This is a genomic window from Janthinobacterium sp. BJB301, from assembly GCF_002735685.1.
GTDB lineage: Bacteria > Pseudomonadota > Gammaproteobacteria > Burkholderiales > Burkholderiaceae_D > Janthinobacterium > Janthinobacterium lividum.
This window is the reverse complement of the sequence record NZ_PDZJ01000004.1, coordinates 1-56,684: the sequence shown is the minus strand read 5'-3', so window position 1 is coordinate 56,684 and position 56,684 is coordinate 1. Positions and strand designations below refer to the sequence as shown.

The 56,684-nt window shown below is 63.5% G+C and carries 51 protein-coding genes and 1 tRNA gene (1 of these 52 running past the window's edge); 19 read left to right on the top strand and 33 right to left on the bottom strand.

Translation table 11 applies throughout. The features are described 5' to 3' along the window. From CSQ91_RS22285 to CSQ91_RS22255, 7 genes are all read right to left on the bottom strand, one after another. Positions 1-1,752, bottom strand: partial view of a heavy metal translocating P-type ATPase gene (locus CSQ91_RS22285; protein ID WP_099389666.1) — the 5' portion only. It extends 681 nt beyond the left edge of the window; only the first 1,752 of its 2,433 coding nucleotides appear in the window; the start codon lies at positions 1,750-1,752; its stop codon lies off the left edge, out of view. Between the two features lie 22 nt (positions 1,753-1,774). Further along, positions 1,775-2,545 (bottom strand): sulfite exporter TauE/SafE family protein, encoded by a 771-nt coding sequence (locus CSQ91_RS22280; RefSeq protein ID WP_099389665.1) that lies wholly within the window; start codon positions 2,543-2,545, stop codon positions 1,775-1,777. A gap of 9 nt (positions 2,546-2,554) precedes the next feature. After that, positions 2,555-4,003: an oxygen-independent coproporphyrinogen III oxidase gene (hemN, locus tag CSQ91_RS22275; protein ID WP_070257883.1), complete on the bottom strand. Its 1,449-nt coding sequence runs from the start codon at positions 4,001-4,003 to the stop codon at positions 2,555-2,557. Positions 4,004-4,027: 24 nt separating this feature from the next. Continuing rightward, complete coding sequence (locus tag CSQ91_RS22270; RefSeq protein WP_034782732.1) at positions 4,028-5,695, bottom strand: methyl-accepting chemotaxis protein; 1,668 nt, start codon at positions 5,693-5,695, stop codon at positions 4,028-4,030. Between the two features lie 195 nt (positions 5,696-5,890). After that, complete coding sequence (locus CSQ91_RS22265) at positions 5,891-7,951, bottom strand: EAL domain-containing protein (protein WP_257217444.1); 2,061 nt, start codon at positions 7,949-7,951, stop codon at positions 5,891-5,893. 93 nt (positions 7,952-8,044) lie between these two features. Next, positions 8,045-8,476 carry an inner membrane protein YiaA gene (gene yiaA / locus CSQ91_RS22260; RefSeq protein ID WP_034782737.1) on the bottom strand — a complete coding sequence of 144 codons (432 nt, stop codon included), beginning with the start codon at positions 8,474-8,476 and terminating at the stop codon, positions 8,045-8,047. Between the two features lie 85 nt (positions 8,477-8,561). Then, entirely contained in the window at positions 8,562-9,509 is a 948-nt protein-coding gene (locus CSQ91_RS22255; protein WP_034752497.1) for a DUF808 domain-containing protein, read from the bottom strand. Positions 9,510-9,690: 181 nt separating this feature from the next. On the opposite strand from CSQ91_RS22255, the gene CSQ91_RS22250 reads away from it, so the two are divergent. The 3 genes from CSQ91_RS22250 (at position 9,691) to CSQ91_RS22240 (ending at position 12,811) form a co-directional block, all read left to right on the top strand. Continuing rightward, positions 9,691-10,332, top strand: a complete 642-nt coding sequence (locus CSQ91_RS22250; protein WP_070257886.1) for a LysE family transporter — start codon at positions 9,691-9,693, stop codon at positions 10,330-10,332. Between the two features lie 111 nt (positions 10,333-10,443). Beyond that, the gene (locus tag CSQ91_RS22245) at positions 10,444-12,192 is read left to right on the top strand and encodes a DUF6600 domain-containing protein (RefSeq protein ID WP_099389664.1); all 1,749 of its coding nucleotides are present in this window, start codon (positions 10,444-10,446) and stop codon (positions 12,190-12,192) included. Between the two features lie 322 nt (positions 12,193-12,514). After that, on the top strand, positions 12,515-12,811 hold the full coding sequence (locus CSQ91_RS22240; RefSeq protein ID WP_034782741.1) for a DUF493 family protein: 297 nt from the start codon (positions 12,515-12,517) through the stop codon (positions 12,809-12,811). Here CSQ91_RS22240 and CSQ91_RS22235 read toward each other — a convergent pair. Next, entirely contained in the window at positions 12,804-14,003 is a 1,200-nt protein-coding gene (locus tag CSQ91_RS22235; protein ID WP_099389663.1) for a multidrug effflux MFS transporter, read from the bottom strand. The genes CSQ91_RS22240 and CSQ91_RS22235 overlap by 8 nt on opposite strands. A 125-nt stretch (positions 14,004-14,128) precedes the next feature. Between CSQ91_RS22235 and pdxR the strand changes: the two genes are divergently transcribed. From pdxR to CSQ91_RS22215, 4 genes are all read left to right on the top strand, one after another. Beyond that, positions 14,129-15,601, top strand: coding sequence for a MocR-like pyridoxine biosynthesis transcription factor PdxR (gene pdxR, locus CSQ91_RS22230; protein ID WP_099389662.1), 1,473 nt, complete (start codon positions 14,129-14,131; stop codon positions 15,599-15,601). Between the two features lie 75 nt (positions 15,602-15,676). After that, positions 15,677-16,381 (top strand): lipoyl(octanoyl) transferase LipB, encoded by a 705-nt coding sequence (gene lipB, locus CSQ91_RS22225; protein ID WP_099389661.1) that lies wholly within the window; start codon positions 15,677-15,679, stop codon positions 16,379-16,381. A 39-nt stretch (positions 16,382-16,420) separates the two neighbouring features. Continuing rightward, on the top strand, positions 16,421-17,437 hold the full coding sequence (lipA, locus tag CSQ91_RS22220) for a lipoyl synthase (RefSeq protein ID WP_034782748.1): 1,017 nt from the start codon (positions 16,421-16,423) through the stop codon (positions 17,435-17,437). A 145-nt stretch (positions 17,438-17,582) separates the two neighbouring features. Then, positions 17,583-18,245, top strand: coding sequence for a uracil-DNA glycosylase (locus CSQ91_RS22215; protein WP_099389660.1), 663 nt, complete (start codon positions 17,583-17,585; stop codon positions 18,243-18,245). A gap of 68 nt (positions 18,246-18,313) precedes the next feature. Here the strand turns inward: CSQ91_RS22215 and CSQ91_RS22210 are convergent, their stop codons facing one another. Both CSQ91_RS22210 and CSQ91_RS22205 read right to left on the bottom strand, forming a co-directional pair. Beyond that, positions 18,314-20,470: a TonB-dependent receptor gene (locus tag CSQ91_RS22210; RefSeq protein ID WP_099389659.1), complete on the bottom strand. Its 2,157-nt coding sequence runs from the start codon at positions 20,468-20,470 to the stop codon at positions 18,314-18,316. A gap of 92 nt (positions 20,471-20,562) precedes the next feature. After that, positions 20,563-20,919: a hypothetical protein gene (locus tag CSQ91_RS22205; RefSeq protein ID WP_070257894.1), complete on the bottom strand. Its 357-nt coding sequence runs from the start codon at positions 20,917-20,919 to the stop codon at positions 20,563-20,565. 150 nt (positions 20,920-21,069) lie between these two features. On the opposite strand from CSQ91_RS22205, the gene CSQ91_RS22200 reads away from it, so the two are divergent. Together CSQ91_RS22200 and CSQ91_RS22195 are read left to right on the top strand one after the other, a co-directional pair. Then, the gene (locus tag CSQ91_RS22200; protein ID WP_070278442.1) at positions 21,070-22,227 is read left to right on the top strand and encodes a PepSY-associated TM helix domain-containing protein; all 1,158 of its coding nucleotides are present in this window, start codon (positions 21,070-21,072) and stop codon (positions 22,225-22,227) included. A gap of 84 nt (positions 22,228-22,311) precedes the next feature. After that, positions 22,312-22,734 carry a PaaI family thioesterase gene (locus tag CSQ91_RS22195; RefSeq protein ID WP_034782761.1) on the top strand — a complete coding sequence of 141 codons (423 nt, stop codon included), beginning with the start codon at positions 22,312-22,314 and terminating at the stop codon, positions 22,732-22,734. 2 nt (positions 22,735-22,736) lie between these two features. On the opposite strand, the gene CSQ91_RS22190 is transcribed toward CSQ91_RS22195, so the two are convergent. The 7 genes from CSQ91_RS22190 to CSQ91_RS22160 form a co-directional block, all read right to left on the bottom strand. Further along, on the bottom strand, positions 22,737-23,432 hold the full coding sequence (locus CSQ91_RS22190) for an anti-sigma factor (protein ID WP_099389658.1): 696 nt from the start codon (positions 23,430-23,432) through the stop codon (positions 22,737-22,739). Beyond that, complete coding sequence (locus CSQ91_RS22185) at positions 23,429-24,019, bottom strand: sigma-70 family RNA polymerase sigma factor (RefSeq protein WP_034782766.1); 591 nt, start codon at positions 24,017-24,019, stop codon at positions 23,429-23,431. Before CSQ91_RS22185 ends, CSQ91_RS22190 begins: the two co-directional genes overlap by 4 nt. 110 nt (positions 24,020-24,129) lie before the next feature. Then, entirely contained in the window at positions 24,130-24,651 is a 522-nt protein-coding gene (locus CSQ91_RS22180) for a peroxiredoxin family protein (protein WP_034782768.1), read from the bottom strand. Positions 24,652-24,734: 83 nt separating this feature from the next. After that, complete coding sequence (locus CSQ91_RS22175; protein WP_070257900.1) at positions 24,735-25,421, bottom strand: BON domain-containing protein; 687 nt, start codon at positions 25,419-25,421, stop codon at positions 24,735-24,737. Beyond that, positions 25,414-26,010, bottom strand: a complete 597-nt coding sequence (locus CSQ91_RS22170) for a phosphoheptose isomerase (RefSeq protein ID WP_034752465.1) — start codon at positions 26,008-26,010, stop codon at positions 25,414-25,416. Before CSQ91_RS22170 ends, CSQ91_RS22175 begins: the two co-directional genes overlap by 8 nt. 57 nt (positions 26,011-26,067) lie before the next feature. Further along, the gene (locus CSQ91_RS22165) at positions 26,068-26,427 is read right to left on the bottom strand and encodes a YraN family protein (protein ID WP_070278436.1); all 360 of its coding nucleotides are present in this window, start codon (positions 26,425-26,427) and stop codon (positions 26,068-26,070) included. 9 nt (positions 26,428-26,436) lie between these two features. After that, on the bottom strand, positions 26,437-27,642 hold the full coding sequence (locus CSQ91_RS22160) for a penicillin-binding protein activator (protein WP_081345741.1): 1,206 nt from the start codon (positions 27,640-27,642) through the stop codon (positions 26,437-26,439). 165 nt (positions 27,643-27,807) lie between these two features. Between CSQ91_RS22160 and rsmI the strand changes: the two genes are divergently transcribed. Beyond that, on the top strand, positions 27,808-28,716 hold the full coding sequence (gene rsmI / locus CSQ91_RS22155; RefSeq protein ID WP_034782777.1) for a 16S rRNA (cytidine(1402)-2'-O)-methyltransferase: 909 nt from the start codon (positions 27,808-27,810) through the stop codon (positions 28,714-28,716). 41 nt (positions 28,717-28,757) lie between these two features. On the opposite strand, the gene CSQ91_RS22150 is transcribed toward rsmI, so the two are convergent. Next, positions 28,758-29,360 carry a hypothetical protein gene (locus tag CSQ91_RS22150; protein WP_099389657.1) on the bottom strand — a complete coding sequence of 201 codons (603 nt, stop codon included), beginning with the start codon at positions 29,358-29,360 and terminating at the stop codon, positions 28,758-28,760. Positions 29,361-29,565: 205 nt separating this feature from the next. Between CSQ91_RS22150 and CSQ91_RS22145 the strand changes: the two genes are divergently transcribed. Next, positions 29,566-29,642: transfer RNA gene (locus CSQ91_RS22145), tRNA-Pro, on the top strand. 178 nt (positions 29,643-29,820) lie between these two features. Here the strand turns inward: CSQ91_RS22145 and CSQ91_RS22140 are convergent. The 12 genes from CSQ91_RS22140 to CSQ91_RS22085 form a co-directional block, all read right to left on the bottom strand. Further along, on the bottom strand, positions 29,821-30,744 hold the full coding sequence (locus CSQ91_RS22140) for a hydroxymethylglutaryl-CoA lyase (RefSeq protein ID WP_099389656.1): 924 nt from the start codon (positions 30,742-30,744) through the stop codon (positions 29,821-29,823). Between the two features lies 1 nt (position 30,745). Further along, positions 30,746-31,678, bottom strand: coding sequence for a 2-hydroxyacid dehydrogenase (locus tag CSQ91_RS22135; protein ID WP_099389655.1), 933 nt, complete (start codon positions 31,676-31,678; stop codon positions 30,746-30,748). A gap of 9 nt (positions 31,679-31,687) precedes the next feature. Next, complete coding sequence (locus tag CSQ91_RS22130; RefSeq protein ID WP_099389654.1) at positions 31,688-33,715, bottom strand: acetyl/propionyl/methylcrotonyl-CoA carboxylase subunit alpha; 2,028 nt, start codon at positions 33,713-33,715, stop codon at positions 31,688-31,690. Positions 33,716-33,871: 156 nt separating this feature from the next. Continuing rightward, positions 33,872-34,918 carry a biotin synthase BioB gene (bioB, locus tag CSQ91_RS22125; RefSeq protein ID WP_034782789.1) on the bottom strand — a complete coding sequence of 349 codons (1,047 nt, stop codon included), beginning with the start codon at positions 34,916-34,918 and terminating at the stop codon, positions 33,872-33,874. Between the two features lie 58 nt (positions 34,919-34,976). Continuing rightward, entirely contained in the window at positions 34,977-35,768 is a 792-nt protein-coding gene (gene bioD / locus CSQ91_RS22120; protein WP_099389653.1) for a dethiobiotin synthase, read from the bottom strand. Continuing rightward, positions 35,758-36,954: an 8-amino-7-oxononanoate synthase gene (gene bioF, locus CSQ91_RS22115; RefSeq protein WP_099389652.1), complete on the bottom strand. Its 1,197-nt coding sequence runs from the start codon at positions 36,952-36,954 to the stop codon at positions 35,758-35,760. Before bioF ends, bioD begins: the two co-directional genes overlap by 11 nt. A 1-nt stretch (position 36,955) precedes the next feature. Further along, positions 36,956-38,284 carry an adenosylmethionine--8-amino-7-oxononanoate transaminase gene (gene bioA / locus CSQ91_RS22110; RefSeq protein ID WP_257217443.1) on the bottom strand — a complete coding sequence of 443 codons (1,329 nt, stop codon included), beginning with the start codon at positions 38,282-38,284 and terminating at the stop codon, positions 36,956-36,958. Between the two features lie 19 nt (positions 38,285-38,303). Next, a complete protein-coding gene (locus CSQ91_RS22105) occupies positions 38,304-39,092 on the bottom strand; it encodes an enoyl-CoA hydratase/isomerase family protein (protein WP_034782795.1) in 789 nt (262 codons plus the stop codon). A 21-nt stretch (positions 39,093-39,113) separates the two neighbouring features. Beyond that, positions 39,114-40,736: a carboxyl transferase domain-containing protein gene (locus CSQ91_RS22100; RefSeq protein ID WP_070278418.1), complete on the bottom strand. Its 1,623-nt coding sequence runs from the start codon at positions 40,734-40,736 to the stop codon at positions 39,114-39,116. 40 nt (positions 40,737-40,776) lie between these two features. Next, positions 40,777-41,223 (bottom strand): YchJ family protein, encoded by a 447-nt coding sequence (locus tag CSQ91_RS22095; RefSeq protein ID WP_099389650.1) that lies wholly within the window; start codon positions 41,221-41,223, stop codon positions 40,777-40,779. Between the two features lie 92 nt (positions 41,224-41,315). Next, positions 41,316-42,602: a D-amino acid dehydrogenase gene (locus tag CSQ91_RS22090; protein ID WP_143451081.1), complete on the bottom strand. Its 1,287-nt coding sequence runs from the start codon at positions 42,600-42,602 to the stop codon at positions 41,316-41,318. A gap of 81 nt (positions 42,603-42,683) precedes the next feature. Then, positions 42,684-44,021 (bottom strand): serine hydrolase domain-containing protein, encoded by a 1,338-nt coding sequence (locus tag CSQ91_RS22085; protein WP_257217442.1) that lies wholly within the window; start codon positions 44,019-44,021, stop codon positions 42,684-42,686. Positions 44,022-44,247: 226 nt separating this feature from the next. Here CSQ91_RS22085 and CSQ91_RS22080 point away from each other — a divergent pair, with 226 nt between their 5' ends. After that, positions 44,248-44,988: a GntR family transcriptional regulator gene (locus tag CSQ91_RS22080; RefSeq protein WP_034782800.1), complete on the top strand. Its 741-nt coding sequence runs from the start codon at positions 44,248-44,250 to the stop codon at positions 44,986-44,988. A 2-nt stretch (positions 44,989-44,990) separates the two neighbouring features. On the opposite strand, the gene CSQ91_RS22075 is transcribed toward CSQ91_RS22080, so the two are convergent. Together CSQ91_RS22075 and CSQ91_RS22070 are read right to left on the bottom strand one after the other, a co-directional pair. Next, positions 44,991-46,118, bottom strand: coding sequence for a nuclear transport factor 2 family protein (locus tag CSQ91_RS22075; protein WP_180278488.1), 1,128 nt, complete (start codon positions 46,116-46,118; stop codon positions 44,991-44,993). 142 nt (positions 46,119-46,260) lie between these two features. After that, positions 46,261-47,319 carry a helix-turn-helix transcriptional regulator gene (locus tag CSQ91_RS22070; protein ID WP_099389646.1) on the bottom strand — a complete coding sequence of 353 codons (1,059 nt, stop codon included), beginning with the start codon at positions 47,317-47,319 and terminating at the stop codon, positions 46,261-46,263. Between the two features lie 190 nt (positions 47,320-47,509). Here CSQ91_RS22070 and CSQ91_RS22065 point away from each other — a divergent pair, with 190 nt between their 5' ends. From CSQ91_RS22065 to CSQ91_RS22035, 7 genes are all read left to right on the top strand, one after another. Then, positions 47,510-48,391, top strand: coding sequence for an N-acetylmuramic acid 6-phosphate etherase (locus tag CSQ91_RS22065; protein WP_070278408.1), 882 nt, complete (start codon positions 47,510-47,512; stop codon positions 48,389-48,391). Between the two features lie 45 nt (positions 48,392-48,436). After that, positions 48,437-49,747, top strand: coding sequence for an MFS transporter (locus CSQ91_RS22060; protein WP_052140151.1), 1,311 nt, complete (start codon positions 48,437-48,439; stop codon positions 49,745-49,747). Positions 49,748-49,838: 91 nt separating this feature from the next. Next, the gene (locus tag CSQ91_RS22055) at positions 49,839-51,500 is read left to right on the top strand and encodes a glycoside hydrolase family 10 protein (protein WP_099389645.1); all 1,662 of its coding nucleotides are present in this window, start codon (positions 49,839-49,841) and stop codon (positions 51,498-51,500) included. Between the two features lie 94 nt (positions 51,501-51,594). Beyond that, a complete protein-coding gene (locus CSQ91_RS22050; RefSeq protein WP_257217441.1) occupies positions 51,595-52,542 on the top strand; it encodes an N-acetylglucosamine kinase in 948 nt (315 codons plus the stop codon). Between the two features lie 30 nt (positions 52,543-52,572). Beyond that, the gene (locus CSQ91_RS22045; RefSeq protein ID WP_099389643.1) at positions 52,573-53,373 is read left to right on the top strand and encodes an N-acetylmuramoyl-L-alanine amidase; all 801 of its coding nucleotides are present in this window, start codon (positions 52,573-52,575) and stop codon (positions 53,371-53,373) included. An 83-nt stretch (positions 53,374-53,456) separates the two neighbouring features. Further along, entirely contained in the window at positions 53,457-54,359 is a 903-nt protein-coding gene (locus CSQ91_RS22040) for a LysR family transcriptional regulator (RefSeq protein WP_034782805.1), read from the top strand. Then, positions 54,359-54,973 carry a M15 family metallopeptidase gene (locus tag CSQ91_RS22035; protein WP_092609872.1) on the top strand — a complete coding sequence of 205 codons (615 nt, stop codon included), beginning with the start codon at positions 54,359-54,361 and terminating at the stop codon, positions 54,971-54,973. Before CSQ91_RS22040 ends, CSQ91_RS22035 begins: the two co-directional genes overlap by 1 nt. Here CSQ91_RS22035 and CSQ91_RS22030 read toward each other — a convergent pair whose 3' ends face one another. Beyond that, positions 54,974-56,353 carry a sodium-dependent transporter gene (locus CSQ91_RS22030; protein WP_099389642.1) on the bottom strand — a complete coding sequence of 460 codons (1,380 nt, stop codon included), beginning with the start codon at positions 56,351-56,353 and terminating at the stop codon, positions 54,974-54,976. It lies immediately after the preceding gene. Positions 56,354-56,684: the final 331 nt, after the last annotated feature.

The following is a 56,684-nucleotide window of genomic DNA, read 5'->3' as shown; positions in this document are numbered from 1 at the left end:
GCCTTCGAGTCCCTGGCCCTGCACTTCCTGCAATTGCTCCGCATGCGTGCGCGGCTGCGGCTGTTCCCCTGCCGCCGCCAGGATCGCCTGAGCCAGCGGATGGGCGCTGCCCGCTTCCAGCGCGGCGGCCACCTGCAGGCAAGCATCCTCGCTCATGCTGCCGAGTCCCTCGATTTGCCGCAGCACGGGCCGGCCCAGCGTCAAGGTTCCCGTCTTGTCGAAGACGATGTGGGTGGCGCGGTGCAGGGTTTCCAGCACATGCGGCTGGACGATCAGCACGCCGCGCCGCAGCAGGCTGTCGGTGGCCGCCGCCAGCGCCGTCGGCGTGGCGAGAGACAGCGCGCAGGGGCACGAGACGACCAGCACGGCGATGGCCACGGGCCACGCCTGCGACGGGTCGTGCCAGCTCCAGAAGGCGAACACGGCGATGGCAAACAGCAGCAAGCCCAGCACGAACCAGGCGGCGACCTTGTCGGCCCACTGCGCGATCTGCGGCTTGCCGCTGCCGGCCCGTTCGATCAGTTTCAACAGGTCAGACAGGGTGCTTTCGCGCGCCGGTTTCAGCACGCGCAAGATGAGCGCCGCGCTGGCGTTGATCGCCCCGCCCGGCACCCGTTCTCCCGTTTTTCTCCGTTGCGCCGCGCTCTCGCCCGTCAGCAGGGATAAATCGAGCGCGCTCGTGCCTTCGACGATGATGCTGTCGGCGGCAATCGCCTCGCCCGGTTTCACCAGGATGACGTCACCGACGGCCAGGCTGCCGGCCGGCACCAGCGTGGTGGCGCGGTTGTCCGGGAAGCCCGCCATCAGCGACGCGGAGGCGGGCAAGGCGTGCTGCAGGCGCTCGAGGGCCGAGGCGGCCTTGCGGCGTGCCTGCAGCTCGAAATAGCGGCTGCACAGCAAGAGGAAGATGAACATCGTGGCCGAGTCGTAATACACCTCGCCGCGGCCCGTAAAGGTCGCCACCACGCTGCCGAAGAAGGCCGCCAGGATGCCCAGCGCCACGGGCACGTCCATGCCCAGGGTGCGCGCGCGCAGGCTGGCCCAGGCGCCCTGGAAAAACGGCATGGCCGAATAGCAGATGGCCGGCAGGGTCAAGAGCAGGCTGGCCCAGCGCATCAGGCTGGCCATATTGTCGTCCAGCGTGCCATCCTCGGCCAGGTAGGCGGGCGCCACGTACATCATCACCTGCATCATCGACAGGCCGGCCACGAACAGCTGGCGGCCCAGGGTCTTGCTGGCCTTTTGCAGGCGCTCGCCATGGCGCACGGCATCATACGGATAGGCCGTATAGCCGACTTGGCGCACGGCTTGCAGGATGTCGCCCGGCTCGCATTCGGCGCGGCTCCAGCGCACGTACAGGCGCTCCGTGGCGACGTTCAGGCTGGCTGCCTGCACGCCGGGCAGGCGCGTCAGCTGGCGCTCGATCAGCCAGACGCAGGCGGCGCAGCGGATGCCTTCGACGGACAGCGTCGCTTCGCAGCTGCTGGCGTCGCGCGCGAATTGCGCATCGTCATTGCTGTACAGGCGCAGCTCGGGCGGCATCAGGGTGGCATCAAACGCGTTGACGGCGTATTCATCGCGGTCGCGGTAGTACGCGCTCTGGCCGATGTCGACGATGGTTTGCGCCACCGCTTCGCAGCCGGGGCAGCACATGGCGCGCGGCACCTCGTCGATGGTGACGTTCCAGCTGGAACCGCTCGGGACGGGCAAGCCGCAATGGAAGCAGGCGGAGGGTTGTAAAACAGCATTCATAGGTTTGGTTTCATGCGTCTTTTCATGGATGGCCCGTGACGCACAGGGCGTCGAGCCAGCCCAGCGACACGCCATTCGCGGCGCGCAGCAGGCCCAGCAAGCCAAAGCCCAGCACCAGCAAGCCGCTGGCGATGCGCACGGGACGGCGCTGCATCTGCGTGCGCAAGCGCGTGCCCAGCAAGCCCATGCCCAGCAGGGTGGGCAGGGTGCCCAGGCCGAAGGCGGCCATGGCGGCCGCGCCGTTCAGGGCAGAACCTTGCATCATGGCCGTCAGCAGCGCGCTGTAGACCATGCCGCACGGCACCCAGCCCCACAGGCCGCCCACGGCCAGCGCCTTGAACGGCGTATCCATCGGCATCAGCGGTTTCAGCAGGGGGCGCACGCGGCGCCAGACGACATTGCCGGCCGCTTCCAGGTGGGCCAGGCCGCGCCAGGCATCCATCAGGTACAGGCCCAAAGCCACCAGCATCAGGTTGGCCAGCCAGTAGCCGGCCACCTGCAATGACGCCAGGTGCAGCATGCCGGCGCCCGCCAGGCTGCCGGCCATGGCGCCAGCCAGCATGTAGCTGCCTATGCGCCCGCCGTTGTACGCCAGCACGCGCAGCACGTTCGTTTGCACGCTGGTCTGCAATGCGGGGCGCGCCACGGCGATGGAAATGACGGGGCGCACGGGCGCCGCCGGTGCGCCCCCGCCCAGCGACAGGGCGCCGACGATGCCGCCGCACATGCCGATGCAGTGCACGCTGCCGGCCAGGCCGACCAGGAACATGGGCACGAGGCTGAGGGCATTCATCGCGCTGCGCTACACCGTTTTCGAGTAGCGCAGCGGCTGCACGGCGTCGGGCGCCGTGTTGGCGCGCGCCAGGGTCAGGTAGCGGTCGAAGACCATGCAGATATTGCGGATCAGCAAGCGCCCTTTCGGCGTCACCGTCAGCCAGTCTTCCTCGATGACGAGCAAGCCGTCGCGCGCCAGTTCGCGCAGCTTGTCCAGCTCGGCGGCGAAATAGCTGCGGAATTTGACGGGGTGCGCTTGCTCGATGCTGGCGATCGACAATTCGAAATTGCACATCAGCATCTGGATGATGATACGGCGCAACAAATCGTCCGTATCGAGCTTGATGCCGCGCGCGATCGGCAACACGCCTTCGTCGAGCTTTTCATAGTACGCGTCGAGCGTCTTTTCATTCTGGCTGTAGACGGCGCCGACGGAACTGATGGCCGACACGCCGCAGGCGATCAGGTCCGCTTCCGCGCGCGTGGAATAGCCCTGGAAGTTGCGGTGCAAACGGCCCTGGCGCTGCGCCACGGCCAGATCGTCCGTCGGCTTGGCGAAATGGTCCATGCCGATGTAGACATAGCCGGCGGCCGTCAGGCGCGCGATGCACAGGCCCAGCATGGCCAGCTTGGTGGCGCTGTCGGGCATGTCGGCGTCGAGGATGCGGCGCTGCGGCTTGAACAGGTGCGGCATGTGCGCGTAGTGGTACAGGGCGATGCGGTCGGGGCTGGCGGAAATGACCTTGCGCAAGGTTTCCGTCATGGTATCCAGGCTTTGCTTGGGCAGGCCGTAGATCAGGTCGATGCTGATCGAGCGGAAACCGGCATCGCGCGCCGCCTGCATGATGGCCACCGTTTCCGCTTCCGGCTGGATGCGGTTGACGGCCTTTTGCACGTCGGCGTCGAAATCCTGCACGCCCAGGCTGATGCGGTTGAAGCCTTGCGCGCGCAGGGAAAACACGCGCTCGCGCGACACGGTGCGCGGATCGATCTCGATCGAATATTCGCCGTCTTCATCGGACGCGAACTCGAAATGCTGGCGCAAGTGCGCCATCAGTTCGTCCATCTGCTTTTCGCTCAGGTAAGTGGGCGTGCCGCCGCCGAAATGCAGCTGCTCGATCTGGTTCATGCCGGCAAACAGCTTGCCCTGCATGGCGATTTCCTGTTTCAGATAGCTGAGGTAGGTAGCGGCCTTGCTGCGATCTTTCGTGATGATCTTGTTGCAGGCGCAGTAGTAGCACAGGGTGTCGCAGAACGGCACATGCACGTACAGCGACAGCGGACGGCGGCCGCCGCGCATGCGCAGGGCGGCCAGCGCTTCGAGGAAGTTGCCGTAGCCAAATTCCGCATTGAAACGGTCGGCGGTCGGGTAAGACGTGTAGCGCGGGCCGGACTGGCTCATCTTGCCGATGATGACCGGGTCGAATTCGACGACGGCGTCCAGGTCGGCGGAAGCACTGCTGAGTAGTGTAGGCATGGTGTGTATGAAGTCTTGAAAGGTTTAGGCGGCCAGGCGTTTCATGGCGGGTTTGCCGGCGTTCGCGGCGCCCGCAGCACCTGATTTTCCGCCAGGCATGGCGACGCGGCGCGGTGGCGGCATCTTGCCGAAATTGAACAGGCTCACGGCTTGCGACAGGCTGGCTGCTTCTTCCGCCAGACGCGTGGCGGCCGCGGCGGCTTCTTCCACCAGGGCCGCGTTCTGCTGCGTGACCTGGTCCATGTGGGCGATGGCCTGGTTGACCTGGTCGACGCCGATGCTCTGTTCGCGCGAAGCGATGGAAATTTCCTGCATGATGGCCGTCACCTGCTTGACGGAGCTGACCACCTGTTCCATGGTGGCGCCGGCGCGGTTCACCTGCAGCATGCCGGCGCCCACCTTGCCGACGGAAATTTCAATAAGTTGCTTGATATCCTTGGCTGCCACGGACGAGCGCTGCGCCAGGTTGCGCACTTCGCCCGCCACCACGGCGAAGCCCCTGCCCTGCTCGCCGGCGCGCGCCGCTTCCACGGCCGCGTTCAAGGCCAGGATGTTGGTCTGGAAGGCGATGCCTTCGATCAGGCCGATGATGTCGACGATTTTCTTCGACGAGGTGTTGATCTCGTCCATGGTGGTGATCACTTCGGAAACGATCTCGCCGCCCTGCACGGCCACTTTCGAGGCGGCCACGGCCAGTTCATTCGCCTGCACCGAGTTGTCCGCATTCTGTTTCACGGTCGACGAGAATTCCTCGATGCTCGAGGCCGTCTCTTCCAGGCTGGCGGCCTGCGATTCCGTGCGGCCCGAGAGGTCCATATTGCCGACGGCGATTTGCTTGGTGGCCACGGCCATGGTTTCCACGTTGATGCGCACGTCGCGGATGGTGGCGATCAGGTTGCTGTTCATCTGTTGCAGCGCGCGCAGCAGTTGCCCCACTTCATCCGTGCTTTCCGTTTCAAAACTGCCCGACAGGTCGCCGGCGGCAATGGCTCGCGCGCCGTTCAGGGCCTTGCCCAGCGGCTTGAGCACGGACATGCGCAAGGTGTACCAGAGGAAGACGTTGATCAGGAAGCCGAACAGGGTGGCGCCGAAGATGGCGTAATTGGTGATCTTGCCGCCGCTGGCGAACAGGCTGATGACGCACACCAGCAGCTGCAGACAGTTGACGATGGAGGTGGCGGCCCAGATGCGCAGGTTGAGCGACATGTGCGTCAGGTTGTGCAGCAGGTGCGCCAGGCCCGGGCGCACGATCTGTCCGTTCTTGATGACGATGTTGCCGCCTTCCTTGTTGCGGATGGCCGCATAGGCTTCTTCGGCCGCCTTGACCTGGTCCTTGTCCGCTTTCACGCGCACGGACATGTAGCCGATGGTCTTGCCCGCTTCGCGGATGGGCGTGACGTTGGCGCGCACCCAGTAAAAGTCGCCGTTCTTGCAGCGGTTCTTGACCAGGCCCGTCCACGGCGTACCGGCCTGGATCGAGGCCCACAGGTCGGCAAACGCTTCGGCCGGCATGTCCGGGTGGCGCACGATGTTCTGGGGCGAACCGAGCAGCTCTGCCTCGCTGAAGCCGCTGACCTGGCTGAAGTAGGGGTTCACATACACGATATTGCCGTTCATATCCGTTTTCGACACGATGGCCTGATCGTCCAGGACGAGGACTTCACGGTTAGTCACTGGCAAATTTTGTCGCATGGTCGCGGCTTCCTGATCAGTTAAATAGGCAATTGGTGAGTAAGACTTGCACGATTGCAAGAATGGAGATCAGTGTAAGGAGTCGCCTGCGCAAATTTATTGATGTAGATCAAAATCCTCCAGATTGGTCGTGCTTGCACGCATTTAGCGATAGCAATGCGGCATTGTTTTAAAGGCACTGGTTGTCGGCAGCGGCTAATCGATACCCGCCGTCAGGGGGCGCAGGCTGCCCACGGCGTAGCCTTGCGCGTAGTCGATGCCCAGTTCGCGGATGACGGCCAGGGTGGCATCGTCTTCCACGTATTCGGCCACCGTTTTCAAGCCCATCACGTGGCCCACCTCATTGATGGCCTTGACCATGGCGCGGTTGATGGCATTGGTGGCGATGTCGCGCACGAAGACGCCGTCGATCTTCAAATAGTCGACGGGCAGGGCCTTCAGGTAGCCGAACGAGGAAAAACCGCTGCCGAAGTCGTCAAGCGAAAAGCGGCAGCCCAGGGCCTTGAGCTGGCGCATGAACACCTGCGCCTTGGGCAGGTTGGCGATGACGGCCGTTTCCGTGATTTCAAAGCAGATTTGCTCGGGGGCAATCGCGAATTCTACGAACTGTTCGGTGATGTAGTCGTGCAAGCCGGCATCGGCCAGCGACATGCCCGACAGGTTGACGGAATACAGGGCCGGTGCGCGGCGCCGGCTTTCCGCCAGCGCGGCCAAAGGCGGCAGGCTGTCGCGCACGCTCTGGATATGGTGGCAGACGGCACGGATGACCCAGCGGTCGATGGACAGCATCATGTCGTAGCGTTCGGCGGCCGGAATGAAGGCGCCCGGCAAGATCAGGTCGCCCTGGCTGTTGTGGATGCGGATCAGCACTTCGTCGTGGTGTTCCGGGCTGTCGTGCAGGTGCACGATGGGCATGGCGTACAGGCGGAAATAATCGTGCGCGAACGCTTCGTTCAGGCGCGAGATCCACAGCATTTCGCCATGCCGCTGCGCCAGCATGACGTCCGACTCCTGGTAGGCATGGATGCGGTTGCGGCCCTGCTCCTTGGCCAGGTAGCAAGCCTGGTCGGCGGCGCTGAGCAGCTCGCTCATGGACTTGCTGTCCTCGTTGATTTCCACGATGCCGATGCTCACGCCCAGCTCGAAGCTGCGGTTATCCCAGGCGAAACGGAAGTCGCGCACGGACTGGCGCAGCTGTTCGCCGATCTGGCGCGCATGCTCGAGCGGACAGTGCGGCAGCAGCACGCCCAGTTCATCGCCGCCGAGGCGCGCCAGGATGTCGCTGTCGCGCATGCGCGCCTGCAGCATCTTGGCCAGCAGCTGCAGCAGCACGTCGCCGGCGCCATGGCCGCTGGTGTCGTTGATGACCTTGAACTGGTCCAGGTCCAGGTACAGCAGCGCATGCATGTGGCCATCCTGCTTGGCCGTGTGCAGGGCGCCGGCCACCAGGTGTTCGAATTCGCGCCGGTTGATCAGCCCCGTCAGGGCGTCGTGCGTGGCTTGCCACGACAGTTGCTGACTCAGCTTGCGCTCGTGGCTGACGTCGCGGAACACGACGACGGCGCCGAGGATATCGCCGTCGCGCGACCAGATGGGCGCGGCCGATTCTTCGATGGCGATGCGCCGCCCTTCGCGCGTGATCAGTTGCGAGCGGGGGGAAATGCCGATGGCCTGGCGCTGTTGCAGGCAGCGCATGGCCACGTGCTCGCGTGCTTCGCCCGTGCGTTCATCGGCCAGCGGCATGGTCTGGCCGATGTCCCGGCCCTGCGCCAGCTCGTTGCTCCAGCCCGTCAATTGCTCGGCCACCCGGTTCAGGTAGCGCGTCTTGCCGTGCGGATCGGTGGTGATGACGCCATCGCCGATGGAACTGAGCGTCACTTCGGCCAGTTCCTTGCGCTCGGCGATCATGAGCTCGCGCGCCATGTGTTCGGTGATATCCCAGATGATGCCCAAGGTGCGTTCGGGCTGCCCGCCGGCATCCATGAAGATGTGCGCCTTGGCCGCCAGCCAGTGTTCGCTGCCGTCGGGCCAGACGACGCGGTATTGCAGGGCGTAGCCGCCGCGCCGGCGCACGCCGTCCTGCAGCACTTTGATCACCTTGTCGCGGTCGCCGGTGTGCACGCAGTCGAGAAAGCTGCGAAATGGCTGCGTCAGCGCGCGCTCTTCCAGGCCCAGCAAGGTGGCGCCCTTGGCCGACCAGCTGACCGTGCCGTCGATGACCTGGCCATCGACGATGCGCGAATCCCAGATCGCCATGTGCGCCGCCTCTAGTGCCATCTGTAAACGTTTCTGCTGGTCGCCCATCATCCTCTCCCGACATGGATACAGGAATAGACGTGCTGCTGCTATTTAAGTTCCCGGTGCCTCGGCGGGCGAGGCGGCCGAGGCACGCGCCACGTCGCGCACATTCTTTTGCACGGCGACGGCGGCAAACAGGCTGAGCAGGAATGCCATGGCATAGAAACCCTTCTCGCTGTTCTGCAGGGTGGCGTTCCACAAGCCGACCGTGAGCAGTAGCAAGGCCAGCAGCACGGAAATCCAGCACAGGCCGAAATAGATGCCCGTCACGGCGATGCCTTCGGCGCGGTCGCGCACGGATTTTTGCAGCGAGATGGCGGCGAACAGGCCATACATGAGGATGGTGAAGTAATAGCCCTTTTCGTTGAGCGCCATGCTGGCGTTCCACAGGCCGGAAAGGTAGGTGATGGCGCCGATCAGCAATGCCGCCCAGGAGGCGCCGATAAAGGCGCTGCTGGGACGTTGGATGGGGGAAGTCTGCATAGGGTCTCCATGGGCAGGCAAGCGCCGCCGGCATGGCCGGGGCGGCAGGCACGGATGCGCCTGCCGTCCCATCAGACCAGAAAGTTTATTTGCTTGGCTTGACCATGCGCAATAAAGCTGACACGGCCGTAACGCCGGCCAGCACCAGGCCACCGGCGATGAGGCCGGCCACCGCGTTGATCAGGCTGGGCGTGACGGCGGCCAGCACGGGGCCGATGCCGGCCACGCCGCCGACGGCTGCTTCCGCATGGTGCAGCATGCCGCTGGCCCACGGCCAGCCGTGCGTCAGGATGCCGCCGCCGACCATGAACATGGCCAGGGTGCCCACGACGGAGAGAAATTTCATCAGTTTCGGCGCCGCCGACACGAGCATGCGGCCAAAGCCGCGCACGCCATCCATCAGCGCGCCCGCGCCCTTGCGCGCCGCCAGGTAAAAGCCCGCGTCATCGAGCTTGACGATGCCCGCCACCAGGCCGTACACGCCCACCGTCATGATGAGGGCGATGCCGACGACGACGGCCACCTGCTCGGCGAAGGTGGCCGCGGCCACCGTGCCCAGGGCGATGACGATGATTTCCGCCGACAAAATGAAATCGGTGCGGATGGCGCCCTTGATCTTGTCCTTTTCCAGCGCGACGAGGTCGACCTGCGGGTCGCGCAGCGCCTGTGCCAGCTCGGCCTTGTGGCTGTCGTCCGGGTGCAGATACTTGTGCGCGATCTTTTCGAAGCCTTCGAAGCACAGGTAGGCGCCGCCCACCATCAGCAGCGGCGTGATGGCCCACGGCGCGAACGCGCTGATGGCCAGCGCGGCGGGCACGAGGATGGCCTTGTTCTTCAGCGAGCCGACGGCGACGGCCCAGACCACGGGCAGTTCGCGCTCGGCGCGCACGCCGGCCACCTGCTGCGCGTTCAGGGCCAGGTCGTCACCGAGCACGCCGGCCGTCTTCTTGGCGGCTACCTTGGTCATCAGGGAAACGTCGTCGAGGATGCTGGCGATGTCGTCGAGCAGGGCCAGCAGGCTGGAGCCGGCCATCTCAGCGCGCTCCCACGGTGGTGGCAGGGCATGGCGGAGCGAGGAAAGTGTTGTTTTTCATGATGTTATTCTTGGTTGTACGGCAAGGAGGTGTGTGAGTGCGATCTTACCTCAGGGCGGGCCGGCAAGGCCGCACTGAGCGGGTTAAAATTGTTCATCGCCACCATTTTTTGGAAACCGCATGCACTTCGCCACCTGGATCACCTTTGTCATCGCCGCCTCCATCATCGCCGTCTCGCCCGGCTCGGGCGCCGTGCTGTCGATGTCGCACGGCCTGTCGTACGGGGTGAAAAAGGCCAGCGCCACCATTCTCGGCCTGCAGCTGGGGCTGCTGGTGGTGCTGGGCATCGCCGGCGCCGGCGTCGGTTCCTTGCTGCTGGCCTCCGAAGTGGCCTTCAATATCGTCAAGACGGTGGGCGCCTTGTACCTGATCTACCTGGGCCTGTCGCAGTGGCGCGCCAAGGTGGCCGTGACGGGCGACCTGCATGCCGACGCCGTGGTGCCCTCCATGGGCCGGCGCGTGCTGACGGGTTTTTTGACCAATGTGACGAATCCGAAAGGCATCATTTTCATGGTGGCGGTATTGCCGCAATTCATCAGCCCTGCTGCGCCCCTGCTGCCGCAACTGCTGATACTGGCCGTCACCATGTGCACGATCGATCAGGTCGTCATGCACAGCTACGCCTTCCTGGCTTCGTCGATGCAACGCTTTTTCCGCGATGCCAGGGCCGTGAAAAAGCAGAACCGCTTCTTTGGCGGCTTGCTGATGGCTGTCGGCACGGCCTTGTTCTTCGTCAAGCGCGGTGGCCAGGCGGCATCCTGAGCCAGATCAAGTTGCAAACATTTGTAAGCCCGCTTGCGATGCCCGCCCGATAGGACTGTAATCGGGGTGTTGTCTACCTTTCATCTCTGTCCGTCCTGCCTGGAGCGCGCCATGCGTCCGATCCTGTCTTCCCCCTTCTTGAACACCGTGTGCGCCGTGCTGCTGTCGTCGGCGTGCTCCCTGGCCCTGGCCGAGGACCCGCCCGCCCGCGTGGGGCGCATTTCCACCGTCGAAGGACAGGTGCTGGTGCGCGCCGGCGATGGCGAGGCGCAAAACGCCCTGCTGAACTGGCCCGTCACCACGGATAACCGTTTGACCACCCAGCGCGGCGCGCTGGCGGAGTTGCGCGTGGGCGCGGCCGCCGTGCGCCTCGATGGCGATTCCGAGCTGGAAGTGAGCGAGCTCGATGACGACAGTTTCAAATTGCATCTCAGCTATGGCACGGTCAGCGTGCGTGTGCGCAATCCCGACGCGCTGCGCGGCTTCGAGCTGACCACGGCCCAGGCTCGCGTGATCCTGACTCAGCCCGGCTGGGTGCGCATCGAGGCGGGGCGCCAGCCCGGCACCAGCATCGTCAGCGTGCTCGACGGTGCGGCCGACGTGGATGGGGCGACGGGCAGCGTGACCTTGCGCGCCGGCAAGCGCGCCGAGCTGACGGACGAGGAATTGCGCACGGGCGCCTTGCAGAGGATCGCCTTCGACAACTGGCCCGAAGCCTTGCCCGCCGCCGCGCCGGCCTTGCGCTATGTCACGGACGATACCACCGGCTATGAAGAGCTGGACCGCTACGGCGCCTGGCAGGACGACGCGGAATACGGCCCCTTGTGGCTGCCGAGCACGGTGCCGGCCGGCTGGGCGCCGTACAGCGACGGGCGCTGGACGTGGATCGCGCCGTGGGGCTGGACCTGGGTGGACAATGCGCCGTGGGGCTATGCGCCCTCGCACTACGGCCGCTGGGTGCTGCTGGGCCACCGCTGGGGCTGGGCACCGGGGCGCGAGCGCGGCCGCGTGCCCTGGGCGCCGGCCCTGGTGGGCTGGGTCGGCGGCAGGCCTGATCGCGGTTCGCAGCATGGCCAGCGCCCTGGCGTCGGCTGGTTTCCCCTGTCGCCGCACGAGCGCTACGTGCCCGGCTACCGCGCCAGCGCCGAGTATGAACGCCGCATCAACCGCGTCGCCGAAGGGCGCCGCCCTGTGGCGGGCGAACGCGAACGCCGTGCAGGCATGACGATGCTGCCGGGCGAGCGTTTTGGCGGCTCGCGCACGGTCGACGTGCCGCGCCGCAACCGTACCACCATGCCGCCGCCCGTCATGCAAAGCTTGCCGTTGAGCACGGCGCCTGCGCCGGCGGGCAACTGGCAGCGTCCTTCCGATGCGCCGCGCGGCGACAGGGAGTTCCGGCGCGACTGGGGCAACCGCCCTGGCCGCTTGCAGACGGACGATGGCCAGACGCACATGGCGCCCCGTCCCATGCAGCCGAACCGCCCGCCCGTGCCGGCACAGCCGCAACAGCCGCCGGTGCCGCCCCAGCCCGTGATGCCGGCGATGCCGGCCTTGCCACCCGTGCAAGACCCGGCGGCGCACCCCGGCTGGCGTGGCGAGCAGCGGCCCCGTGCCGAACGGCCACTGCCGCGCCCCGTCATGGAACGCCAATTTGATGCGCCGCGCCCGGACCGCGCGGAACGTGGCCCCCGCCGCGAAGTGCTGCAAACGGCGCCGCCGCCGGCCATGCCTGCGCCTGCGCCTGCCGCGCGTGCGCCACAGGAGGCGCGCAGTGCCGAGCGCCCGATGCCGCCGCGTGAGCGCAACCATGAGCGCGGCGGTCCCGGCCGCAATGGCCGGATGCAGGAAGTGGAGCGCTGACGGCCGCGCCGTCTGTCGCGCCGTATCGACGTTCAAGCCGCAAAATGCGCAGTTCGTCACATACCGGAGGTAAAGCCGCCGTGGTTTGTCTACAGTACGACCACTGCTTATCCTCCAAGTGACAGCATCGACTTTTCCGGCTATTTTGTCCAAACGAAATAGTTTTTCGCCAGCTTACCCAGCTGGCTTTTTTTTTGCCGTGCCGTGTGTGTCATCGCAACGGGCGCAGCCGCCCTCAAAGTTGGCTACAATACGTTTTTATGCAGCCGCCGCGCGCTATGCGCTGCGCCGTCTGTTCTGACCGGCACTGATTGGATTTCCCATGCAAACCACCCCACCCACCGAAGTGACGATTCCTCCCAGCGAATCGCTGATCGAATACCCGAGCGACTTTCCCATCAAGATCATGGGCCCGACGCATGTCGACTTCGCGCCGACCATGCTGGAACTGGTCATCAGCCACGATCCGACCTTCCACGCGGGCCGTATGGAAGAGCGCCCATCGGGCAAGGGCAATTACACGGGCCTGACCGTCACCGTGCGCGCCGTCAGCCGCGAGCAGCTCGACGCCCTGTACATGGCGCTGTCGGGCCACCCGATGGTCAAGATCGTCATGTAAGACATGCTGTTGCCCTGGCGGGCTGGCGTTTCGTCAGCCGCCACACGAGGGCAAAGGCCGCGCTGGCCGCCGCCGTTACCCACAGCAGCGGCTTTTCGCTGCCGTCCGTGATGGCGGCGATGACGGCGCCGCAGGCGGCCGTGATGAGCATCTGCACGAAGAAGAACAGGCCCGATGCGCTGCCCGCCTGATCGCCATACGGCTGCAGCACGGCCAGCTGGCAGGCCGGGATGGCCATGCCCACCGACACCATCACCAGCAGCATGGGCGCCACCAGCGACGCCACATGCTGCGGCGCCAGACTACCCGCCAGCAACAGGCTGGCCGCGCCCGCCACATTGATCAGCACCGCTACGCCCAGCATATGGTCGGCGCCCAGGCGCGGTCCCAGTGCGCGGAACAGGCTCGATCCCGCCACATAGCCGCTGACCGTCAGCGCGAACACCAGCGCATACGCGCGCGGCGACAGGTGCATGCCCCTTTGCAACAGCACGGACGATTCCGCGATGAACGGGAAATACGTGCAATACACGCAGCCGATGGCCAGCGCATAGCGCAGGAAATACGCGTCGCCCAGCAGGCGCCGGTACAGGGCCAGGGTATTTCCCTGGGGGACGACGCTGGCCGGCCTGGTTTCCGGTACATACGCTGCGATCAGTCCCAGCGACAGCGCTCCCAGCAGGCACAGCACGCCAAACACGGCGCGCCAGCCGAACGCCGCATCGAGCAGGCTGCCGGCGAGCGGCGCCAGGATCGGCGACAAGCCCATCACCATCGATATTCTCCCCAGCATGCGCGCCTGCGTGGCGGGATCAAAACGGTCGCGCACCATCACCCGGCCGATGATGGTGCCGCTGCAGCCACCGAACGCCTGCAGCACGCGCGCGGCGATCAGCACGTGGACGTCGGTGGTCACGGTGCAGACGATGCTGGCGAGCACATAAATGAAAGTGCCGGCCAGCAGCACGGGGCGGCGCCCGTAACGGTCGGCCAGCGGCCCGCAAGCGAGCATCGAGACGGCCGAGCCGGCCATGAACAGGCTCAGGGTCAGTTGCAACTGTGCATCGCTGGCGTGCAGGGCATCGGCCATGGCCGGCAGCGAAGGCAGATAGATGTCGATGCTGATGCGCGACAGGCAGACCAGCAGCAGCACGATGCCGCCCCAGGCCCATAAAGCGATTTGTTTCTGCATTGTTTTACACGATCCATGCAAGCGTGCGCCCCGCTGGCGCACCGGAACGGTGAGAGTAGAATGTTTGTGGTGTAATGCGAAGTGCCAGTCATCAGAAAACTCATTGGACCACTTGGACGATTATCATGCCGCGAGGAAAATCACCACACGCCCTGGACTTGCCTCGTCCCACCAGCTGGCTCGACAAGGCGGGCGTCAACAAGCAGGATGGCGCGTATGAAGCGCTGCGCTCGGCCATCCTGACGAAGATGCTGCCGGCGGGCAGCCGTTTGCCGTCCAGCCGCACCCTGGCGGAACGGTGGGAGTTGTCGCGCGGCACCATCGAAACCGTGTTCGACCGCCTGCATGCTGAGGCGTACGTGACGCGCGTGCCCGGTTCCGGCACGCGCGTGTGCGCCGTCGTGCCGGAACGCTTCTTGATGGCCGGATTTGCGGATGCTACCCCAGCCGGGACATTTTCCGCGCCGATACCTGTGTCCGATACGGGTGTGCGCGACGGCTTGCCCTTCGTGGCGCGGCGCGCCGACGCCAGCCTGTTTCCCATGGCCGCCTGGTCCAAGTGCGCCACGCGGGCCCTGGCCGCCGCCACGCCGGAACAGCTGTGCAGCGCCGATCCGGCCGGCCTGCCCCAGCTGCGCCAGCAGATCGCCGATTTCCTTGCCAAGTACCGCGGCATCCGCTGCGACCCGCAAGACATCGTTGTCACCACCGGCATCCGCCACGCGATCGACTTGCTGGCGCGCAGCATCGTGCGCGATGGCGACAAGGTTTGCCTGGAAGAGCCCGGCTACCCGGCCGCGCGCGCCCTGTTCGCCCTGGCGGGCGCCGTGCCGGTGGACATTGCCGTCGACGCCGAAGGCATCGATTGCGCCGCCCTGGCCGCGCATGCGGACGCCAGCCTCGCGTATGTGACGCCGGCGCACCAGTCGCCGCTGGGTGTGACCATGTCCGTCACGCGCCGCCTGGCCTTGCTGGAATGGGCGAACGACAACGGCGCCTGGGTGGTGGAAGACGATTACGACAGCGAATTCAATTACCAGAGCGCGCCGCTGGCAGCCCTGAAGGCGCTGGACCAGTACCAGCGCGTGATTTACTGTGGCAGTTTCAACAAGACCCTGTTTGCCGGCCTGCGCGTGGGCTTCATGGTGCTGCCGCCCGCCCTGCGCCCGCAGTTGCTGCGCACCCTGCAGTTGACGGGCAGGTCCGTGGGCGTGACGGAGCAGCTGGCGCTGTCCGCCTGGATGGAAGACGGCGCTTTCGTGCGCCATTTGCGCCAGGCGCGGCTGGCCTACAAGGAGCGGCGCGACCTGCTGCTGGCCTGCATCGAGCAGACGGCCCCCGGCCGCTACGCCATTTCCGGCCAGCAGGCGGGCTTTCATTGCGTGCTGTGGCTGCCGCCAGGCAGCGACGAGCGGGCATTTTGCGCGCGCGCGGCGCAAGAGGGGCTGGCGCTGCAGCCGCTCGGCGATTTTTGCCATAGCGCCAAGCTGGCGCCGGCCGTGCTGCTCGGCTACACGGCTCTGAATGCGGCCCAGATACGCCATGCTGCACAAAAATTGGGCAGATTGCTGCTGTTGCCAGAGTCCGTCCCGGAATGAAACGGCCGCCTGGCTTATAATCACGGCTTCGCCGCAGCGTCCGCAGGGCGCCGGCAGCTGATTACAGAATCCGTCATGACCACCACCCGAACCGAAACGGCGCTGATCCGCGAGCTGGGCCGCGTCGATTACGAGCCGACCTTTGCCGCCATGCGCGCCTTCACCGACGCGCGCACGACGGAGACGCGCGACGAATTGTGGATCGTCGAGCATCCGCCCGTGTTCACCCTGGGCCTGGCTGCCGACCGCGGCCATTTGCTGGCGGGAGCTGACGCGATCCCCGTGGTGCAGACGGACCGTGGCGGCGAAGTCACGTTCCACGGTCCCGGCCAGGTGGTGATTTACCTGTTGATGGACTTGCGCCGCAACAAGCCGGGCGGCAAGCTGTATGCGCGCCAGTTCGTGCATAAAATCGAGCAAGCCATCATCAACGTGCTGGCGGCGTATAATCTCGCTGGCGAGCGCATCGATGGCGCGCCTGGCATCTATCTTGCCGGCGGACCAGACAAGGGTGCGAAGATCGCCGCGCTGGGGTTGAAAGTGCGCGGCAACGGCTGCACCTACCATGGCGTATCGCTCAACGTGGCGATGGACCTGGCGCCGTTTTCCTGGATTAACCCGTGCGGCTATTCCGGCCTGAAGACGGTGGACATGCGCAGCATGGGCGTCGTGGCGCCGCTGGCCGAGGTGCAGCGGGCCCTGGCCCATGAATTGACCGTATTACTCGATGTAAGCGAAGCAAACAGCGCCGCAGGCGCGCCTCAGGCAGCGGATGCCTGAGCAAACAAACCAAACTTTGCCCCTCAAGGGCTTGCAGCCATGACTTCTGAGACCATTTCCAGCACCGCCCCCGCCGCTACTGCCGCTCCCGCGTACAACCCGAGCGAAAAGCAAAAAGGCGCCAGCAAGACTTCGCGCATCCCGATCAAGATCATTCCGATCGAGCAAGTCGAGCGCCTGAAAAAGCCGGACTGGATCCGCGTCAAGGCCGCCTCGGCATCGACGCGCTTCTATGAAATCAAGGACATCCTGCGCGAAAACAAACTCGTGACGGTGTGCGAGGAAGCCAGCTGCCCGAACATCGGCGAATGTTTCGGCAAGGGCACGGCCACCTTCATGATCATGGGCGACAAGTGCACGCGCCGCTGCCCGTTCTGCGACGTCGGCCATGGCCGCCCGGACCCGCTGGACAAGGAAGAGCCGGCCAACCTGTCGAAAACCATCGCCAAGCTGCGTCTGAACTACGTCGTCATCACCTCCGTCGACCGCGATGACTTGCGCGACGGCGGCGCCGGCCATTTCGTCGAGTGCATCCAGCAAACGCGCGCCCTGTCGCCGAACACCCGCATCGAAGTGCTGGTGCCCGACTTCCGCGGCCGCCTGGAAAAAGCCCTGAACCTGTTCAAGGATGGCTTGCCTGACGTCATGAATCACAACCTGGAAACGGCGCCGCGCCTGTACAAGGAAGCCCGTCCCGGCTCCGACTACATGCACTCGCTGAAGCTGCTGAAAGATTTCAAGGCCATGTACCCGGACGTGAAAACCAAGTCCGGCATCATGGTGGGCCTGGGTGAGACGGACGAGGAAATCCTGCAAGTCATGCGCGACATGCGCGAGCACGACATCGACATGCTGACCATCGGCCAATACCTGGCGCCATCGAACAGCCACTTGCCCGTGCGCCGCTACGTGCACCCGGACGTCTTTAAAATGTTCGAGGAAGAAGCGTACAAGATGGGCTTCACCCACGCTGCCGTGGGCGCCATGGTGCGCAGCTCGTACCACGCGGATGAACAGGCGCACAGCGCCGGCGTGGAATCGGCGCTGAATTTCTAAGCACCTTGTGCTGTATCAAGCCGCCCGCTGCAGAGCTGGGCGGCTTTTTTTTTGCCTGTTCGAATCGTATGTGCCTCATCCGGCCGGGCGTCCTATACTGGCATGCTGAAAAAGCATGATTGACGGATAAGTGATGAGGTGAGGCATGGACGTACGCATCGACGCATCGTGGAAGGCGCGGCTGGAAGGCGAGTTTGCCCAGCCTTACTGGGAACGCCTGGCCGCCTTCGTGAAGGAAGAGTATGCGGCAGGGCCGTGCTGTCCGCCGGGGAAAACCATCTTCCGGGCGTTCGACCTGACGCCGTTCGAGCAAGTCAAGGTGGTGATCCTGGGACAAGACCCGTATCACACGCCCGGTGCGGCCATGGGCCTGTGTTTTTCCATTCCCGAAGGCAAGCCGCCGCAGCCGAGCCTGCAGAATATCTTCAAGGAATTACATAGCGACGCAGGCGTGGTGCGCACGCGTACGGATTTGTCCGACTGGGCCGAGCAAGGGGTATTTTTGCTCAACAGTGTGCTGACGGTGCGCGCGGGCACGGCCGGTTCGCACGCGGCCAAGGGGTGGGAGAAATTGACGGACAGCGCGATCCGCCACCTGTCCTCCGAGCGCGAGCACCTGGTTTTCATCCTGTGGGGCGGCTACGCGCAAGCCAAGCGCACCCTGATCGACCCCGGCAAGCACCTGGTGCTGGCGGCGCCCCATCCGTCTCCCTTGTCGGCAAGCAAAGGTTTCTTTGGCGGCAAGCCATTCAGCCTGGCGAATGCTTACCTGCAAGTGCATGGCCAGGCGGCCATCGCCTGGGGATAATTCCTGGAACCGTACGGCAACCGACAGCGGCAGGCGTTGCTCCCTGCCGCTGTCTTCGCGCGTAACTCTTAGAAGCTTGTCGACAAGCCCGCGTAGAAACTGCGGCGGGCGCCGTACTGCGGCGCGCCCACGCCCACGCCGGAACCATCGCGCAGCAGGTAGGACTTGTCGAACAGGTTGATCAAGGCCAGACGTCCCTCGACCTTGCCGACCGGCGTATTTTTCCACGTGTGCGTAAGCGCCGTGTTGACGGTGAAATAGCCGGGCAGATGGCCGGAATTCGGTGCGCCGCCGTCCGGGGTCATGCGCAGGCCGCTGCCGTAAAGGAAGTCAGCGCTCACTTGCGAATCGCCAAAGTGATAATGGCCGCCGCCCGACAGCGTGTATTTCTGGTCATGATCGAGGTAGACATAGTTCTTGCTGATGTAGTTCAACTCATCGGCGCCAAACAGGGCCTGGCCCGAATTGATGTTGCGGCCCTGCGCCTTTTGCGTGCTGGCGTTGAGGAACAGGCCCCAGTTTTTCTCGCTGTAAATGGCCGACAATTCCAGGCCCTTGGCGTAGCCGTCCGCATAGTTGAATGGCGTCAGGATCAGCGCCTGGCCGAACTGGCCTTCGTCCAGCAGATTGTTGATCTTTTTATAGTACACATCGGCCGTCACGGTCAGTTTCGCATTCACCTGGTGGCTGATGCCGACGTCGTAGTAGTGCGTGCGCTCGGCCTTGACGTTGTCCGACTGGCCGATTTCCGGCGCATTCGTCGTGTTCGCATACAGGTCGATGCTGCCTTGCGCGGCCAGTTCCTGCGGCGGCGGCGTGAAGTAGCGCGAATAGCCGGCGTGCAGGGCCGTGCCCGGCGCCAGTTGATACGCCAGGTTGACGCGCGGGCTCCATTGCTGCTCGCTGGTGTAGGCCGAGACCTTGTCGAAGCGGGCGCCATAGTTCAGGGTCAGGGGTTTGCTGATATGCCATTCATCCTGCAGGTAAAAACTGGCCAGGGTGCCCGTCTTGCCGCTGTTGTCCAGTACCGTGATGGGTGTGGTGGACGTTTGCGCGCCGTCCAGCGCGGGGAAGACGGCCACCGTGTTGTCGCTGGTCGTCTTCTGGCGCGTGTAGGCCAGGCCCGCGCGCACGGTGTGGTCCTGGTGCAATTTGTAGCTGATGTCGAACTGGGTACCCGAGGCGCTGTTCGCGCGGCGCGAATCCGACGCCACGCCGTTGTAGATCAAGTCGCCGATGGCATCCGGCGTGAAGTGCAGTTCCGAATACTGGTGGAAGGCGGAAACCTGGTAATTGAGGTCGCCCAGGCTCTTTTGCAGCGACAGCACGAGGAAGCGGTTCACTTCGCGCTGGTTTTCATTCAGCTGCGACGACGGGATACTGGACGTGCCCGCCTGCGCATCGCTGTGGCCAGCCAGCGAGAAGCCCGGCGCCTGATCCGGATTGTTCGGTATCTGGAAGCGGCCGTTGTAGGTGCCGAACATGGCGCCCAGGCGCGTATTGTCGTCGAGGAAATACGACAGGCTGCCGAACGATTTGTTCTGGCGCGTCTTGTCGTGCAGGGCGCTGCGCGTGTCTTGCGGGTTTTCCACGCCCAGGGAATTGCCCAGGTAGCTGCCGGACAGGTAGTAATTGAACTTGCCCACGCTGCCGAAAAATTCGGCACTCGGCTCCACATGGTCGTGGCTGCCGACCATGATGCCGATGCGCCCGCCAGGGCTCAAGCCGCCCTCTTTCGTTTCAATATCGACAATGCCCGCCGTGCGCAGGCCGAACTGGGCCGGCAAGGCGCCCGTCATGAAATCCGTCTTGTCGATCAGGCGCGTATCGATCGACTGGCCGAAGCCGCTGATGCTTTCCGGTAACTGCACGCCATTGATGCGGTATTGCACGTTGGCATGGTCGTCGCGCACGTGCAGCGCGCCGGAACCCTTCGAATCCTGCGATACGCCCGGCAGGCGCAGCAGTACTTCATTGAATGGCGTGTTGTCGCCCTGGCCCAGCATGTCGACCATGTGGCTGTCGATGCTGTAGATGGTGGTGCCGACTTTCGGCGACAGCTCGATGCGGGCGCTTTTCAAATGGGCGGAGGTGACTTCCACCTTTTGCATGTCTTGCGGTGCAGTATCGGCACTGGCTTCGGCAGGCTCGGCGGCGTGGGCGGAAAAGCTGAACAGGCTGGCAAGGGCGAGCGACAGCGCGCTCAAGCGTGGTGTGTGTTGCATGGTGAACCTCGAAAATAGTCTACGCCAGGCAGCCCGGCGCGCATGAGGACGCGGCGGTGCAGCCTGAAAAAAGGATAAAAACAGCGTGGGAACTACAACGAGGCGGCAGGCGGGCCGCGCACGGGCGGCAGGATGAGGGCGGCGATGGGCGCCAGGGTAGCGGGCGCCAGGGCCAGCAGGCGGTACGGCAGTAATTGGGCGGGCGGCTCGACGATGGCCGGCGGCACGGCGATGTCGGCCACCTTGTCGATGACGGTGGCGCACAGCGCGCACTCTTCCGCGTCGAGGGTCGTCTTGTGCAGGTGCGAGGCGGCCGTCGACAGCAGGAACACGAGGGCCAGCGCGCTGAACAGCGCCACGCACAGCCGCCACGGCGTGCGCGCGAGGGCGGCGGCACCGTGATGGGCAGGCTCGCCGTAAGGCGTGCGGGTGGGCTGGCGGGAAGACATGGGCGCATAGTAGCAAGAAAATCGCCCCGCTGTCAGCGCTTGTTGCAATTCATTTGCGCTGCGCGGGCAGGACAGAATGCCAGCTGATAATGATTTTCACTCCGGGCCTTTCATGCTATCGTTTCGCAGCCCAAATTTCCCAAAGTTTCCATGTCGCAACGTTCGATCAAGTGGTTGTTTGCCAAGCTGCACCTGTATGCGGGACTGTGGTTTGGCGCCCTGTTCGTCCTGTTGGGCTTGACGGGGTCCGCCATCGCCTGGATGCCGGAACTCGATGCCTGGCTCAATCCCACACTGTTGCAGGCGAGTACGCCGGCGCCTGGCCAGGTGTTCCAGGTCACGCCGCGCACGCTGCAAGCCGTGGTGGACGGGCTCACGGCCGACCCTGCCTACGGCAAGCCGAGCCAGCTCAATCCACCGGCCGATGCGCGCGACGTGTACGTGGCCTCATACCGCCAGGCCGGCACGCCATCGCCGTTCAGCCAGGCCATCGTGCGCCAGGTGATGGTCGATCCCTACACCTTGCAAGTCAAAGGCGAGCGCGACTGGGGGCGTTTCGGCCTCACGCGTCCGCTGCTGATGTCGGGCATGTTTCATCTGCACCGCTATCTGCTGTCGGGCGACGCGGGCAAGACCATTACGGGCATCTCGGGCGTGATGCTGCTGCTGATGGCCTTGAGCGGCATCTATCTGTGGTGGCCGCGCCTGCAGTGGCTGGCGATCAAGCGTGCCCTGACGGTGTCGCATGGCGGCTCCTGGCCGCGCTTCAACTATACGTTCCACAAGGCAGCCGGTTTCTTTGCCGCGCCCGTGCTGGCCATGCTCGCCTTTTCCGGCATCTATTTCAATTTGCCGCAATTGATCGTGCCGCTGGTGGCGCTCGTGTCGACGGTGCCGGACACGGCCAAACTGAAGAATGTGCAGCAGGACGGCGCCGTGCTCGATGCGGGCCAGGCCATGGCCGCCGCGCAGAAGCTGTATCCACAGGCGCGGGTGTCGCGCATCGTGCTGCCGGCGAAAAAGGACCAGCCGTATGACGTGCGCGTGCGCCAGCCCGGTGAAATCGCCCACGGCGACGGCGCCACGCGCATTACCCTGGATGCGCGCAGCGGCTTGCCCCTGCGCATACGCGATCCCTTGCGGGCGCCTGCCGGCGACGTCTTCCTGGGCTGGCAATTTCCCCTGCATTCGGGCCAGGCGTTCGGCGCGGCCGGACGCGCCTTCATTACCGTCTTCGGCCTGATGCCGCTGCTGTTCATGCTGACGGGGACGCTGGTGTGGTGGAAACGGCGGCGCGGCCGGAAATAAGCGGCCGCCAGACCGCTGCGGGGAAAGTTGCTATCATCATAGTATTTTCCGGCGGATCCCGGATTCACCCGCACAAGGACCAGCATGAGCAATCCCGAGATTACCGTAGCAATGTTGAATGAACGCGGCACCGGCCGCCTGCCCGGCCACCTGGGCATCGTCATCACGGAAGTGGGCGACGGCCAGCTGACGGCGGAATTGCCCGTGCTGCCGCATTTGCTGGCGCCAAATGGCTATCTGCACGCGGGCAGCGTGGTGACCCTGGCCGACACGGCTTCCGGCTATGGCTGCATCGTCAACCTGCCCGAGGGCGCCAGCAATTTCACGACCATCGAACTGAAATCGAACCACCTGGGCACAGCCCGCGAAGGCACGCTCACCTGCACGGCCAAGGTCGAGCACAAGGGCCGCAACACGCAGGTGTGGGATGCCGTGGTGAAAAGCAAGGAAACGGGCAAGACGATTGCCCTGTTCCGCTGCACGCAGATGATTCTGTATCCTAAGTAAGACTATATTTTCACCCAGTTACCCTTGTACAAAATTGGTCCCGTCGGTCCGTTCGGATCCGGCGAACCGCCTTTCGGCTCCAGGGTGACGGCCAGCAGGGCCACGTCGCTGCCGAGGGCGCGCTGGGACAATGCCAGTTTCACGCTGCCCTTGTCGGCCAATAAACCCAAGGAGCGCGGGTTGCCGCTCTTCGGCACGGCCCACAGTTCTAGGTCACGGTCAGCAGGCACGGGCGCATTGCCCACCATGCGCACCTCGAGGGCGCCGTGGCGGCTGTCGGCCGTCAGCAGCAGGGCCGTTTGCGCTTTCTCGTCCGTCAGGCTGGCGACATAGCTGATCTGCGGCGCGTCCATCACGCGCGTGGCCACGACGATGACCAGCAGTGCGGCGATGGCGCTCGAGGCCATGCCCAGCGAACGCCAGAACGACAGCGAATCGCGCCACAACGACCAGCCGCCCTGCGGTGCCAGGTGCAAACGCCGCTCGATCTGCTGCCACACGCGTTTGGGCGGCGCCACGGGCGTGGCAAATTCCGCCATCGGTTCCAGGCGCTGGCGCCATTCGGCCGTGATATTGCGCAAGTCGGCATCGTTGTGCAGCCAGCCTTCGAAACGCCGCCGCGCGCCCCCTTTCAGGGTGCCCAGCACGTATTCGGATGCCAGTTTCTGGCGCAGCACGTCATTGCCGCGGATATTCATGATGCCTCCCGTTTCGCCAGGCACGTGCGCAGCCGTTCCAGGCTGCGGCGTATCCAGGTCTTCACGGTGCCGATCGGCAGCGACATCTGCTGCGCCACTTCGCTGTGCGACAGGTCATGATAGAAGGCCAGGGCGACCACCTGCCGGTGCAGCCCTTCCAGGGCCGACATGCAAAACGCCAGCGCCTTGGCGTCACCGCTCAGTTGCAGCGACTCGATCGGCGTGGCCTGGGGATCCCGGAGTGCATTCATGACTTCGCTATCAAATTGTTCGGCATCGATTTCCACGGTGTCGTCGCTGCGCCGCAGCACATCGAACGCCTTGTTGCGCACGATGGTGGCCATCCAGGTCATCGGCGCCGCCAGATGGCTCTGGTAAGTGGCGGCATTGTTCCAGATGGCGACGAACCCCTCTTGCAAGGCTTCTTCAGCGAGCTCTTGCTTATGCAATATACGCAGCGCGAAGCCAAACAGTTTCGATGAGGTGGAGTGATAGAGCTGGCGGAACGCGGTGGCGTCCTTGTTGCCGGCGGCAAGCAGCCAGGTTTTCAGTTGCTGCGGGTCGAGCGATTGAGCGGCTGGGGACACGGCTGGCCTTCACAAGGTGAGTGGAAATCACACTTGGGAAGGTTATAACAGTTTGGCAACACTTGGCAACAGAGTTTTGTGCGGTGTAGAGCGGGTATTTTTGCGTTGGATCAACCGGCGATGGCGGTTTCCAGCAGCTTGTGCAGTTCGGCAAACTCGGGCTTGCCCACGTAGCGCTTGAGGATCTTGCCCTGCTTGTCGAGCACGAAGGTGGTGGGCGTCAGGGCCACGTCGCCGTAGGCCTTGGCCGCCTCGCCCGTCACGTCGAGCGCCACCTTGAACGGCAGCTGGCGCGTTTCGGCGAAGTTCAGCACGTAGTTGGCCGGATCGTATTTCATGGCCACGGCCACGAATTCCAGTCCCTGCCCCTTGTACTTGTTGTAGGTATCGACCATGTCCGGCATTTCCGCCACGCAGGTGGTGCACGAGGTAGCCCAGAAATTGACCATCACCACCTTGCCGCGCAGGCTGGCCGAGGTGATTTTCTCGCCATGGATGCCGTGGAAGGTCACGTCCGGCGCGCTTTGCTTGTCATTCAGCGACAGGTAGGCTGCCGCCGCCACGCCCGCCACGAAGACGGCGATCAGGGCTGGTTTGATCCAGGACTTGCTTGCGGATGGCGAAGTGGACATGGTTTTCAATAGAGTAGCGCTACGATGCGTCCATTATAGACGCATCATCAGTCTGGCGCCGTAGGCCGGATGGGGGATGCCGCTTATTGCTGGACCGTGTCGCTGGCGCTGCTCGTCGTGCGTGCTGGCGCCGGATCGGGCTGCAATTGCTTCAGTTCCGCTTCCGAAATGTAGTCGAACAGCTTGACCACTTTCTGCACGCCGCCCACGCCGCGCGCCACGTCGGCCGCGACCGTGCCTTCGCGCTGGGTGACTCTGCCCATCAGGAAGACGGTGGCGTTCTCGGTGACGACCTTGAACGAGGCAGCCGAAATGGTTTTCATGTCGACCAGGCTGGCCTTGACCTTGGTGGTGATCAGCGCATCGTTCGAGCGCGAGGTGTAGCTGGCCGGACCGGCGATGATCAGTTCATTGGCCACCGATTCCACGCCTTCGATATTGCGCACTTCGCGCTCGACGGCATTCTTCATCGCTTCATCGCGCACTTCGCCCGTCAGCAGGACGCGGCGGTTGAAGCTGGTGACATTCACGTGGCCCACGTCGCCGACGATGGAGGGGATGCGCGACTCGCCTTTGAGGGCGATCGACTTGTCTTCGGTCTGCGCGCCCAGGGTGCGGCGGTCCGCTGCGGCAACGCCGCCCATCACCGCGCCGCCGACCATCAGTTCGATGCAGCCGGTGAGCGAGGTGAGCATGGCGCCGCACAGCAGTGCGGTGGCCAGCGGGCGTTGTACGCGTTTCCAGCCTGGGCCAGTACCGAATTTAGTCATTCACGTCTCCTCCGAATAGGGCGACATCGATGCCGTCGCAGATGCAATGTATGGTGGTCAGATGGACTTCCTGGATGCGCGCCGTGCGCTCGGCCGGCACGCAGATATGCACGTCGGCGTCCGTCAGCATCTTGCCGATGGCGCCGCCGTCCTTGCCCGTCAGCGCCACGACGCGCATTTCGCGCTCGAGCGCCGCTTCCACGGCGGCCATCACGTTGGCCGAATTGCCCGACGTGGAGATGGCCAGCAGGATGTCGCCGGCCTGGCCGAAGGCCTGCACCTGCTTCGAGAAGATCTCGCGGTAGCTGTAGTCGTTCGCCACGGCTGTCAGGATCGACGTATCCGTCGTCAGCGCCAGGGCCGGCAGCGGAAAGCGCTCGCGTTCGAAGCGCCCGACCAGCTCGGCTGCGAAATGCTGGCAGTCGGCGGCGGAACCGCCGTTGCCGCAGGCGAGGATCTTGTTGCCGTTGGACAATGCATAAAACATCAGGTCGATCGCCTGCGCAATGGGTTGCGCCAGTACGGTAGCGGCCTGGATCTTGAGTTCGGCACTTTCGTGGAAGTGCGAGAGGATGCGTTGATTATTCATAGTCTGCCGATTATAGTGCAGGCGCGCGGCGTGGCGGACAAGCACTGTTAAAAATGCTTACATATCGAGGATGTTCTTCAGCCAGCTGATGCGCCCGCCATCGATGGCCAGCGCGTCGAAGCGGCACGGCGGCAGCGCCTTTTGCCCCAGCAGCCAGGTTTGCGCGGCCACCACCATGCGCCGCTGCTTGGCCGGCGTAATGCTGGCCAGGGCGCCGCCGAAGGTGGCACTGCTGCGTAGCCGCACTTCGACGAAGACGACCGATGCGCCATCGCGCATGATCAGGTCCAGCTCGCCGCCCTTGCACAGATAGTTACGTTGTAGCAGCACCAAGCCTTGCAGCAGCAGATACGCGAGCGCATCGTCTTCCCCTTGCCGTCCCCGTGCCTGTTTATTCTGGAACGGCAGGGGTGGCATGGCGTGTCCTTATTGGGCCGGCGGCACGGCGACAGGCGCGGCCGGTGGCCAGGTACCCAGCACGCCCTGCTGGTAGGTGGCGGCCTGTTCCGTGCGTTCGAACACGCTTTGATCACCCTCAAAGCGCACGGCCAGGCGGCCCGTCACGCCATCAAGGGTAAATGGCGCGTTCGGGCGCAGCGCCACTTCGCGCGCCACGCGGAAGGCATCGATGCCCAGCGCGTACAGGCGCTCCATGTCGGCCGTCAGGCGGGTGTCGGCTGGTTGCGGCGGCTGTGGATAGACCATCACTTGTGGATGGTCGCGCTGCACTTGCCACGGCAGGTCCAGCAGGCGCGCGCCGTCGAGCTCGGGGCCGCTGGCGCCGCGCCCGGCGCCGGGATTCAAGGATGAGGTGCCATACAGGGGCAAGTCGCCGCCGATGGCCACGCGCAGCTGGCGCGCCTGGTCGGCGTCGAGCGCGGCAAACAGCAGTCCCGGCGGCGTGGCGGCCAGGCGCGCGCGCAGTTGCACCAGTTCGGCATCGCTCAGGTAGCCATTCGTGGCCGTCAAGTCCATCGTCTCGATCTTGCCTCCCTGGCGCAGCCATTCCTGCTTGAAGGCGGCGCTGATGCGGCGCTGCGAGGGCGATCCGGCCGACAGGACCAGCGCGCTGGCGCCCGGCTGTTCGCTGGCGGCCCAGGCGGCGACCTGGCGCGCTTCCGCCTCGATCGACAGGCCCATCACCAGCAGCTTGGCCGGCAGGCGCGCCTCGCCGCGGTTGTCCGGGTGGTTCAGGGCGATCGTCGGTTTGCGCACCAGGTCGCTATTCGCCACGGCCGTGACGGCCGAGCGCGACAAAGGCCCCACGACGATGTCCTGTTCCTCCTGTGCTTGCGCAAACTTGTTCAGGACGTCGCTGCTGCCGTCGCCCGTATCGATCACCGTTACTTCAAAGCCGCTGCGGTCGCGCTCGTATGCGGCCATGAAACCGGCGCGCAGCAGTTCGGCGGCCGGACCCAGCGAAGCCGAGCGCAGCGGCAGCAGCAGGCCGATGTGGTGGGCCTTGCCGTCGGACGGTGCCGGTGCCGTGGCGGCCGGCATGTCTTGTGGCGTGCCGGTCGCCGGCTTGGTATTGATGGGCGCCAGCGGGGCGCCATTGCCGTCGTACGCGGTGATATCGGGCACGGCCACGGCAAACGTCACCGGTTCGGGTGCGGGCGGCTTGGGCGGCACGGGCGGTGGCAGCGGCTTCGGTGGCGGCAGCGCCCTTGTGTTAGATTCAATAGGCGCGCACAATTGCCCGGGCGCGTCGCAAGGCGTGCTGCAAGCGCTCAGCATGCCGGTCGCGGCACAAACAAGCAGTAACTTCACACTATTAGCAAGCATTTAACCTCCAAAATGACCGTACAAGAAATCAGTTCCATCGCCAGTCTGCCCATCATGACAGAGGCGGCGCACCAGGTCTATCCTATCGCAACATTGTATATAGTGGCCACGCCGATCGGCAATGTGACCGATATCAGCCTGCGCGCGCTGCATCTGCTGAGCCTTGCCGATGCCGTCGCCTGTGAAGATACGCGCAACACGGCGCACCTGCTGACGCGCTTTGGCTTGAACAAGCCGTTAATTGCGGCGCATCAACATAACGAGCGCGAAGTGGCGCAGACCCTGATTGCCCGCCTGCACGCCGGCGAGCGCATCGCCCTCGTTTCCGACGCGGGCACGCCGGCCGTTTCCGACCCCGGCGCGCGCATCGTCGACGCCGTGCGCGCGGCCGGCCTGCGCGTGCTGCCCCTGCCCGGCCCCTCGGCGGCGATTACCGCCATTTCCGCCAGCGGCCTGTTGAATGACCAGTTTTACTTTGTCGGCTTCCTGCCGGCCAAGGCCAAGCAGCGCGAAAACATGCTGCACAGCCTGCGTGGCGTGACGGCAACGATGGTGTTTTACGAGGCGCCGCACCGCATCCTCGATTGCGCCACGGCCCTGGTGGAAGCGTTCGAGCCGACGCGCCAGGTGGTGTTCGCGCGCGAACTGACGAAACTGTTCGAGGAAATCCACCGTTGCCCCCTGTCCGAGGCGGAGGCGTGGATACGCGCCGATGCGCACCGCGAAAAGGGAGAGTTCGTCGTCTTGCTGGAAGGCGCCACGGAAGCGCAGGACGCGGAAGACGTGGAAGCGGAACGCATCTTGAACATCCTGCTGGCCGAATGCAGCGTCAAGCAGGCGGCGAATTTGACGGCGCAGATCACGGGCCGCAAGAAAAACGCCCTGTATGAGCGGGCGTTGCAGTTGAAGGGGCAGGAATAAGCGGATGACGGCCCACCCAAAATGGGTGAATTGTTAAATTGTTACCATTTGCAGCCGCTATCCTTCTTGTCGAGCAACATCAGCACGGGCGCCAGCAAGCCTGCACCTGAATAGGCGGTGCGGCAATCGCCGCGCTTGCCTTGCGCGATGTCGCGCGCCAGCTGGGTTTCCGTTTGCAGCGGCTTGTCGGGGATTTGCCCCACGGCCGTGCCCACCTTGGATGGATCGCGCTCGCCGGCCATCTTGCGCGCCGTTCTTCTGGCCGCTTCCATATCGAATTTCGGCGTTTCCGGGGTTTCTTGCCTGAAGGTATCGGTACTGGCCGCTGGCGTGGCTGGTGATGCCGGCACGACAGTGATGGCTTGCGGGCTGGACGCCGGCGCCGTGGCCGCCGCCGGCGTTTCCCGGGCAGTGGCGAGTTTCGGCTTGCTGATGGGCTTGGGTTCGCGTTTCGGCTTGACGACTTCGACAGGCGGCGGAGGCGCCCTGGCGGCCAGCGGACGTATCCACACGGCGATTGATTCCACGCGCGGTGCCGTGTCCTGCTGGACAGGCGGCTGCACATGGCGCCACAGATAGAGCAAGGCGCCATGCAGCAGCAAGGACACGGCTATGCCCAGCACGATGCCGCGGCGGTTCGGCATGGGCCGGCCGCCGTCGCTTCTTTCTATCCTGAACTCCATTGCCGTCGTCGCCTTCATGTCTGATCGGGAAAACTTGCCAAGCCAGTGTCGCATACTTCAATCGTTTTGAAAAATACATGGGTTCCAGTGCCGCCCGTAAATAATTTACATAGAGTTTCACCTGACCCTTGACCGAAGTCGATACGGCCTGTATTATCTTGGTCTTCGGAGTGTGGCGCAGCCCGGTAGCGCACCTGGTTTGGGACCAGGGGGTCCAAGGTTCGAATCCTTGTACTCCGACCAAATTTGTAGAAAAAAACCCAAGAGTTTCGGCTCTTGGGTTTTTTTTCGTCTGTACGGTTCAGGCAGGACGGAATAAGTTGGCGTAGGTCGGGTTAGCGCCAAGCGCGTAAGCCGACAACAGTGTTGGCCATGACCTCGGTGACGTCGGATGAGCGTGGCGTTGCCACGCTCATCCGACCTACGCAGCGAGGCGTTTCGCCGCGATGGCATTGCCCGCGCGGCTGGAACCCTTGCGCCCCAGCTGCTGCGAGATGAACTGCCCCGCATCGACCACCAGGTCCAGGTCGATGCCGGTGGCAATCCCCAGTCCCTGCATCATGTACAGCACGTCTTCGGTCGCCACATTGCCGGTGGCGCCCTTGGCGTAGGGGCAGCCGCCCAGGCCGGACACGGACGAGTGATAGATCGCGATACCCGTTTCCAGGCTGGCGTAGATATTCGCCAGCGCCTGTCCATAGGTGTCGTGGAAGTGGCCGGACAGGCCGCTCACGTGGAAGGCTGCGATGGCGCGCTGCATCACCGCCTGCGTTTTGCGCGGCGTGGCCACGCCGATGGTGTCGGCGATGTCGATCTCGTCGCAGCCGAGGTCGCGCATGCGCCCCACCACGTCGGCCACGGCGTCGAGCGGCACATCGCCCTGGTAGGGGCAGCCGAAGGCGCAGCTGATGCTGCCGCGCAGGCGCAGGCCGTGTTCCTTGGCCGCCTTCGCCACGCCTTCGAAGCGGGCGATCGATTCGGCGATCGAGCAGTTGATGTTCTTTTGCGAGAACGCCTCGGAGGCTGAACCGAAGATCACCACTTCATCGGCCTGCGCCGCCAGCGCCGCCTCGAAACCCTGCATGTTCGGCGTCAGCGCGGAATAGATCGTGCCGGCGCGGCGCGCGATCTTTTCCATCACTTCCGCGCTGGTGGCCATCTGCGGCACCCATTTCGGCGAGACGAACGATGCCGCCTCGATATTGGCGAAGCCGGCCAGGGTCAGGCGGTCGACCAGTTCGATCTTGACGGCGGCGCTGATGGTGTCCTTCTCGTTTTGCAGGCCGTCGCGCGGACCTACTTCGACGATCTTGACCTGTTTCGGCAAACTAGCTTGAGCATGCATTTCAATATCCTTGCAAACGGTTGACGATGCCGGCGACAGAGTCTCCGGCTTGCAGGCGGCGCATCTTGGCGGCGATCTGCGCCACGCTTTCGCGGCGCAGGGTGGCCGCTGAAATATGCGGCGTGATGGTGATGCGTGGTTCTTGCCAGAACGGGTGCTGCTGCGGCAGCGGCTCGTTGCGGAACACGTCCAGCGTCGCCCCGGCGATGTGCCCGGAGCGGATCAGGGTCAGCAGATCCGGTTCGGCGATATGCGCGCCGCGCGCCACGTTGATGACATAGGCGCCCGGCAGCAGCATCGACAGGCGCGCGCGGTCGAGCAGATTGTGCGTGTCCGGCGTGAGCGGCAGCATGCACACCAGCACGCGCGTGCCGCGCAAGAATGCTTCGAGTCCCTCTTCGCCCGCATAGCACTGCACGCCATCGACGTGCTTGCGGCTGCGGCTCCATCCGCGCAAGGGGAATTCGAACTGCGCCAGTGCTTGCAGCACGCGCGTGCCCAGCACGCCCATGCCCAGCACGCCGACGGGAAAATCCACCCTGTCGAATGCGGGCAGCGGTTGCCAGATACCGGCGCGGCCCTGCGCCTCGTAATCATCGAAACGGCGGAAGTGGCGCAGCACGGCGTGGCTCACATATTCGGCCATCTGCACGCCCATGCCCGCGTCATCCAGGCGCACCAGCGGCACGTGGGCGGGCAGCGCCTCGCCAAACTTTAACAGCGCGTCGACGCCGGCACCCGTGTTGAAGATGGCTTTCACGTGGGCCAGCTCGGGCAGCATGGCGGCGGGCGGCTGCCACACGACGGCGTAGTCGCACGGCGCCACTGTTTCGCCTTCGCGCCAGAAGATAATGTCGGCCTCGGGCAGCAAGTCGCGGAAGTCGCTGATCCACGCCGCTTCCTTGCCGTCCGAACGTTGTAAAAGGATGCGCATGGCGTTCTCTTACGCGGCAGCCTTGAAGGCCAGCAGCGGCGCGCCATCGGCCACCTGGTCGCCAACGGCATACAGCACGTCTTCCACCAGGCCGTCGTGCGGTGCGGCGATCGTGTGTTCCATCTTCATCGCTTCCATGATGACCAAAGGCTCGCCCTTCTTGACGTCCTGTCCTTTGTTGACCAGCACGGCGACGACCTTGCCCGGCATCGGCGCCGTCAGGCGCCCGCCTTCCGCTTCCACTTCGCCCGCATGCGCCATCGGATCGCTGTAGTGCAGTGTGTAGTGCAAGCCTCCGCTGAATACGTGGAACTGTTCCCCGTCGCGCAGCACGGTGCCATGCACGGCACGCTCGCCGAGCTTGATGTGCAGTTCCAGGCCTTTGCGCGCCGTCAGGGTGAGGGGCTGGCCGTTGAACAGCCAGCCATCCGTCTTGTAGGCGATGCGCGCGGCATAGGCCTTGCTGTCACTGGCCAGAGCGAATTCATCGGCAAACACCAGGCTGCGTCCCAGGGTGCTGTTCAAGCGCCAGCCCAGGGCATTGCCCCACGGGTCGGCGCGGTTGGCCGACTGCGCTTCGGCGGCCGCTTTTTCTTCCAGCAGCAGGGCGACGGACGCCAGCGCCAGGGCCGTGTCGGGCGCCGCCTGCAGGGCGGGGAACAGCGACGCTTGATTGCGTTCGATGAGGCCCGTGTCCAGGTCGGCGCTGGCAAACGCCTGGCCTTCGACCAGGCGTTTCAGGAAGGCGATATTGCTGGCCAGGCCGACGATCTGGTAGTCGGCCAGCGCCTGCGCCATGCGTGCCAGCGCTTCGCGGCGGTCCGCGCCCCAGACGATCAGCTTGGCGACCATCGGGTCGTAGAACGGCGAAATTGCGTCGCCCTCGCGCACGCCGGAATCGATGCGCACGGCGGCCGGAACCAGCGTGCCACCCAGTTCGAACGTGACGGCGGAAGGCGACTGCATGTGGCGCAGGGTGCCGATCGATGGTAAAAAGCCCTTTTCCGGATTTTCCGCATAGATGCGCGCCTCGATGGCGTGGCCGTGGATCGTCAGTTCGCTCTGTTTTTTCGGCAGCGGCTCGCCAAAGGCGACGCGCAACTGCCATTCCACCAGGTCCGTGCCGGTGATCATTTCCGTCACCGGATGCTCGACCTGCAGGCGCGTATTCATCTCCATGAAGTAGAACGAACCATCCTGGTTGGCGATGAATTCCACCGTGCCCGCACCCACATAGCCGACGGCCTTGGCGGCGGCGACGGCCGCTTCGCCCATGGCCGCGCGGCGGTCAGCCGGCATGCCGGGCGCCGGCGCTTCTTCCAGCACCTTTTGATGGCGGCGCTGTACCGAGCAATCGCGCTCGAACAGGTAGATGCAGTTGCCGAGCGTGTCGGCAAACACCTGGATTTCGATATGCCGCGGGCGCGACAGGTATTTTTCGGCCAGCACCTTGTCGTCGCCGAAAGAGCTGATCGCTTCGCGCTTGCACGAGGCCAGCGCGGCCTTGAAGTCGGCGCTGTTGTCGATGACGCGCATGCCCTTGCCGCCGCCGCCGGCCGATGCCTTCAGCAGGACCGGGTAGCCGATCTTGTCGGCTTGGCCGTGCAGGAAGTCCGCATCCTGTTCCTCGCCGTGGTAGCCGGGCACCAGCGGCACATTGGCTTTTTCCATCAGCGACTTGGCGGCCGACTTCGAGCCCATGGCGCGCATGGCGGACGCTGGCGGGCCGATGAAGACCAGGCCCGCCGCGTGGCAGGCGTCGGCGAAGTCGGCGTTCTCGGAGAGGAAGCCGTAGCCGGGGTGGATCGCCTGCGCTCCTGTCGCCAGCGCCACGGCGATGATCTTGTCGCCGCACAGATAGCTTTCCTTGGCCGGCGCGGGGCCGATCAGCACGGCTTCGTCGCACACGGCGACGTGCTTGGCGTTGGCGTCTGCTTCCGAATAGACGGCGACGGTCTGGATGCCCATGCGGCGCGCGGTAGCGGCGACACGGCAGGCGATTTCGCCGCGGTTGGCGATCAGGATTTTAGTGAACATGGTCTCTCTCTATTCTCTCAAAGGTGCAGCGGTCTCTTGACGGACCTGGTCTGTTGGCTTGTCGGCTTACGCGCTGCGCGCTAAGCCGACCTACGGATGGTGAGGCGGTATTCGTAGGTCGGGTTAGCCGGCACGGCGTAACCCGACAGGGCTGGATCAGCAGCCGCACTTCTCTTTCTGTACCGAGTCCAGCATGGCGCCGCGCGTCTGCAGGCCCAGTTTGCCCAGCAAGGTGCGGTCGTCTTCCGCTTCCGGGTTGTCGGTGGTGAGCAGCTTGTCGCCGTAGAAGATGGAGTTGGCGCCAGCCAGGAAGCACATGGCTTGCACGGCTTCGCCCATCTGGCGGCGGCCGGCCGACAAACGCACGCGCGCTTTCGGCATGGTGATGCGGGCAACGGCGATCGTGCGCACGAATTCAAACGGGTCGAGTGCTTCCAGGCCAAACAATGGCGTGCCTTCCACTTGCACCAGATGGTTCACGGGCACCGATTCCGGATATGGATTCAGATTGGCCAGCTGGGCGATCAGGCCCGCGCGTTGCAGACGTGTTTCGCCCATGCCGACGATGCCGCCGCAGCATACTTTCAAGCCCGCTTCGCGCACACGGCCCAGGGTGTCCAGGCGGTCCTGGTATTCGCGCGTCGAGATGACGTTGTCGTAGAATTCCGGCGCCGTGTCGAGGTTGTGGTTATAGAAGTCGAGGCCCGCGTTTTTCAGGCGGTCCGCCTGTCCCTCTTCCAGCATGCCCAGAGTCGCACAGGTTTCCAGGCCCAGCGCTTTCACTTTGCTGACCATCTCTTCGACTTTGTCCATGTCGCGGTCCTTCGGGCCGCGCCATGCGGCGCCCATGCAGAAGCGCGTGGCGCCGTTGGCTTTTGCCTGGCGTGCCGCGTCGAGCACGGTGTCGATGTCGAGGATTTTTTTCGCTTCCACGCCCGTGTCGTAGCGGGCCGCCTGCGGGCAATAGCCGCAGTCTTCCTCGCAGCCGCCCGTCTTGATCGACAACAGGGTCGCCAGTTCCACGTCGCCATCGGGGAAGTTGATGCGGTGCGTTTGCTGGGCCTTGAACATCAGGTCATTGAAAGGCAGGTCGAACAGGGCCAGCACATCATCGATGGGCCAGGTGGCCGCTTCGGGCAGGGTGATGCGCGCCGCAGGGCGGTGCAGTTCGACGGTTTTTGCTGCTTCTTGGACTAAAGACATGGTGATTCCTTCGCTTCTATTTTTGAGTACGTTCAGTTGTTTGGCTTAATTGTTTAGTCTAGTTCTGCGACTGCTGCGCCGGCCAGTTCGGCAAGCCGCTGAAATCGAGATATGCCGCCGCCGCTTCCGCGCTCGGTTGCGCCAGGCGCGGCACCTTGCCCAGTAGCGGCGCCGGGATGCGCTCGATCAGCGCATCGATATTTTCGTCGAGGAAGCGCATTTCCACTTCCAGGGTGTTGGCGACCCAGCCGATGACCGTCAAGCCGCGCGCCTCGATGGCTTCCAGCGTCAGCAAGGCCTGGCTGATGCAGCCCAGGCGCATGCCGACCACGAGGATCACGGGTAGATCGAGCTGCTGTGCCAGGTCGGCCGAATCAAAGCCGGGAGACAGCGGCACGCGGAATCCGCCCACGCCTTCGACCACGACCGCGTCCGAGGCGGCGGCGATTTCCAGGTAGGCGGCCAGAATCGGCACCGATTCGATGCTGACGCCTTCGAGCGCGGCGGCGATGTGCGGCGCGGCCGGCTCCTTCAGCATGTAGGGTGTCGTCAGGCTGCGCAGCATGGTGACGTTGCCGGCGGCGATCAGGCTGTCGGCGTCTTCATTATGCAGTTCGCCGTCGCGCATTTCGGCGCCGGCGGCGACAGGTTTCATGCCGCAGGCGCGCACGCCGCGCGCCACCAGTGCGTGCAGCAGGGCCGACGACGTCAATGTCTTGCCGATTTCCGTGTCGGTGCCAGTGACGAAACAGGCAAAGCGCGATGGCAGGCCGGTGGCGGCCGGAGCCGGCTGCACGGCAGGCGCCAGGTCCGCCAGCACTTCCGCCACGATAGGATCATCAAGGCTCATGGCGATTCCTTTCCAGGGTGTTGACTGCGTTGATCAATTGCGCCACTTCCTGCGCCGTGTGGCCGGCCGACAGGGTCACGCGCAGGCGCGCCGACCCCGCTGGCACGGTGGGCGGGCGGATGGCACCGACCCACAGGCCCTGCTGGTACAGGGTGGCGGCGATGTCCAGCATGTCCGCATTCTCGCCAATGATGACGGGCTGGATGGCGGTCACGGATGGCAAGGCTTGCCAGCGCTGCAGCTGCAAGCCGTCGTTCCATTGCGCCACCAGCGCCGCCAGGTGCATCCGGCGTTGTTTTCCTTCTTCACCGGCGATGATGTCGAGGCTGGCCAGCAGCGCATGCGCCAGCGCCGGCGCTGCCGCCGTGGTGAAGATGTACGGGCGGGCCTTCTGGATCAGGGTCTCGATCACGGCCTCGTGCGCGGCAACAAAGGCGCCGCCCACGCCGGCCGATTTGCCCAGGGTGCCCACATACACGAGGTAGGGTGAATGCAGGTCGAAGTGTTCGAGCGCCCCGCGGCCATGGGCTCCCAGTGCGCCGAAGCCGTGCGCGTCGTCGACCACCAGCCAGGCGCCATGTTGTTCGCACAGGGCCAGCAACGCGGGCAGCGGCGCCAGGTCGCCATCCATGCTGAAGACGCTGTCGGTGACGACGATCTTGGTTTTCGCCGTGCTGGCTGCCAGCAGGGCCGCCAGGGCATCGAGGTCGGCGTGCGGATACACGCGTGTCTTCACGCGGGCCAGGCGCGTGCCATCGATCAGCGAGGCGTGGTTCAGCGCTTCCGAGAACATCTCCGCGTCCGGGTCGCCCGCCGACAGGGCCGTCAGCACGGCCAGGTTGGCCATGTAGCCAGTGCAGAAATACAGCGCGCGCGCCTGTTCCAGGTTGGCGCCCACGAAAGCCGCCAGCCGTTCTTCCAGCTGCGCGTGGGCGCGGCTATGGCCGCTGATCAAATGCGAAGCGCCGCTGCCGGCGCCATACAGGTCGGCGCCCTCTTTCAGCGCGGCGACGATGCGCGGATGCGACGCCAGGCCCAGGTAGTCGTTGCTGCAGAAGGCCAGCATGGCGCGCCCGTCCACCGTCAGGCGCGGTGCGCACGGCGTGTCGACGGTGCGGCGGCGGCGGATCAGGCTGCGCTCTTCCAGTCCTTGCAACTGCTGTTGTAATCGCGCGATCAGTTCCATCTCAGGCCCCGATCACATGATTGAAGACGGCCAGCGTCTGCTGGCCCAGGCCCGCGATTTCCTCGTCGTCGAGGATGTACGGCGGCATCAGATAGACGGTGGAGCCGATGGGGCGCATCAGCAGTTCGTGTTCCAGCGCCGTGCTGAAGAAGCGGCGCGAAAAGTCGGGTGCAGCGTCCACCGCATCGAAGGCCCAGATCATGCCCTGCTGGCGGAAGTGTTTGACTTTTTCATGCTGCGCCAGCGGCGCCAGGGCGCGCGTGATCCTGGTGGCGCGTTCCCGGTTGACCGCCAGCACATCGTCTTCCTCGAAAATCGACAGGGTCGCCAGCGCCGCGCGGCAGGCCAGCGGATTGCCCGTGTACGAGTGCGAATGCAAAAAGCCGCGGCGCACGTCGGTGCTGTAGAAAGCCTGGTAGATGTCTTCGCGCGTCATCACCAGGGACAGGGGCAGATAGCCGCCGCTGATGCCTTTCGACAGGCAGACGAAGTCGGGCCAGATGCCGGCCTGTTCGCACGCAAAGAAAGTGCCCGTGCGTCCGCAGCCGACGGCGATTTCATCGAGGATCAAATGGACTTGATAACGGTCGCACAGGGTGCGCACCAGCGACAGGTACAAGGGATCGTGCATGGCCATGCCGGTGGCGCACTGCACCAGCGGCTCGATGATGATGGCGGCGATCTTGTCCGCTTTTTGCTGGAAAAGCTGTTCCACTTCGGCGGCGGCGCGGCGCGCCACGTCCTGGGCGGACTCGCCCTCGGCCGCCTGGCGGAAGTCGGGCGACATCACCGTCTGCGTGGCGCGCAGCAGGGGGCCGTAGGCATCCTTGAACAGGGCGACGTCGGTGACGGCCAGCGCGCCGATGGTTTCGCCGTGGTAGCTGCCTTTCAGGCAGACGAATTCCTGCTTTTCACTCTTGCCGCTGTTGCGCCAGGCGTGAAAACTCATTTTCAGGGCGATTTCCACGGCGGACGCCCCATCGGACGCATAAAAGCTGTGACCGAGCACGCCACCCGTCAAGGCGGAGAGCTTTTCCGACAGTTCGATCACCGGTTCATGCGTGAAACCGGCCAGCATCGCGTGTTCCAGGCGGTCCAGTTGATCCTTGAGTTCCGCATTGATGCGCGGATTCGCGTGGCCGAACAGGTTCACCCACCAGGAGCTGATGGCGTCCAGGTAGCGTCGGCCTTCGTGGTCATACAGCCAGGCGCCGCGGCCATGGCTGACGGGGATGAGCGGTACAGTCTCGTGGTGCTGCATTTGCGTGCACGGATGCCACACGCTGCGCAGACTGCGTTCGACCCAGCCCGATTGTTTTTCTGCTTTCAAAACTGCTCCAATGATATTGCTAGCCCATGAGCCAACTCGGCTTGCGCTTGTCGAGGAACGATTGCACGCCTTCGCGTCCCTGCTCCGAGGCGCGGATCTGCGCGATGCGCTCGGCGGTGTCCAACAGCAGCGCATCGTCAACCGGCTGGCCAACGATCTCGCGCACCAGCGTTTTTGCTTGCGCCACCGCGTGCGGGCTGTTGCCCGTCAGCGCTTTGAGCACCTCGGCCGTTTTCGCGTCCAGCGCGTCGCCAGCGACTACCTCGTGGGCAAAGCCGATGCGCAGCGCCTCTTGCGCGGAGAATCGCTCCGCGGTCAGGAAATAGCGGCGTGCCGCGTTTTCGCCCATGGCCTTGATGACATACGGTGAAATAGTGGCCGGGATCAGTCCCAGCCGCACTTCGCTCAGGCAGAAATGCACGTCTTCCGCAACCAGAATGATATCGCATGCGGCGACGAGGCCCATGCCGCCCGCATAGCAGTCGCCCTGGATCTTCGCCACCACGGGCTTGGGACACAGGTAAATCGTGCGCAGCATCTGCGCCAGCTGCAGCGCGTCGGCCTGGTTTTCGGCATGCGTGTAGCCTGCCATCTTCTTCATCCAGTTCAGGTCCGCGCCGGCGCAAAAGGCCGCGCCATTCGCCGCCAGCACGATGGCGCGCACCATGTCGCTGCGCCCCAGGCCCTCGAAGGCGCGCGCCAGTTCGGCGATCGTCGTCTCGTTGAAGGCATTGCGCACGTCGGGGCGGTTCAGGGTCACGGTGGCGACATTGCCCTCGATGACCAGCTTTAAGGTTTCAAATTCCATTCTCTTCTCCCTGAATGCCGCTTACATGCGGAATACGCCGAACTTCGTGTCCGGGATTTCCGCGTTCAAGGCGGCCGACAGGCCCAGGCCCAGCACCATGCGGGTATCGGCCGGGTCGATCACGCCATCGTCCCACAGGCGCGCGGTGGCGTAGTACGGGTGGCCCTGGTGTTCGTATTGATCCTTGATCGGCTGCTTGAAAGCCGCTTCCTCGTCCGCGCTCCACTCGCCGCCCTTGCCTTCGATGCCGTCGCGCTTGACGGTCGCCAGCACGGAGGCGGCCTGGTCGCCGCCCATGACGGAAATGCGCGCATTCGGCCACATCCACATGAAACGAGGCGAAAAGGCGCGGCCGCACATGCCGTAGTTGCCGGCGCCGAAGCTGCCGCCGATGATCACCGTGAATTTCGGCACGGCGGCCGTGGCGACGGCCGTGACCATCTTGGCGCCATTGCGGGCGATGCCCTCGTTTTCGTATTTGCGGCCCACCATGAAGCCCGTGATATTTTGCAGGAAGACGAGCGGGATCTTGCGTTGGCAGCACAATTCGATGAAATGCGTGCCTTTCAGGGCCGATTCGGAGAACAAGATGCCGTTATTGGCGATGATGCCGACTTTCACCCCATAGATATGCGCGAAGCCGCAGATCAGGGTGGTGCCGTAGCGGGCCTTGAATTCGTCGAAATCGCTGCCGTCGACGATGCGCGCGATCACTTCGCGTACATCGAAGGGCTTGCGCGTATCGACGGGGATTACGCCATACAGCTCCTGTGTCGGATATTTCGGCTCGACGGACTCGCGCATCGCCATCTGTTGCGGCTTGGTGCGGTTCAGGTTCGAGACGATGGTGCGCGCCAGCGACAGCGCGTGCAGATCGTTCTGCGCCAGGTGGTCGACCACGCCGGACAAACGCGTGTGCACGTCGCCGCCGCCCAGGTCTTCGGCCGTCACCACTTCGCCGGTGGCCGCTTTGACCAGCGGCGGGCCGCCGAGGAAAATCGTGCCCTGCTCCTTGACGATGATCGACTCATCGCTCATGGCCGGCACGTAGGCGCCGCCGGCCGTGCAAGAGCCCATCACGACGGCGATCTGCGGGATGCCCTTGGCCGACAGGTTCGCCTGGTTGTAGAAGATGCGGCCGAAATGGTCGCGGTCGGGGAAGACGTCGTCCTGGTTCGGCAGGTTGGCGCCGCCCGAATCGACCAGGTAGATGCAGGGCAGGTTGTTCTGGTCGGCGATTTCCTGGGCGCGCAAGTGCTTTTTCACCGTCATCGGGTAATACGTGCCGCCCTTGACGGTGGCGTCGTTACAGACGATGACGCATTCCTGGCCCGAAACCCTGCCGATGCCGGTGATGATGCCGGCGGAAGGCGCCGCATCGACGCCCTTGGCGTCCTGGTACATGGCGTAGGCCGCCATCTGGGAAAACTCGAGGAAGGGCGTGCCGGGATCGAGCAGCATCTGCACGCGGTCGCGCGGCAGCAGCTTTCCGCGCGCCAGGTGCTTGGCGGCAGCCGCCTCGCCGCCGCCGGCCGCGATTTTCTCGACCTTGTCGCGCAAATCGTCGACGATGGCTTGCATGGCCGCGGCATTGGCCTTGAAATCTTCACTGCGCGGATTGAGTTTGCTTTCGATGTGCGGCATTGCGGTTCCTTTTTATTATCGCCCGGTCTCTCGGGTCGCGCTATTCGGGAAAACTGCCGTCGAGATAAAACCAGCGCAGGGCGCCGCCCTCACCCGCTTCGCGCACGAAGCGGCTCACTTCATGCAGGCGGTGCGCGCGGCCGTTGACCTTGTAGCGGGCCACGAATTCCACGCTGTCGCGGCGTATCTCTTCGGCTTGATCTGCTGATACTGCTTTACGTTGACGTAAACGTAAAGCAGATTTTACCTCAAGTCCCAGCCAGTGGACTTTTTCTTCTTCGGCAAATAAAGCGTCGGTGGGACGGGTGCTGGCGTGCCAGGTGGCAAGCAGATAGGGTTCGTCGCGCAAGGTAAACGCCGTGTAGCGCGAACGCATCAGGGTTTCGGCCGTGGGCGGCAAGGCGTCGCCCGCGATATACGGGCCGCAGCAGCCGGCGTAGGAGGCGCCGCCACAGGGGCAGGCGGCAGATGTCGAGGGTGTGGGCATGCGCTGGCAATCAGGAACAGAAAAGAGGGAACTGAAAAGTTCCGCAATTATCCGCCATATCGGCAGCGGCGCGTGCGCCGCGCCTTGCCTGGCTACTTTGTGGGGCTGAGGAAGTCCAGCGCGAACGGCGGCGCCTTGCCAGCCATGAGGTCAGCCAGGATGCGCGCCGTGCCGGCGGCGAAGGTAAAGCCCAAGGGGCCATGGCCCACGTTGAGCCACAGATTGCCAACTTTGCTGGCGCCCACCAGCGGCGCGCTGTTCGGCGTGGCGGGGCGCAGGCCGGCCCAGGCCGTGGCCTGGTCATAATCGGCGCCGTGTGGCATGGCTTCGCGCGCCAGCCGCGTCAGGCCCGCGATGCGGCCCCAGTCGATGCTGTTGTCGGCGCCCACCATGTCGACCATGGCGGCCACGCGCAAGTCGCCACCGATGCGTGCATACAGTACCTTGCGTTCGAAATCCGTGATGCTGATCTCGGGCGCCCGGTGCTGCGCGCGGATGGGCGCCGTCAGGCTGTAGCCTTTCAGCGGGTACAGGGGCAGGTAGATGCCCGCCGTGGCGGCCAGGTCGCGGCTCTGGATGCCGGCCGCAAGCACATAGTGATCCGCTTGCAGCAAGCCCAGGCTCGTATCGACGCCCGTGATCCTGCCCTTGTGCGTGACGAGGCGGCGCGCCTCGCCTTTTAATAAGAGCGAACAGTTCGGGTGCTGCAGCAGGCGCGCTTCCAGCGCCAGGCAAAAGGCGTGGCAATCGGCCACCGCCTCGCCTTGCGTAAAAATGCCGCCCGCCAGGGCGCCCTGCAAGGCGGCCAGCGCCGGTTCGCGCTGTACGGCTTCCGCCGGAGACAAGACGATGCGCGCCTCTTCCGACTCGGGTCGCGCCACGGCCCGCTGAAAGATGGCGGGTGAACGGTAGACGATGAGTTTGCCCGCATCGCGCCAGGCATACGCTTCGGGCGGCACGGTCAACTCCAGCTGCGCCATGCCGGCGCGGCTCCATTCTCCCAGTTGCAGCAGCTTGGCCGTCGTGCGGGCATTGCTGGCGCTGTTGCAATTACGCAAGAAACTGGCCATCCAGCGCCATTGGCGCCAGTCCGCTTCGAGACGAAAGCGCAGCGGACCGTCTTTTTGCAGCAGCCATTGCAGGGCTTTGAAGGGCACGCCCGCATCGGCCAGCGGGGCTACATAGCGATAGCTGAGTTGGCCGCCATTGCGGTAGCTGGCGGCGATCGCCACCTGTTCATTGCGTTCCAGTAAGGTGACCTTGTAGCCGGCCTCGGCCAGCCACCAGGCCGATGTCAGACCGACGATGCCGCCGCCGATGATGATGACTTGTTGCTGCATGTTGCCTCGCTGCGTTGCGCTCCCATGGTGCGGAAGCATTCGGGAAGAGCTTAGAGGCTGGCCGTCAGCGCAGCCAATGAAACATCATGGTGCAGCCATAACTTTCAGGAATGCACCATTTCAATGCAAGGATGGATTGTTGTCAATTGCACCACTGTATAGCGCGGTGAGTATCAATTCCTCGTTGCGCCCCATGGCGGAATACGTGCCAGGATAATGTTCGGGATCGCTGCCCGTGCCGCCCACCAGCATCACCATGCCGTTCCTGTTCTTGAAATCGAGCACGAAGGCGGAGACCAGGCCATACGCGTCGCCCAGGTGGCCCACGGCCGTGAAGCTGGCACCCTCGACCAGGCGGTTGCTCTGCCCTGCCACCGCATCGAATTGCTGGTTGCCCAGGCCCCAGGCGTGGTACAGGCCCCGTTCGCTGTCGCCATTGCGTCCGTCCGGCGCCAGCTGCCATTGGCGGCCAAACATCAGCGCGATGCTGGCCGGCTGCAATAGTTGTTTTCCCTGATAGCGCCCGCCGTCGAGCAGCATCTGCATGACCGTGCCCAAGCCCGCAGCAGAGATGCGCAAGCCGCCCGTGGGGCTGAAGACGGTGGCATTGCTGCCGATCACATACCGTTCGAGGCCGGCTGGCGCGGTCGGTGGGCGTTGGTAAAAATCATCGGCTTGCGCGATCCAGGGGCCGTGTGGCTGCCAGATCTCCGTGTCGAGCGTGCGCTTGCGGTACAGGGTAGCCGTGTTTGCCACATCCTCCGCCGGGAAGGCGGCCGGATTGTAGCCGCCGCGCACATCGAGGGGATCGAGCAGCAGGCGCCGCATCAGCAAGTCGAAGCGCTCGCCCGTGACTTTTTCCATCACGGTGCCGATCACGCCCCAGTTCAGGTTGGCATACGTGAAATGGCGGCCCGGCGCCGCGGCCGCATCCCACATCGTATCGGTGCCGGCCGTAAACACGTCGCGCAAGCTGCGTTCGGGCCCCCAGGCATAGCCGCCCGCATCGCGCAGCGAGGAAGTGTGGCTGAGCAGGCTGCGCAAGGTCAACGGTTGCTGGGGGAAATGCGGGTTGCGCAGGGAAAAACCCAGATAGATGCCCACGTCCTGGTCCAGGCTCAGCTTGCCCTGCTCGACCAGCCGCATCAGGCCCAGGGTGGTCATCATCTTCGAGACGGAAGCGATGCGGAACAGGGTGGCTGGCGTCACGGGCAAGTTCTCTGTCGGCGTGGCGCCGATATGCCGGTAGCCAAATTGTTGTTGATACGACACCTTGCCGTGGCGGATGGCCAGCACGGACAGGCTGGCCAGCGGGTGGGCCGCATCATCGACGATGGCCGATAGCGTGGCATCGAGCGCGCGCTGCTGGTCCTTGCCGCTACCGGGCGGGGCGGCCAGGGCCGTCCACGTCGTACCCAGCAGCAGCAAGCCCAGTAAACCCGTCATTTTATTGTGCATGTTCCCTGTTTCGCGGTGTGGTGGAGGCGCCACCAGCATAGGGCGCGATGGTTTACTGCGCTAATGAAAATTGCTTATTTATCCATAATGCAAAGCTATACGTACGGTAAAACATTGTTTTTTTAAGTGTATAACCGTTATTTATGGTCATTTTCCATTTATTCATGGGTGGACGGGCTACGCGCAGGCGCCATCGCTATTACACTAGGAGGACAAGGAGAACTGTATGAGCCAGACCAGCGTAGAACTCAAGGTCGATTTAAATGACAATTCGCCTTTATATATGCAGATCGCCCGCAAGCTGAGCGATGACGTACGCAACGGCCGCTACCAGGTAGACCAGGCCCTGCCATCCGAACGTACCCTGTCCGAACTGCTCGACGTATCGCGCGTGACTGCCCGCAAGGCCATCGACCAGCTCGTCGAGCAAGGCCTCGTCGTGCGCCGCCGCGGTTCGGGCAACTATATTGCCCCGCGCATCGAGCAGCCACTGTCGAACCTGTCGAGCTTTTCCGAGCAGCTGCAGCAGCGCGGCTACCGCCCCGGCTCGCGCTGGCTCAAGCGCGAAGTCGTCATCGCCAGCAGCGATGAACAGCTGAGCCTGGGCCTGGCGCAGAACACGAAGGTGGCGCGCCTGGAGCGCCTGCGCCTGGCCGATGACGTCGTGATGGCATATGAAGTGAGCGTCTTGCCGTTCAGCGTGGTGCCGGAGCCTGAGGCGATGGGTGACTCGCTGTATGAATACTTGAGCAGCATCAAGAAGGCCCCCGTGCGCGCCTTGCAGCACATCCGCGCCATGAATGCGACGGACGTGCTGGCCAAGCAATTGGGCATCCCCGATGGCCAGGCCGTGCTGTTCATCACGCGCATCGCTTACCTGGAGTCGGGCGAAGCGGTGGAACTCACGCATTCGTATTGCCGCAGCGATCATTACGACTTTGTGGCGGAAATGCGCCGCGCTCCGTAAGCTTACTGCTCGATCAGGCGGATCATGGATTCCGCCACGCCGACAGACGCTTCCCAGCTCATGCCGGTCACCAGCCGGCCATCGACCTCGACGTGGCTCTTGCCGTTGGCGCCGTGCCTGAATATGCCGCCATGGCGCTTGATGCTCGCTTCTGCCGAAAAAGGATAGGCCTTGTATACCGGCGATTCCTTGTTCAGAAACGCATCGGGGAACGAGGTGAGGACCTTGCCCTGGATCAGGAAAGTACCGTCACGCAGCTTCAGGTTCTTGATGCCCTCGGTGCCATGGCAGATGGCCGCGATCACTCCGCCCTGTTGTTCGTAGATACGCAAGGCGATGTCCTGCAGCGCCTTGTTTTCCGGGATGCCGACGATGGCCGCGCCGCCGCCGACGAAAGCCATGCCCGCATAGTCGTCTGCCCTGACCTCGGAAACGGGCTTGGTATGGGCCAGTGCCCACATGAAGTCACTGTCGTACAGATGCTTCTTGAGCAGCGCGTCCGACGTGACGATCATTTCCAAGGGAATGGCGCCCCCCTCGGGACTGACGAAGTCGACGGTATACCCCGCTTTGCGAAAGACATCATAGGTATACGCGATCTCCGGAAAATTATTGCCAGCGTTAACCTTTGTGCCTGGATATTGATGCACATTCGACACCACCAGTAGCACCTTGCGTGCGTGGCGCGGGGCTGCTGGCTCGCGATCTGCCGACTTGCTGACGATTTTCCAGTTGCCGGCGATCTTTTTCAACAGAAAGACATCCACATAGCGGACCCCTTGTTCAGGAATGTGGATTTCGGCCTTGGCGGTGGCTACCTTGCCGCTCACATCCACCTTGATCAGTCGCCCGTGGCGCCCATTGAATTGCCCTGCTTTCTCCCGGGAAAAGAGTTTGGCGTATTCCGGACCGCTCAACTCCCATTCCGCATCGTTTTTGCCGTCCAGGTAAAGGCGGGCATTGGCATAAAAGGCCTGGTTGATCTCGCTTTGTACGTTAAAGCTGGTGCCATGCATATACAAGCGCACGGTCTCACGAATGGCATTTTCGTCTTGGTCTGCGGCGGTGCCGATGGCGGTGATGCTCAGGAAGCAACAGGCGAGTATGGTTCGCAATAAAAACTGAATCATGGATGTACCCTGCATATAGAACTGCGTTTATCGGAGCAACGACTATTTCAGATCGCTGGTGCTCGATAATTTATCGAAGTGCAGGGGAATGGATGTCGCCAAACACGATTTCAGACTCCGGAATGGCGATTCCGGAGTGCTTTCATGCGGAAATGGCCCTGGCCGGCTGGCCAGATTGAGCCCGGAAGCTGGCGGGCGTCTGTCCAGCCACTTTCTTGAAGGTCGAGTAGAAGGTAGAACTGGAATTGAACCCGCAGCGCTCGGCGACGGTATCCATGTTCCATTGCGGCTCGTCGCTCAATACCTGTTTCGCTTCGGCGATACGGTATTCGTTGACGTAGGTCGTGAAGCTCTTGCCCAGCTTGTCATTCAGTACCTGCGACACCTGCGCCTGCGTGCATCCCGCCCGCTTGGCGAGTTGGGCCAGGGTCAGGTTCGGATTCAGATAGGATTTCTGTCCGCTCATCTGTTGTTCCAGCGCGGCAAGCACGGCCAGCGTATCTTCGTGCGCCAGGCGGTTATTCTGGTACTTCTGCTTGGGCTCGGATGGCGTCAAGCCTTCCTTTCTCAGCAGAAAGACCATCACCGCCACATGCAGCGAGAAGGTGAATGACAAGGCGCCAACGATATAGGACGTGAACGGCGTGCTCGCGTACGCCGCCAGCATGACGCAGCTGCCTGCAAAGACGCTCAGCAGGAGCACGCTGCTGGTCGCCATCCGCTGTCCCTCGTTCCACCATGCGCGGCGGCTTTGCCACAGCAGCCTGGCGGTTGCCAGCAGGTAGGATAGCCAGAACACATGAATGGCATGGCTCGACTGGTTCCACACAGCACGATACGCGGAATACGGAAAGGCAACGCCAATGCCGATCAGCAGGAAGGACAAGCCCAAGTGCCAACGCCATTGTTGTCCAGCAGGCAATTGCGCGAGCCCGGCCAAGAAAGAGCGCACATAGAGATAGGTCAAGGGACCGATCAGCAGGCAGGCCGACAGGCCCAGCTGGCGGAACTCGATTGCGATCGCCGGGTTGAAGTAGAGGAAGGCGGATTTGGCGGTGCGCACCCCGACGGCAAGCAGCAATGCGCCCAGCATGCAGTCGGCCAGGCAGCGGGGCCGGCGGCTGAAAAAATAGACGGCCAGGAAAATGCCGTTGATGGCGCCAAGGGCGCTAAACAGGAACAGCAATTGGCGAGCGATCATGGGGCGTGTCGTGGATGTTGGCGTCGAACCCAAGTATAGACACAAACGGGAGCGTATCGAAGTACAAGTAGGACATCATCACGTTCCTGCACCAGCCATAAACTCCCGTTATGCCCGCCCGCCATCCTTTCATGGTTGATCCCGCTCGTTGGTATTAAACTGGTTTCACGGTCAACCATGTTCTGAAATCATGTTGAAAACTGAAACTCCGAGCCGGCGGCATCCGGATCTGGACCTGTATCCGGTGGAGCAACTGGTGGCGGCGCTGGTCGATGACCAGTTCTGGGCCGTCGAGGCTGTGCGGCTGGCGTCGCCCGACATCGCTGCGGCCATCACGGCCGCCCTGCCCCGCATCGCTGCCGGCGGACGCCTGCTGTACGTGGGCGCGGGCACGTCGGGCCGCCTGGGCGTACTCGACAGTGTCGAACTCAATCCCACGTTTTCGTGGCCTCCCGAGCGAGCCGTCGCCATCCTGGCCGGCGGCGCGGGCGCCATGTTCACGGCTGTCGAAGGGGCGGAAGATAATTTGCAGCAAGGCGAGGCGGATTTGCTGTCCCTGCAGCCGCAAGACAATGACGTGGTGATCCTGCTGGCCGCCTCCGGCGCCACACCGTATGTGCTGGGCGCCCTGCTGGCCGCGCGCAAGGCGGGCGCTTTGACGATAGGCATCGCCAACAATGTGGATGCGCCCGTGGCGCACGAGGCGCAATGCGGCATCGTGCTCGACACGGGCACTGAAGTCATTTCCGGCAGCACCCGCCTGAAAGCGGGCACGGCGCAAAAAATCACCCTGAACACGATTTCCAGCGCGCTGATGGTCGGTTTGCATAAAACTTACGGAAACTTGATGGTAGACTTGAAGCCGACCAACGCCAAGCTGATCTGGCGGGCGGTGCGTCTCACCATGCACGCCACCGGCGCCAGCGAAGTGCAGGCCAGGACCGTGCTGGAGCAATGCCAATTTCACGTCAAGGTGGCGATTGTTGCCTTGATCAAAAAAATCAACACAAACCAGGCACAGGCATTGTTGGCCGGCGCGGACGGCAGTGTGCGGGCGGCACTGGCGGCGTGATCCGATGGCGCGGCATTCTTTTGTCTGGGAGACAACGAAGGATGTATGGAGCTAGTGAAACAAACCGCCCCGGCGCGCGCGAATAAGCCGTCAAATAAGCCGTGGCTGTGGATCCCTTCCCTGTATTTTGGCCAGGGCATCCCCTATGTAGTGGTCATGACACTCTCCGTGATCATGTACAAGAACTACGGTTTTTCCAATACGGATATCGCGCTGTATACGAGCTGGCTATACTTGCCGTGGGTCATCAAGCCCCTGTGGTCGCCCTTTATCGATATGTACCGCACCAAGCGCTTCTGGATCGTCGGCTTGCAACTGGTGATCGGCGCCGCGCTGGCGCTGGTGGCCCTGACGACGTCGCTGCCGCACTTTTTCCAGATTAGCCTGGCGATCTTCTGGCTGATGGCCTTCAGTTCCGCCACGCATGATATTGCCGCCGACGGTTTTTATATGCTGGGCCTGGAAGAACACCAGCAGGCGGCCTTTGTCGGCGTGCGCAGCACGTTTTACCGCCTGGCGATGATCGCCGGCCAGGGCGGCCTCGTGTACCTGGCCGGCTATCTGACGCACGCGACGGGCAATGTGCAGCTGGCCTGGTCCGTCGTGTTTGCGATTTTGGCGGGCCTGTTCATCGCCCTCTTCCTGTACCACTATTTTGTCCTGCCGAAACCGCAGGATGACCGCCCCAGCATCCAGGGCGCCGGTGTTTCTCCGCTGCAGGAGTTCGTTGCCACCTTTGCCTCCTTTTTCAAGAAGAAGGATATTTTGGTCATCCTGGGCTTTCTGCTGCTGTTCCGCCTCGGCGAAGCGCAACTGCTCAAATTGGCCGCGCCCTTCCTGCTCGACCCCGTTGCCAAGGGCGGCCTGGGCCTCAGCACGGAACAGGTGGGCCTCGTCTACGGCACCATCGGCGTGATCGCCCTGACCTTGGGCGGCTTGCTGGGCGGATTCATCATTTCCCGCTTCGGCTTGAAACGTTGCCTGTGGATCATGGTGCTGTCCGTCCATTTGCCCGACCTGGTGTTTGTCTATCTGGCCACCGCTTTGCCCAGCAGCATCTATGTGATTGCCGGTGGCATCGCCCTGGAGCAATTTGGCTATGGCTTCGGTTTCGCTTCGTATATGTTGTACATGATCATGGTCTCCGATGGCGCCCACAAAACGGCCCATTACGCCATCTGCACGGGCTTCATGGCCCTGGGCATGATGCTGCCGGGCATGGCCAGCGGCTGGATCCAGCAAATGCTCGGTTACCAGCATTTCTTCATCTGGGTTTGCATCGCTACCATTCCCGCTTTCATCATGGCCGCGCTGGTCAAGATCGATCCCGAATTCGGCAAGAAGGCCGAAGCCTGATTCTTTTGAACCGTGCGCCCGCATGGATGGCGGGCGCACAGTAAAATGCCCGCACCGATAGACCTGCGCTTCACCACTGCAAGGAATTGTTTTGTTGTCTACTTTCAAAAAACGCCTGGGCGCCAGCGCCGGCGTACTGGCCGCGTTGGCCACCGCCACATTGCTCAGCAGTTGTACCAGTACCAGGCTACCCTCCGCAGTGACGCCAGGCGAAGCGGGTTTGCCGGCCGTGCCGCCCGTGCAGCACATCACGGGCGAAGTGCCGCCGCCGGCACCGCGCGAGTTCCGCGCCGCCTGGGTCTCGACGGTCGCCAATATCGACTGGCCCAGCCGCAGCAATTTGCCTGTCGCCAAGCAGCAAGCGGAAGCGCTGGCCATTCTCGACCGCGCCAAGTCCTTGAATCTGAACGCGATTGTGTTGCAGGTGCGGCCCAGCGCCGACACGATTTACCCATCGCAACTGGAGCCTTGGTCGGAATACCTGACCGGTAAGCAAGGCCAGCCGCCGTTGCCCATGTATGACCCGCTGGCCTTCTGGGTGGCGCAGGCGCATGCGCGTGGCCTGGAATTGCACGCCTGGTTCAACCCCTACCGTGCCCGTCACGCGACGGCCAAGTCGCCGCTGGCACGCGACAGTTTCGCTTCCACCAACCCGGCGTCCGTCAAGCAATACGGCCGCTACCTGTGGATGGACCCGGGCGACGCCGCCGCCTCGAAGCATACGACGGAGGTGGTGCTGGACGTGGTGCGCCGCTACGATATCGACGGCGTGCACATCGACGATTACTTTTATCCGTATCCGATCGATGCGCCTGGCGCCGGTGCGGGCGCCGAGACGGCCGCGCTGGACGCGGGCAATGGCGGCGCCAAGCGCGAACTGCCGTTCCCCGATGAGCCTTCCTGGCAGCAATATTTGCTGGCCGGTGGCCAGCTGGACCGCCCTTCCTGGCGTCGCCAGAATGTCAACCAGCTGATCGAAGCCTTATATACAGGCATCCACCGCGAAAAGAGCTGGGTGCGCTTCGGCATCAGCCCGTTCGGCATCGGCCGTCCTGACCGCCGCCCCGCCGGCATCGTTGGCTTCAGCCAGTACGATAAATTGTATGCGGATGCGGAACTGTGGCTGGCCAAGGGCTGGCTCGATTACCTGTCGCCGCAGTTGTACTGGCCCGTGGCGCAGGCGCCGCAAGCGTTTGGCGTGCTGCTCGACTACTGGCTGGCGCAAAATCCGTATGGCCGCCACGTGTGGCCCGGTTTATACACGAGCCGCATCGACAATTCCGCCAAGTCCTTCACGCCGCAAGAGATCATCAAGCAGATCGAAGTGACGCGCACGCGCCCCGGCGCGAATGGACAAGTGCATTTCAGCATGGTGCCCCTGATGCAGAACCGCAAGGGTGTCAGCGAGCAACTCAAGGCGACCGTATATCAAAGCCCTGCCCTGATTCCCGCCACGCCATGGCTGGGCAAGGAAGCACCGGGTACGCCCGTGCTGGCCTTGCGCCGCGATTCCACCAGCCTGAACATCAAATTGACGGCGGGCGGCGGCAAAGCCGTGGCGCAGTACGCGGTCTGGGCCCGCTACGGCGAAGACTGGCGCTTTACCGTGGTCACTAGCGTGCAAGGCGAGCTGACCCTGGTCGACGATGCCATTGGTAAAGTCAATGCGGTAGTGGTCAGCGCCGTGGACCGCCTCGGCAATGAAAGTCCCCGCGTTACCGTGCGCGCACCGTTTACGGCCCCTGCCAAGTAGTTGTTGACCGTTCACCGCTAGTCCATAACCTGCAGTCATGAAACATGCGCAAGCTTTCATGCCTGCAAGCTCAGCTTGGCTTTACACTCATGCCATGATTTCCTTCCCTGTAACCAATACTGACACTGCCGTGCTGGGGCTGGGCATCGACGCGGGCGGCACGCAGACGCGCTGGGCCCTGGCCAACGGGGACGGCGTCATCGTGGCCGATGGAGCTGTGGAAGGCTTGTCTGCCTTGCAAATGAGCAGCGCAGCGGGCCGCGTGGCCGTGCACGCCGCATTTTCCAGGTTGAGCGAGGCCGTGCTGGCCGTTGGCCAACCGCGTGCCGTGGTGGCGGGCTTGACGGGCTTTGGCGGCGACGATGTGGCGCTGGCGCCCATGCTGGCAGAGTTGCTGGCGCTGGACGCCGGCGACGTACGCTTGGGCAACGATATCGATATCGCTTATCGCGACAGTTTTGAACCCGGCGAAGGTTATCTGGTCTACGCTGGCACGGGCTCGATTGCCGCCTGGATCGATGCGGATGGCGTATTTCATCGCGCAGGCGGGCGCGGCGTGCTGCTTGACGATGGCGGTGGCGGTTACTGGATCGCGCGCGAAGCCTTGCGCTACATCTGGCGCCGCGAAGACGAGGCGCCTGGCAGCTGGCAAGACTCGCCCATGGCCGAAGCCGTGTTTGCGCAACTGGGCGGCAGCGACTGGTCGCTGTCGCGCGCCTTCATGTATGGCCAGGACCGGGGCGCCATCGGCCGGCTGGCGCTGGCCGTGGCCGCCAGTGCGGAAAGCGACCCGCTGGCGCTGGACATCTTGCAGCGCGCGGGACAGGAACTGGCGCGTCTGGCGCTGGCCTTGACGACGCGCTACGGTCCCCGTCCTGTGGTGCTGGCGGGCCGCGCGGCGCAATTGCACCCGGCCATCGCGGTTGCCATGCGCGACGCTTTGCCGGTATCGTTGATGATGGAGCAAAAAGTTGCCCGTTCGCATGAGGCTGCGGCCAAGGTGGCAGCCAGGGCAGCCAGCCAGCGTACTGGCAAGAACTGAACATTTTACCAACCCGAACACGGATCTTTCATGAAAAAAATTGCCCTCGCCCTGCTGGTGGCCCTGCTCTCCGCCTGTACCACGCCCGCGCCGCACCTCGACCACAGCTTGAACGCGCGCAGCCAGAGCCCGCGCGTGAAATTCATCGTCATCCATTACACGGTCAGCGACCTGCCCCGCTCGATCAAGATCCTGACGGAACAAGTGGTCAGCAGCCATTATTTGCTGACCGACACGGACAAGCCGAAGTTTTACGTGCTGGTCGACGAATCGCGCCAGGCCAATCATGCGGGTGTGAGTAACTGGAAGACTTATACACAGCTGAATGTCAGCTCGATCGGTATCGAGATCGTCAACCCGGGCTACAAGGACACGCCGGAAGGCCGCCTCTGGTATCCATTCCCGCAAGCGCAGATCGATGAGCTGATTCCGCTGTTGAAAGATATCCAGGCCCGCTACAACATCGCGCCGGAAAATATCCTTGGCCATAACGAGATCGCCCCACAGCGCAAGCAGGATCCGGGACCGCTGTTTCCTTGGCGCCAGCTGGCCGATGCGGGCCTGATCGTTTGGCCTGACGCGAACCGTGTCGCCGCGCAGCGCCTCATTTTTGAGCAGCAAGTGCCGGATGCCGTCTGGTTCCAGAAAAAGCTGGCCCAGCACGGCTATGCGACGCCGAACACGGGCGTCTTCGATGAAGCGACGCGCAATGTGCTGATCGCCTTCCAGATGAAATACCGCAACACCTTGTTTGACGGCACGCCCGATGGCGAAACGGCGGCTCTGCTGGAAGTGCTGACGACGCCGGCCCCGGCTGTTGCAACAAAGTAGCATGGCCGTTCCAGCCCATGACTTTTTCTTATATGCTGAACGTTGACGGCCCAGGTGGCCACGGCAAGGTAAAGGAATAGCTCATGCGGCTGCGTCATATCGAAGTGTTTCACGCCATCATGCAAGTTGGCACCATCAGCGGTGCGGCCCAGGTGCTGCATATCTCGCAGCCGGCCGTGACCAAGGTCTTGCAGCATTGCGAATTGCAACTGGGCATGCCGCTGTTCGAGCGCGTACGGGGCAAGTTGTATCCGAAGCCCGAGGCACACCGCTTGTTTGTCGAGACGGAAAAGCTCAACCGCGATTTATTGGGCATCCGCCGTCTGGCAGCCAGCCTGAAGGGTCATGCGGTGGAAACCATCCGCCTGGTCTCCACGCCGACGATCGCCATCAGCGTCTTGCCGTTTGCCATGACGGAGTGGCGGCGCGACTTCCCCCACACGCGTTGTCAGCTGGCTACCCACCACACGGGCGAGATCGTCAATACCTTGCGCCTCGGTGAAGCGGACTTGGCCGTGTCGCTGCAAGACCCGCGTCATCCGGGCATCGTGGCTGAACCCATCGCGCAGGGCGTCATGACGGTGATTGCGCCGGCCGGCACCTGGCATGCGGCCGATTGCGGCACGCCGTTGACGGCGCATGGCTTGAACGGCGAGCTGATCGGCCATGCGGACAACGATCCGCTGGGCGAACTGGTGGTCGCCGCCTGCGAGGCGCAGGATATCCACCCCGTGTTTTCCACCGTGGTGCAGACCTATCAAATCGCCCGCTCCCTGGTGGAAGCGGGCGCCGGCATGGCCGTGGTCGACCCTTTTACGGCCGCGTCCGGCTCGCCTGAGCGCCTGCAGCGCCGTCCTTGGGCGCCCACCATCCCCATCCAACTGTATTTATTGACGGCGAGCCACTCGCCGCTGTCGCATGGCGCGCGGCGCCTGGCCGACAGCATCGGTGTGGCGGCGCGCAACTGCCTGGAAAGAGGAGTCTGATGTCTGTTGCAAGTTTGCAATTAGAAGCGGTCGGCAGCGATCCGCAATTTCGCCACCTGAGCAGCATCGCCGGCATCGCCGTCGACTTGCGCTATGCCACGCCCGACAATTTCGTCGGCCGCGACTTATACAGCCCTATCGATTGTGCCTGGCTGCACCGCGATGCGGCGGCCGCCCTGGAAAAAGCCGTGGCCTGGCTGGCCGTGAAGCGCCCCGATCATCATTTATTGGTGCTCGATGCCCTGCGTCCGCAACGGGTGCAGCAGCAATTGTGGGATGCGTTGCAAGGAACGGAATTGCTGGGCTATATCGCCGAACCGTCGCGCGGCTCGATCCACTCGTTCGGCATGGCGCTCGACATCACCATCGTCGGCCCGGATGGGCAGGAACTGGACATGGGGACTGGCTTTGACGATTTAAGTGAGCGCTCGCACCCGGCGCTGGAGCTGGTTTTGCTGGAAAAAGGGGAAATTACGGAGGAGCAGGTGGCGCACCGCCGCCTGTTGCGCGACGCCATGTTCCAGGCGGGCTTCTTCGGCATCAACAGCGAATGGTGGCATTTCGATTGCGGCGACCGGGTGCTGGTGCGCCAGACCTACACCCGGGTTCTCTGATTAGAAGACCTGTAAACCCTTCAGCATCACGATCAGGATCAGCACGGGCGAGACAAAGCGCAGCAGGAACAGCAGCACATGCGCCAGGGTTTTATTTTGCAGCTGGCCATGGTTGCCGATCGCATCAATGAAATGGTCCTTGCCCCAGGCCCAGCCTGTAAACAAGGCAATCGCGATGCCGCCGACGGGCAGGAAGATATTCGACGAGACGAAGTCGAACAGATCAAACATATTCAGATTGAATAACTTGAAGTCCGCCAGCGTGCTGTTACTGAGGGCGCATACGGAACCGAGCACGGCCAGCAGCAGCATGGTCACGATGGTGGCCCTGGTGCGCGTCCAGCCGAAACGTTCATGGAAAATCACGACGGGCACTTCCATCAGCGACAGCATCGCCCCCGTGGCGGCCACGGCAGCCAAGATGAAGAACACCACCATCAGAGCTTGTCCCATCGGAATTTGAGAAAACACGGCGGGGATCGTGATGAACACCAGTGACGGTCCCGCGCTGGGGGCGAAGCCAAAGGTGAACACGGCGGGGAAGATGGCGATGCCGGCCAGCATCGATACGCCGAGGTCGGCCGCCATCACGCGTAAAGTCGTGACGGGAATATTCTGGTCATCGCGGAAATAACTGCCGTAGGTCATCATCGTACCCATGCCGACGGACAATTTAAAGAAGGCCAGGCCCATGGCCGTCAGCACGACGGAGGCCGTCAGCTTGGAAAAATCAGGACGGAACAGAAACGCCAGGCCTTCGCCCGCCTTGTCCAGCGACAGGCTGACCGCGCACAGCAGGAGCAACAGCAGGAACAGCAGCGGCATCAGTTTCTTGGCGATCGCTTCGATGCCCTTGGTCACGCCCAACATCAATATGCCGCCGATAAACAGCAGCACGCCCCATTGCCACAACAGCGATTGCAGGGGATTGCTGATCAGCGAAGCGAAGGCAGCTTCTGTCACCAGCTTGTCGCTGCTGAGGATGGAACCATCGATGGCCTTGGCGATATAGGCAAACACCCAGCCCACCACCTCCGAATAGAACGCCACGATCAGGAAGGCGGCGATCATGCCGATGAGGCCGACCAGCCACCAGGGCTTGGCCTTGGGCGCCAGCTTTTCCATGGTGGAGATCGGGTTGACCTTGGCGCGGCGTCCCAAGGTGATTTCCGCGATCATCACGGGCAGTCCCACTAATAAGGTGGCGAGCAGATAGATGAGCAGGAAGCCGGCGCCGCCATTGGCGCCCGTCAGGTAGGGGAATTTCCAGATATTGCCGAGACCGACTGCGGAACCGAGGGTGGCGGCGAGCACGCCGAAGCCAGTGGTAAAGCCAGCCCGTTTCAGGGTCAGGCCTGATCCTTGAGCTTGTTGTTTCATGGTGAATCTTCTATGGTGGGACGCGAATGTGCGCTGAGGGGGCGAAATTGTAGCAGTTGGCCGCAAATACCCCGGAAAAGCCTTGCTTCCGCTGGGGCGCTTTGCTATAGTTCGCCTCCCCAATGAGACGCACTAGTTTGCGGCACAAAAGGGACAGCCTTCAGGGGCTGGGTAGTAGAAAAGAAGGTGTTGACGATTGTGCTGAAATGCTTCATACTCTTCCTTCTTCGCAGCTGACAAACACAACGCTTTGTCGATAGCGCGAAAGCAGTAACCGAATACAGTTCTTTAACAATTAACAGTCGATAAGTGTGGGCATTTGATGTAAGTG

Excerpts from the sequence above, each read along its gene's own strand:
- CSQ91_RS22280 (WP_099389665.1), bottom strand. The coding sequence starts at position 2,545 with ATGAATGCCCTCAGCCTCGTGCCCATGTTCCTGGTCGGCCTGGCCGGC.
- hemN (WP_070257883.1), bottom strand. The coding sequence starts at position 4,003 with ATGCCTACACTACTCAGCAGTGCTTCCGCCGACCTGGACGCCGTCGTC.
- CSQ91_RS22270 (WP_034782732.1), bottom strand. The coding sequence starts at position 5,695 with ATGCGACAAAATTTGCCAGTGACTAACCGTGAAGTCCTCGTCCTGGAC.
- CSQ91_RS22265 (WP_257217444.1), bottom strand. The coding sequence starts at position 7,951 with ATGGCGATCTGGGATTCGCGCATCGTCGATGGCCAGGTCATCGACGGC.
- yiaA (WP_034782737.1), bottom strand. The coding sequence starts at position 8,476 with ATGCAGACTTCCCCCATCCAACGTCCCAGCAGCGCCTTTATCGGCGCC.
- CSQ91_RS22255 (WP_034752497.1), bottom strand. The coding sequence starts at position 9,509 with ATGGCCGGCTCCAGCCTGCTGGCCCTGCTCGACGACATCGCCAGCATC.
- CSQ91_RS22250 (WP_070257886.1), top strand. The coding sequence starts at position 9,691 with ATGCACTTCGCCACCTGGATCACCTTTGTCATCGCCGCCTCCATCATC.
- CSQ91_RS22245 (WP_099389664.1), top strand. The coding sequence starts at position 10,444 with ATGCGTCCGATCCTGTCTTCCCCCTTCTTGAACACCGTGTGCGCCGTG.
- CSQ91_RS22240 (WP_034782741.1), top strand. The coding sequence starts at position 12,515 with ATGCAAACCACCCCACCCACCGAAGTGACGATTCCTCCCAGCGAATCG.
- CSQ91_RS22235 (WP_099389663.1), bottom strand. The coding sequence starts at position 14,003 with ATGCAGAAACAAATCGCTTTATGGGCCTGGGGCGGCATCGTGCTGCTG.
- pdxR (WP_099389662.1), top strand. The coding sequence starts at position 14,129 with ATGCCGCGAGGAAAATCACCACACGCCCTGGACTTGCCTCGTCCCACC.
- lipB (WP_099389661.1), top strand. The coding sequence starts at position 15,677 with ATGACCACCACCCGAACCGAAACGGCGCTGATCCGCGAGCTGGGCCGC.
- lipA (WP_034782748.1), top strand. The coding sequence starts at position 16,421 with ATGACTTCTGAGACCATTTCCAGCACCGCCCCCGCCGCTACTGCCGCT.
- CSQ91_RS22215 (WP_099389660.1), top strand. The coding sequence starts at position 17,583 with ATGGACGTACGCATCGACGCATCGTGGAAGGCGCGGCTGGAAGGCGAG.
- CSQ91_RS22210 (WP_099389659.1), bottom strand. The coding sequence starts at position 20,470 with ATGCAACACACACCACGCTTGAGCGCGCTGTCGCTCGCCCTTGCCAGC.
- CSQ91_RS22205 (WP_070257894.1), bottom strand. The coding sequence starts at position 20,919 with ATGTCTTCCCGCCAGCCCACCCGCACGCCTTACGGCGAGCCTGCCCAT.
- CSQ91_RS22200 (WP_070278442.1), top strand. The coding sequence starts at position 21,070 with ATGTCGCAACGTTCGATCAAGTGGTTGTTTGCCAAGCTGCACCTGTAT.
- CSQ91_RS22195 (WP_034782761.1), top strand. The coding sequence starts at position 22,312 with ATGAGCAATCCCGAGATTACCGTAGCAATGTTGAATGAACGCGGCACC.
- CSQ91_RS22190 (WP_099389658.1), bottom strand. The coding sequence starts at position 23,432 with ATGAATATCCGCGGCAATGACGTGCTGCGCCAGAAACTGGCATCCGAA.
- CSQ91_RS22180 (WP_034782768.1), bottom strand. The coding sequence starts at position 24,651 with ATGTCCACTTCGCCATCCGCAAGCAAGTCCTGGATCAAACCAGCCCTG.
- CSQ91_RS22175 (WP_070257900.1), bottom strand. The coding sequence starts at position 25,421 with ATGACTAAATTCGGTACTGGCCCAGGCTGGAAACGCGTACAACGCCCG.
- CSQ91_RS22170 (WP_034752465.1), bottom strand. The coding sequence starts at position 26,010 with ATGAATAATCAACGCATCCTCTCGCACTTCCACGAAAGTGCCGAACTC.
- CSQ91_RS22165 (WP_070278436.1), bottom strand. The coding sequence starts at position 26,427 with ATGCCACCCCTGCCGTTCCAGAATAAACAGGCACGGGGACGGCAAGGG.
- rsmI (WP_034782777.1), top strand. The coding sequence starts at position 27,808 with ATGACCGTACAAGAAATCAGTTCCATCGCCAGTCTGCCCATCATGACA.
- CSQ91_RS22150 (WP_099389657.1), bottom strand. The coding sequence starts at position 29,360 with ATGCCGAACCGCCGCGGCATCGTGCTGGGCATAGCCGTGTCCTTGCTG.
- CSQ91_RS22140 (WP_099389656.1), bottom strand. The coding sequence starts at position 30,744 with ATGCATGCTCAAGCTAGTTTGCCGAAACAGGTCAAGATCGTCGAAGTA.
- CSQ91_RS22135 (WP_099389655.1), bottom strand. The coding sequence starts at position 31,678 with ATGCGCATCCTTTTACAACGTTCGGACGGCAAGGAAGCGGCGTGGATC.
- CSQ91_RS22130 (WP_099389654.1), bottom strand. The coding sequence starts at position 33,715 with ATGTTCACTAAAATCCTGATCGCCAACCGCGGCGAAATCGCCTGCCGT.
- bioB (WP_034782789.1), bottom strand. The coding sequence starts at position 34,918 with ATGTCTTTAGTCCAAGAAGCAGCAAAAACCGTCGAACTGCACCGCCCT.
- bioD (WP_099389653.1), bottom strand. The coding sequence starts at position 35,768 with ATGAGCCTTGATGATCCTATCGTGGCGGAAGTGCTGGCGGACCTGGCG.
- bioF (WP_099389652.1), bottom strand. The coding sequence starts at position 36,954 with ATGGAACTGATCGCGCGATTACAACAGCAGTTGCAAGGACTGGAAGAG.
- CSQ91_RS22105 (WP_034782795.1), bottom strand. The coding sequence starts at position 39,092 with ATGGAATTTGAAACCTTAAAGCTGGTCATCGAGGGCAATGTCGCCACC.
- CSQ91_RS22100 (WP_070278418.1), bottom strand. The coding sequence starts at position 40,736 with ATGCCGCACATCGAAAGCAAACTCAATCCGCGCAGTGAAGATTTCAAG.
- CSQ91_RS22095 (WP_099389650.1), bottom strand. The coding sequence starts at position 41,223 with ATGCCCACACCCTCGACATCTGCCGCCTGCCCCTGTGGCGGCGCCTCC.
- CSQ91_RS22090 (WP_143451081.1), bottom strand. The coding sequence starts at position 42,602 with ATGCTTCCGCACCATGGGAGCGCAACGCAGCGAGGCAACATGCAGCAA.
- CSQ91_RS22085 (WP_257217442.1), bottom strand. The coding sequence starts at position 44,021 with ATGCACAATAAAATGACGGGTTTACTGGGCTTGCTGCTGCTGGGTACG.
- CSQ91_RS22080 (WP_034782800.1), top strand. The coding sequence starts at position 44,248 with ATGAGCCAGACCAGCGTAGAACTCAAGGTCGATTTAAATGACAATTCG.
- CSQ91_RS22075 (WP_180278488.1), bottom strand. The coding sequence starts at position 46,118 with ATGATTCAGTTTTTATTGCGAACCATACTCGCCTGTTGCTTCCTGAGC.
- CSQ91_RS22070 (WP_099389646.1), bottom strand. The coding sequence starts at position 47,319 with ATGATCGCTCGCCAATTGCTGTTCCTGTTTAGCGCCCTTGGCGCCATC.
- CSQ91_RS22065 (WP_070278408.1), top strand. The coding sequence starts at position 47,510 with ATGTTGAAAACTGAAACTCCGAGCCGGCGGCATCCGGATCTGGACCTG.
- CSQ91_RS22060 (WP_052140151.1), top strand. The coding sequence starts at position 48,437 with ATGGAGCTAGTGAAACAAACCGCCCCGGCGCGCGCGAATAAGCCGTCA.
- CSQ91_RS22050 (WP_257217441.1), top strand. The coding sequence starts at position 51,595 with ATGATTTCCTTCCCTGTAACCAATACTGACACTGCCGTGCTGGGGCTG.
- CSQ91_RS22045 (WP_099389643.1), top strand. The coding sequence starts at position 52,573 with ATGAAAAAAATTGCCCTCGCCCTGCTGGTGGCCCTGCTCTCCGCCTGT.
- CSQ91_RS22040 (WP_034782805.1), top strand. The coding sequence starts at position 53,457 with ATGCGGCTGCGTCATATCGAAGTGTTTCACGCCATCATGCAAGTTGGC.
- CSQ91_RS22035 (WP_092609872.1), top strand. The coding sequence starts at position 54,359 with ATGTCTGTTGCAAGTTTGCAATTAGAAGCGGTCGGCAGCGATCCGCAA.
- CSQ91_RS22030 (WP_099389642.1), bottom strand. The coding sequence starts at position 56,353 with ATGAAACAACAAGCTCAAGGATCAGGCCTGACCCTGAAACGGGCTGGC.